The sequence below is a fragment of the Microbulbifer regidiadema (SeqCode) genome (assembly GCF_052467605.1).
This window is the reverse complement of the sequence record NZ_CP174316.1, coordinates 804,236-861,906: the sequence shown is the minus strand read 5'-3', so window position 1 is coordinate 861,906 and position 57,671 is coordinate 804,236. Positions and strand designations below refer to the sequence as shown.

Annotated in this window: 27 protein-coding genes (2 of these 27 running past the window's edge); 19 read left to right on the top strand and 8 right to left on the bottom strand. The window is 50.8% G+C overall.

Going from position 1 to position 57,671, the window contains the following annotated elements; translation table 11 throughout:
* The 11 genes from ACJJIF_RS04470 to ACJJIF_RS04420 all read left to right on the top strand — a co-directional run.
* Positions 1 to 6,443 carry the 3' portion of a non-ribosomal peptide synthetase gene (locus ACJJIF_RS04470; RefSeq protein ID WP_444931044.1) on the top strand. Its footprint begins 181 nt before the window's first position, so only the last 6,443 of its 6,624 coding nucleotides appear in the window; the start codon falls outside the window, past its left edge; the stop codon is at positions 6,441 to 6,443.
* 48 nt (positions 6,444 to 6,491) lie between these two features.
* Complete coding sequence (locus ACJJIF_RS04465; protein ID WP_444931043.1) at positions 6,492 to 12,065, top strand: non-ribosomal peptide synthetase; 5,574 nt, start codon at positions 6,492 to 6,494, stop codon at positions 12,063 to 12,065.
* Complete coding sequence (locus ACJJIF_RS04460) at positions 12,066 to 13,874, top strand: ABC transporter ATP-binding protein (protein WP_444931042.1); 1,809 nt, start codon at positions 12,066 to 12,068, stop codon at positions 13,872 to 13,874. It begins immediately after the preceding gene.
* On the top strand, positions 13,871 to 15,625 hold the full coding sequence (locus ACJJIF_RS04455) for an ABC transporter ATP-binding protein (RefSeq protein ID WP_444931041.1): 1,755 nt from the start codon (positions 13,871 to 13,873) through the stop codon (positions 15,623 to 15,625). Before ACJJIF_RS04460 ends, ACJJIF_RS04455 begins: the two co-directional genes overlap by 4 nt.
* The gene (locus ACJJIF_RS04450; RefSeq protein ID WP_444931040.1) at positions 15,622 to 16,722 is read left to right on the top strand and encodes a saccharopine dehydrogenase NADP-binding domain-containing protein; all 1,101 of its coding nucleotides are present in this window, start codon (positions 15,622 to 15,624) and stop codon (positions 16,720 to 16,722) included. Before ACJJIF_RS04455 ends, ACJJIF_RS04450 begins: the two co-directional genes overlap by 4 nt.
* On the top strand, positions 16,719 to 17,870 hold the full coding sequence (locus ACJJIF_RS04445) for a class I SAM-dependent methyltransferase (RefSeq protein WP_444931039.1): 1,152 nt from the start codon (positions 16,719 to 16,721) through the stop codon (positions 17,868 to 17,870). Before ACJJIF_RS04450 ends, ACJJIF_RS04445 begins: the two co-directional genes overlap by 4 nt.
* Positions 17,871 to 17,879: 9 nt before the next feature.
* Complete coding sequence (locus tag ACJJIF_RS04440; protein ID WP_444931038.1) at positions 17,880 to 20,153, top strand: class I SAM-dependent methyltransferase; 2,274 nt, start codon at positions 17,880 to 17,882, stop codon at positions 20,151 to 20,153.
* A complete protein-coding gene (locus tag ACJJIF_RS04435) occupies positions 20,143 to 21,249 on the top strand; it encodes a Gfo/Idh/MocA family oxidoreductase (protein ID WP_444931037.1) in 1,107 nt (368 codons plus the stop codon). The genes ACJJIF_RS04440 and ACJJIF_RS04435 overlap by 11 nt, the downstream gene beginning before the upstream one ends.
* A 75-nt stretch (positions 21,250 to 21,324) precedes the next feature.
* Complete coding sequence (locus ACJJIF_RS04430; protein WP_444931036.1) at positions 21,325 to 22,212, top strand: ABC transporter ATP-binding protein; 888 nt, start codon at positions 21,325 to 21,327, stop codon at positions 22,210 to 22,212.
* The gene (locus ACJJIF_RS04425) at positions 22,209 to 25,622 is read left to right on the top strand and encodes an ABC transporter permease (RefSeq protein ID WP_444931035.1); all 3,414 of its coding nucleotides are present in this window, start codon (positions 22,209 to 22,211) and stop codon (positions 25,620 to 25,622) included. Before ACJJIF_RS04430 ends, ACJJIF_RS04425 begins: the two co-directional genes overlap by 4 nt.
* A 19-nt stretch (positions 25,623 to 25,641) precedes the next feature.
* Entirely contained in the window at positions 25,642 to 27,786 is a 2,145-nt protein-coding gene (locus ACJJIF_RS04420; RefSeq protein ID WP_444931034.1) for a TonB-dependent receptor, read from the top strand.
* Between the two features lie 120 nt (positions 27,787 to 27,906).
* On the opposite strand, the gene ACJJIF_RS04415 is transcribed toward ACJJIF_RS04420, so the two are convergent.
* Entirely contained in the window at positions 27,907 to 28,590 is a 684-nt protein-coding gene (locus ACJJIF_RS04415) for a VOC family protein (RefSeq protein ID WP_444931033.1), read from the bottom strand.
* A gap of 579 nt (positions 28,591 to 29,169) precedes the next feature.
* Here ACJJIF_RS04415 and ACJJIF_RS04410 point away from each other — a divergent pair.
* The 3 genes from ACJJIF_RS04410 (at position 29,170) to ACJJIF_RS04400 (ending at position 33,655) form a co-directional block, all read left to right on the top strand.
* Positions 29,170 to 30,879, top strand: coding sequence for a S8 family peptidase (locus ACJJIF_RS04410; RefSeq protein WP_444931032.1), 1,710 nt, complete (start codon positions 29,170 to 29,172; stop codon positions 30,877 to 30,879).
* A gap of 126 nt (positions 30,880 to 31,005) precedes the next feature.
* On the top strand, positions 31,006 to 31,155 hold the full coding sequence (locus tag ACJJIF_RS04405; RefSeq protein WP_444931031.1) for a GNAT family N-acetyltransferase: 150 nt from the start codon (positions 31,006 to 31,008) through the stop codon (positions 31,153 to 31,155).
* A gap of 799 nt (positions 31,156 to 31,954) precedes the next feature.
* Positions 31,955 to 33,655: a S8 family peptidase gene (locus ACJJIF_RS04400; RefSeq protein WP_444931030.1), complete on the top strand. Its 1,701-nt coding sequence runs from the start codon at positions 31,955 to 31,957 to the stop codon at positions 33,653 to 33,655.
* A gap of 134 nt (positions 33,656 to 33,789) precedes the next feature.
* On the opposite strand, the gene ACJJIF_RS04395 is transcribed toward ACJJIF_RS04400, so the two are convergent.
* On the bottom strand, positions 33,790 to 35,043 hold the full coding sequence (locus ACJJIF_RS04395; RefSeq protein ID WP_444931029.1) for a tyrosine-type recombinase/integrase: 1,254 nt from the start codon (positions 35,041 to 35,043) through the stop codon (positions 33,790 to 33,792).
* 239 nt (positions 35,044 to 35,282) lie between these two features.
* Complete coding sequence (locus ACJJIF_RS04390; protein ID WP_444931028.1) at positions 35,283 to 35,525, bottom strand: hypothetical protein; 243 nt, start codon at positions 35,523 to 35,525, stop codon at positions 35,283 to 35,285.
* Positions 35,526 to 35,737: 212 nt separating this feature from the next.
* On the opposite strand from ACJJIF_RS04390, the gene ACJJIF_RS04385 reads away from it, so the two are divergent.
* Positions 35,738 to 36,652 (top strand): enoyl-CoA hydratase/isomerase family protein, encoded by a 915-nt coding sequence (locus ACJJIF_RS04385; protein ID WP_444931027.1) that lies wholly within the window; start codon positions 35,738 to 35,740, stop codon positions 36,650 to 36,652.
* Positions 36,653 to 36,776: 124 nt separating this feature from the next.
* On the opposite strand, the gene ACJJIF_RS04380 is transcribed toward ACJJIF_RS04385, so the two are convergent.
* Both ACJJIF_RS04380 and ACJJIF_RS04375 read right to left on the bottom strand, forming a co-directional pair.
* A complete protein-coding gene (locus ACJJIF_RS04380) occupies positions 36,777 to 37,445 on the bottom strand; it encodes a hypothetical protein (protein WP_444931026.1) in 669 nt (222 codons plus the stop codon).
* 445 nt (positions 37,446 to 37,890) lie between these two features.
* Complete coding sequence (locus ACJJIF_RS04375; RefSeq protein WP_444931025.1) at positions 37,891 to 38,541, bottom strand: peroxiredoxin-like family protein; 651 nt, start codon at positions 38,539 to 38,541, stop codon at positions 37,891 to 37,893.
* A 220-nt stretch (positions 38,542 to 38,761) separates the two neighbouring features.
* On the opposite strand from ACJJIF_RS04375, the gene ACJJIF_RS04370 reads away from it, so the two are divergent.
* Positions 38,762 to 39,637 (top strand): LysR family transcriptional regulator, encoded by an 876-nt coding sequence (locus ACJJIF_RS04370; RefSeq protein WP_444931024.1) that lies wholly within the window; start codon positions 38,762 to 38,764, stop codon positions 39,635 to 39,637.
* Between the two features lie 192 nt (positions 39,638 to 39,829).
* On the top strand, positions 39,830 to 40,399 hold the full coding sequence (locus ACJJIF_RS04365) for a hypothetical protein (protein WP_444931023.1): 570 nt from the start codon (positions 39,830 to 39,832) through the stop codon (positions 40,397 to 40,399).
* Between the two features lie 466 nt (positions 40,400 to 40,865).
* On the opposite strand, the gene ACJJIF_RS04360 is transcribed toward ACJJIF_RS04365, so the two are convergent.
* From ACJJIF_RS04360 to ACJJIF_RS04350, 3 genes are all read right to left on the bottom strand, one after another.
* Entirely contained in the window at positions 40,866 to 41,258 is a 393-nt protein-coding gene (locus ACJJIF_RS04360; RefSeq protein ID WP_444931022.1) for a VOC family protein, read from the bottom strand.
* Positions 41,255 to 46,108 carry an RHS repeat-associated core domain-containing protein gene (locus ACJJIF_RS04355; RefSeq protein ID WP_444931021.1) on the bottom strand — a complete coding sequence of 1,618 codons (4,854 nt, stop codon included), beginning with the start codon at positions 46,106 to 46,108 and terminating at the stop codon, positions 41,255 to 41,257. Before ACJJIF_RS04355 ends, ACJJIF_RS04360 begins: the two co-directional genes overlap by 4 nt.
* Positions 46,109 to 46,796: 688 nt before the next feature.
* Positions 46,797 to 47,897, bottom strand: a complete 1,101-nt coding sequence (locus ACJJIF_RS04350; RefSeq protein ID WP_444931020.1) for a YncE family protein — start codon at positions 47,895 to 47,897, stop codon at positions 46,797 to 46,799.
* 364 nt (positions 47,898 to 48,261) lie between these two features.
* Here ACJJIF_RS04350 and ACJJIF_RS04345 point away from each other — a divergent pair, with 364 nt between their 5' ends.
* A complete protein-coding gene (locus ACJJIF_RS04345) occupies positions 48,262 to 55,863 on the top strand; it encodes a SpvB/TcaC N-terminal domain-containing protein (RefSeq protein WP_444931019.1) in 7,602 nt (2,533 codons plus the stop codon).
* Between the two features lie 26 nt (positions 55,864 to 55,889).
* Positions 55,890 to 57,671: the start of a Tc toxin subunit A-related protein gene (locus ACJJIF_RS04340; RefSeq protein ID WP_444931018.1), read on the top strand. It continues 7,299 nt past the right edge of the window; 1,782 of the gene's 9,081 nt are visible here — the first part of the coding sequence; the start codon lies at positions 55,890 to 55,892; its stop codon lies off the right edge, out of view.

The following is a 57,671-nucleotide window of genomic DNA, read 5'->3' as shown; positions in this document are numbered from 1 at the left end:
TCAAAGTAAAATTTGCTGATCTTATTGCAGTGCCTCAATTGGAAGTCTGGCTTTCTCTACCTCAGTTGGCTACTGGAACTGAAGAAAGTACCAGTGAATATTTGTCTGTGCCAGGAGCCTTTGATGAAGGCACTCCCTTTGATTTGGCACCGATGCAACATGCCTATTGGATTGGACGAGACCCGAATCAATATTTAGGGGGCGTTGCCGCACATTTTTATCATGAGTTTGATGGCCAGGATGTAGTACCTGATCGATTGGAACAGGCTGTGCGCTCCCTATTCGAGCGGCATGGGATGCTGCGTGTTCAAATCCTCGATGATGGTCGACAGCAGATTCCCGTAGAAGTGAGCTGGCCCGGTTTAAAGGTTCATGATTTCAGGCATCAGGCTGCCGCAGAAGCGGAGCAGAGTCTTATCGCTGTTAGGGAGCAACTCTCCCATCGGCAGCTGGATATATCGCAGGGCGAGGTTTTTGATGTACAGCTCTCATTGTTACCTGCGGAATTAAAAGCTGGCGGCACACGCCTACATATTAATCTGGATATGGTAGCTGCAGATGCCTTTAGTCTGCGCGTGTTATTGAATGACTTGGCCAAGCTCTACCTGGAACCAGAGCAGTCTCTGGTTCCGTTGAATTACAGTTATCCGCGCTACCAGGCCGACCGCAGCGCTCTTCACTCAAAGGAAGGGCGGCAGGCTGAGAAGCTGCGGGCTAAGGCGCACTGGCAGGATCGCCTGGCAGATTTGCCCGGCGCTCCTCAATTACCCACTGCAATAGGTATTGAGTCTAAGGACACTCGTCGCGTTGTTCGTCGCCACTATAGTCTGTCTGCTGATCGGAAAAACCAGCTAGCGGAATTTGCGAGTCGTCACCGTATTACTTTATCCATGACCCTGGCAGCGGCGCTTGCGGAAGTGCTTACGATCTATAGCGAAGAGTCAGATTTCCTGCTGAATCTCCCCCTGTTCGACCGGGAATCCCTGCACCGGGATGTCAACTCTCTGGTAGGAGACTTTACTTCTTCGATCTTGCTTGCCTGGCAGGGCAGCCAGAGTGGAACCTTTGTTGAGCGTGCACAGCGTTTACAACACAACTTCCGTCAGGATGTAGCGCACGGGAGTTATTCCGGCGTAGAGGTGCTGCGTGACCTCAGCAGGCAACAGGGACAAACGGTGTTTGCGCCGGTTGTCTTTACCAGTGCGCTTGGGTTGGGAGAATTATTTGGCGAGTCAGTTCGCAGTGCCTTTGGAGATGTCAATTGGATTATTTCCCAAGGGCCACAGGTTTGGCTGGACGTACAAGTTATGGAGCTAAAAGGCGGCCTGTCCGTGAATTGGGATGCGCGGGAAGCCGCTTTTGCGCCCGGTGTCCTGGATGGCATGTTTGCAGCCTTTACGCAGCTCCTGGAACGCCTGATCGACAACCCACAATTCTGGGATCAGCCAATACCTTCGCTACCGCCAGCTGAGCAAAAGCAGCAACGCCAGCGGGTAAATTCCACGGCTAAAAAAATTCAGTCTCACCAATTACACGAGCAGTTTTTTAACAATGCTGAAAGCCACCCGGAAGCCGTGGCTTTGTATTGGAACGATGAGCAAATTAGCTATGGGGACTTGGCCCACAGCGCCTTGGCAATGGCAGCTTACCTGCAACTTCAGGGGGTTGAACTCGGTGATATGGTCGGGATTTTATTGCCCAAAGGCGCGGAGCAGATTATAGCCGTTCTTGGGGTAATGGCCGCTGGAGCGGCTTACCTGCCGCTGGGAATAGACCAGCCACCGCTGCGCAGGGAGCGTGTGCTCAAGCTTGCCAGAGCCAAGTTGGTTATTGATGACTTGTCTGTGCTCTCGGGTGTTGCCCCTTTATCCCGGCCCGTAGTGGGTGAGACAAAAGACCTCGCTTATACCATTTTCACCTCTGGCTCTACCGGTGAGCCCAAGGGGGTTGAAATTAGCCACGGAAGTGCCTGGAACACCATAGCGGACATTAACGAGCGCTTTTCTGTTAACGAAAGTGATCGTGTGCTCGCAGTATCAGCCTTGGATTTTGACCTATCCGTTTACGATATTTTTGGGCTGCTGTCCGCAGGTGGTGCACTGGTATTGGTTGAAGAGGAATCTCGGCGGGATGCAGAGCGCTGGCACCAGCTGGTGTGTCAACATAACGTTACTGTTTGGAATACAGTACCGGCCCTTTTGGATATGCTGTTAACCACCGGTGGTGATACTCCAGCGGGAGAGCTGCGCCTGGTATTAAATTCCGGAGACTGGATCAGCCTGGACCTGCCGGAAAGGTTAAAACGTGTAAATCCGGATTGCCGCTTTATCGCTTTGGGGGGGGCCACCGAGGCTTCTATCTGGTCCAACAATTTTGAAGTAAAAGAAGTCGATCCCTCTTGGAGATCCGTCCCCTATGGTTACCCCTTAGCCAACCAGCAATTCAGGGTGGTGGATTCCCTGGGCCGAGATTGCCCTGACTGGGTGGTAGGGGAGTTGTGGATCGGTGGTGCGGGCGTTGCCCTTGGATACCGAGGTGCTGCTGAAATCACCGCAGCACGTTTTGTAACAGACGGAGGCGAACGTTGGTATCGCACCGGAGACCTGGGCCGCTATTGGCCAAATGGTTGCCTGGAATTTTTGGGCCGCGCCGATAACCAGATCAAAGTGCGTGGACACCGCATCGAACTCGGCGAGATCGAAGCCGCGCTGACTGCGCACAATGCGATTGCGCAAGCAGTCGCTCTGCTGACCCAGCGAGGTGTGGTTGCGGTTGTAGTTCCAGAGCCCAAAGTGGCGAAAACCAATACCGCTTCAGAAAAGTGCTTTGTTGATTTGCAGCAATTGCAGGAACCCTTGAGCGATCTGCGGGAATTCCTGACCCAGCGATTGACCAGCGCCATGCTTCCCAGTGAGCTTTGCTGTCTCACTGAGATCCCCCTTACCGCCAATGGCAAAATTGATCGCGGTAGTTTGCAACAGTTTGCCGATGAATCCCTAGCGCAGCATCAGGCAAAACAGAATCCGCCGCAAGGCAAGTTAGAGCAGCAGGTCGCTGCCGCCTGGAGTAAATTCCTCGATGTTGCTGATATCGCCCGGGACGACAACTTCTTCGCACTCGGTGGAGACTCCCTGTTAGCAACCCGTGTTGTGCGAGATCTGCGTGAGTCTGGCTTTGAAGGTGTCACACTGTCGGAATTGTTTAGCCAGCCAAGCCTGGCCGCCTTTGCTGCGACATTAGCTCAAGACCCTGCTGAGAATCCAGAGCAGAATAACAGCGCTACCGAAATTGCTACTACGCCTTGGCAATCGGATACGTCCACTCGCCACGAGCTTTTTGAACCTACTGAGGTTCAACGGGCCTATTGGCTGGGAAGGGACCCAGAATTTGTTTTGGGTGGCATTGGTTGTCATTTTTATCGCGAATATGACGTTGTTGATCTCGATCTGGAGCGTTTGGAATCTGCGCTAAACGCCATGATTGCCCGGCATGAGATGCTGCGGGCTGTATTCGATAGCGAAGGTCGACAGCGCATCCTTGCGGATGTGCCGAGATTTTCCATCAATGTTACAGAGATAGACAGTGATCCGACTTCTGCTTTAGCGCAACTGCGACAGGAATATGCGGAGCAGGTGTTTGAGCCAAGCCGATGGCCGCTGTTTGATGTCCGTGCGGTACGCTGTGGCCGCAATACCCGATTGGCCATCGGTTTGGATAACTTGATTCTCGACGCTTTCAGTATTCTGCTGTTTTATCGTGAGTTAAATATTCTCTACCAGAGCCCTGATACTGATCTACCTGCAATCGATCTATCTTTCCGCGACTATGTGCGCAATGTGTTACCGCAAACTACTGCGGTATTTGATAGTGATCTTGAAGAAGGTCCCCTGGCTGCCGCAAAAACATTTTGGCAGCACAAATTATCAGAGCTACCCCCCGCGCCCCAATTACCCATTGTTCGGGAGCCGGCATCCATTGAACGGCCGCATTTCGTGCGTCATCAACAGCATATCGACAAGAGTACCTGGCAAAGCCTGGTTGCACGTGCTGCTGAACAGGGAATCACGCCTTCGAGTCTGCTTCTAACCGCATTTGCCGAAGTGCTTAGCCGCTGGAGCAGTCGCCCTGATTTGAGCCTGAACCTTACCTTATTCGACCGCCGTGAGGTTCACCCGGATATTTATCGAGTGATGGGGGATTTCACCTCCTTGACCCTGGTGGGTTACCGGCCAGAGGCCGGTGACAGCTGGTTGGTGAGAGCGAAAAAAATACAAGGGGAAGTTGGCGCGGCCCTGGAACATCGCGATATTTCCAGTGTTAGCTTGATGCGGGAATTAGCCCGCCGACAGAGCGACGCGGAAGCCACAATGCCCGTGGTCTTCACCAGTGCACTGGGTATTCCCGGTGGCACAGCGGCACCGGAGGATGGGCCTCTGCGGGAACCCATCTGGGCCCTGACACAAACGCCGCAAGTCTGGTTGGATCACCAGGTGGTCGAAGTCGAGGGAGGCGTTTTCTTAAATTGGGATGTGGTCGAAGCGCTTTTCCCTGAGGGGATGTGCGCGGAAATGTTCCAGGCCTATATCGGCTTACTCCAATGGGCGGGTGACGCTGAATGGGATTCCACACCGCCTGATTTATTACCCAAGGCTCAACGGGAACTGAGAACCCAGCTTGAAAAGCGTACCGCAATTGACCCAACGGATAATTTGTCGCAGCGATTTTTCCAGCGGGCAAAAGCAAATCCCGACAATATCGCCTTATATTGGGGAGACGATAATTCTCTGAGTTATGGCGTTCTGGCAGAACGTGCTTTGCGCATCGCTGCCTGGTTATTGGAAAGCCAGGTTTCACCTGCCGAGGTGGTGGCCGTTAACCTGCCGAAAGGACCCGACCAGATTGCCGCTGTTTTGGGCGTACTCGCAGCGGGAGCCACTTATTTACCTGTCGGTATCGATCAACCGCAGGCGAGGCGTGAGTCAATGTTGCGCCGTGCCGATGTAAAAGTGGTACTCGACCAAAGTGCAATTCAACAGGCCGAACAGTTCGCTCCTATAGATGAGCCTATTGCAACAGAAGCTGAGCAACTGGCTTATATCATTTTCACTTCCGGCTCCACAGGTGAACCCAAGGGCGTCGAGATCAGTCATGGTGCCGCCTGGAATACCATTGCGGATATCAACGAACGTTTCTCTGTTGATGAAAATGATCGTGTACTGGCCATTTCAGCCCTGGATTTTGACCTCTCTGTTTACGATATTTTCGGACTGCTATCGGTCGGTGGTGCGCTGGTATTGATTGAAGAAGAGGACCGACGGGATGCCGAGCGCTGGCATCAATGGGTATGTCACTACGGCATCACCATCTGGAATACGGTACCGGCACTACTGGATATGTTACTCACTGTCGGTGCCGGTACACCGCCTGGCAATTTGCGTTTGGTATTAAATTCCGGCGATTGGATTGGCCTGGATTTACCCCAGCGATTAAAACAAGTACAGCCCGAATGCCGTTTTATCGCACTGGGTGGCGCCACTGAAGCTTCTATTTGGTCTAACAGTTTTGAAGTAGAAGAAGTTGACCCAAGCTGGCATTCGATTCCCTATGGATACCCACTGGCCAACCAGCAATTTAGGGTGGTGGATACCCAAGGGCGCGATTGCCCTGACTGGGTTACAGGTGAACTGTGGATTGGCGGTGACGGAGTCGCCATGGGCTATCGCGCAGCACCAGAGTTAACCGAAACGCGCTTTGTCACAGTTAATGGTGAGCGCTGGTATCGCACAGGGGATCTTGGGCGCTATTGGTCGAATGGCTGCCTGGAATTTTTGGGACGTGCCGATAGCCAGGTCAAAGTGCGTGGCCATCGTATTGAGTTGGGTGAAATCGAAAGCGTACTTACTCGCCAAGTGTTTGTGCAGCAGGCCCTGGTGCTGGCTAATGCGCAAAAGTTGGTTGCTACCGTTGTGCTCGGGCCCCAGTGCCCAACAGATTTTAATACTGACGACCTACGGGAATACCTTCGCTCCCAGCTGCCTTCTTATATGGTCCCGGATTTCGTTGTGACTTTGCCGGAAATGCCCCTGAGTGCAAATGGCAAAGTGGATCGCGCTTTGGTTTTAAAGCAGGTAAATGCAGCAGAAAAACCGGAAAAACAAAAAGCCCCTGAACTGGTAACAGACAACGAACGCTTGGTGGCGCAGATTTGGCAGGAGCTTCTCAGCTTGCCAAAGATTAACCGCGATCAAAGTTTCTTCGAACTCGGTGGCGATAGTTTATTGGCGACACGCTTTATTGACCGCCTAAAACAGCAGCACCGTTTGCTCCTTCCCCTCAGACGTTTATTTGCCTCTCCGAGACTGGCAGATGTTGCCGGTGCCCTAAGCACAATGGAACCGCCAGTGGATATTGATGCGGATATGGTGGAAGAGGGCGTGATATGAATTTGATAAGTAAATTATTTTTCAGCGATTGGACGGAGTTTTAACCCCATGACGGCTATGGAACTGATCGACGAACTACAAGGGCTTGGGGTTGAACTTTGGACCGAGTCTGAACAATTGCGTTTCCGCGCAGCCAAAGGCCTGCTGACCGAGCAGCACAAGCAAAGGTTACGGGAGCATAAGTTACAAATTATTGAAATATTAAACGCTGCTCAATCAGGCGCTGGCAATGACTCTGGTTTGGGGGTGGTGGTCGAGGCCGACACAGAAAATCGGCATGAGCCTTTCCCTTTAACCGATGTACAGACTGCCTATTTGTTGGGGCGGCAAAATGCATTTGGCTATGGTGGCGTTGCCTGTCACGGTTACCTGGAGCTGGAATATCCCGGATTAAACCCAAAAGGTTTGCAGGAAGCCTGGAACCAGCTGATTGAGCGTCACCCTATGTTGAGGGCGGTTATTGAGCAGGAGGGATATCAGCGGGTCCTCCAGGAAGTGCCGCACTACCAGATGATCAGTCAGGACCTCACCGGCATGGATGAGGAAGCCCTGGAGCTCGCCCTTAAATCGGTGAGAGATGAACTGGACCACCGTGTGTACACCATTGGTGAGTGGCCGATGTTCGAGCTGCGCCATACCCGCACGGATAAAGGACATATCGTACATTTCTCTATGGATGCACTGATCGCAGACTGGGCCAGTGCGGGCATACTGTTCAGCGAGCTTGATACTCTGCTAGCGAATCCCGGTGCCTCCCTACCTGCACTGGAAATTGATTTTCGCGATTACCTACTGGCCGAACGGAGTCTACTGGACAGCCAGGGCTACCAAAACGACCGCCGCTATTGGTTGGACCGCCTCGATCAACTGCCGGCCGCACCTGAGCTACCGGTATTGCCGCCAGCCTCAGAAGTGGAATCTGTACGCTTTAATCGCCATCACTACCGCTTGGACACGGCGCACTGGCAGACACTGAAGCAGCGAGCAGGAACTGCCGGCTTGACCGCGTCGGTTGCCGTGTTGGCTGCCTATGGAGCGGTATTGCAACGGTGGAGCCGTCAGCCACGCTTCAGCCTGAGTCTTACATTATTAAATCGATTGCCCTTACACCCTCAGGTCAATCAGCTGATCGGGGATTTTACTTCGGTCAGTGTACTGGCGATTGGTGATTCCACTGGAAAGTCCTTTCGCGATTGGGCGGCCAGCATCGGCGAGCAGCTGTTCAATGATATTGATCACCGCTTGTTCTCCGGCGTGGAAGTACTGCGGGAGCTATCCCGTGCACGAGGACCCGAGGCCGCATTGATGCCGGTGGTATTTACCAGTGCTATTGGCCTGGGAGATACAGAAAAACCTGCCAGCGGTAGAGAGTCTGGCAGAGGAATTACCCAGACACCGCAAGTCACCCTGGACTGCCAGGTGAGAGATGACGCCGATGGTCTGGAAATTAACTGGGATGTGCGCCAGGGCGTTTTTCCATCGGGCCTGGTGGAAGATATGTTCGCGGCATTTACCGGCTTGTTGAATGAGCTTTCCACGAGTGGCGATGGGCAATGGCTGAGTACATCTCCGGTTTCTTTACCCGAGTGGCAGCAACAGGAGAGACATCAGGTTAATCAAACCGATGGACCTGTTCCTTCAGCGTTATTGCATCAGGGCATTTTTGCCCAGGCAGCGGCGACGCCGGAAGCTATCGCCATTATTGATTGCAATGGCAGTGTGAGTTATGGCGACCTGGCAAAAAAAGCGGCGGGCATCGCCAAAGCCCTGGCCAAAGAAGGTTTCCAGCTGGGTGGCCGCGTTGCTATCGCAATGCCGAAAGGGCGAGAGCAAATAGCGGCGACCCTCGGTGTGCTTTTGGCCGGTGGAATCTATTTGCCACTTGACTCGGCACAACCGGAAATACGCCTCAATAAATTGTTGCTCAGTGCAGAGGCGGAATACGTCCTGACACTCAGTGACCTCGCCAGCCAAATTAAGTGGTCGCCAGAAGTGCAGGTCGTCAGTGTCGATAACCTGGCTCCTGAAACCGAGATCCCGGTAGCCAGTAATGGCGACCCGGAGCAGCTGGCTTATGTTATCTACACCTCCGGCTCTACCGGCGAGCCCAAGGGTGTGATGATTAATCATCGGGCCGCTTTAAATACGGTGCTGGATATTAATCGCCGCTTCGAAGTGGGCCCGGGCGATCGTATTTTGGGTTTGGCCCAACTCAGTTTTGATTTGTCGGTCTACGATATTTTTGGCCCCTTGGCAGCCGGTGCGATTTTGGTGCTGCCCGATCCGGCCCGCGGCGCAGACCCTTCACATTGGGCGGAGGTCATGGATGAGCACCGAGTGACATTGTGGAACTCTGTCCCCGCGCAGTTGCAAATGCTGGCCACCTATCTGGATACAGAGCCTCGGCCGCTGTCCGAATGGCGATTGGCAATGCTATCGGGAGATTGGATTCCGGTTACTTTACCGGAACATATCAGGCGCCATGTGCCAGCACTGGACCTGATCGGCATGGGTGGGGCTACAGAAGCTGCAATCTGGTCCAACTACCACCGTATTGATCGAGTCGATCCTGCCTGGAGCAGTATTCCCTATGGCGTGCCGCTGACGAACCAGGGCTTCCGGGTGCTGGATAGCCAGTTGCGCGATGCCCCTGTGTGGGTGGCGGGCGAGCTGATGATTACTGGCCTGGGGTTGGCCGATGGTTACCTCGGTGATGCGGCCCTCTCTGAGCAGAAGTTCTTCTCTCATCCGGTGGATGGCCAGCGCCTTTACCGCACTGGTGACTTGGGCCGCTATTTACCCGGTGGTGAACTCGAATTCCTGGGCCGTGAAGACGGACAGGTAAAAATTCGAGGACACCGTATCGAATTGGGAGAAGTGGAGTCTGCATTATTGGCCCACCCCGCAGTATCAACAGCAACGGCGGTGATTGAGAAGAAAGAGGGCGACTCGCGAGCGGACTTAAATCTGTTGGGCTTTGTAGAAAGCCGTCGCTTAGATGATGCAGAACCGGCGACTATTGATCCCGAGCTGGTGAATTCAGTGCGTCAGTTTGCGCACTATCAGGCTGGTGAGCCAGAAGCTGCCAGTGTCGGCGATTATGTGCAGGCACTTGAAAATGCATCCCTGTTATCGATGCTTCACGGTCTGATGGAATTAAGGGCGTTTACAAATTGTGAGCAGGGATATAGTGCAGAAGAAGTTCTCTCCTTAGCCAAAGTACATGAAAAGCATCACTGGTTAGTGCGTCGTTGGTTGGACCTTCTCGTTAACGCAAAGCTGCTCAGTTTCAGCAGCTCAAGTGGACAATATACGCTTGCTCAACAAATCGATGCTTCCATTGTTGATGTCGCCTGGAAGCGGGTTGAGCAGGGGATTAAAAGCAGCTTTTGTAATCGGGAATTCCTGCTATATCACCGGGATCATATCGAGTTATTACCGCAGTTATTAGCGAATCAACAAAACCCATTTGAGCTGTTGTTCCCCCAAGGTGACCAGCAGGTGGCTTTGGCTCTCTATCGGGATGATCTTATCGCCCGCTATAACAATGCCGCCGCTGCCGCATTAATTAACCGCATTGCCGCCCAGAGCGATAGAGGGTTAAGGGTTCTTGAGCTGGGTGCGGGCACAGGGGCTACCAGTGCTTCTGTTATTCCCATGTTAGATGGATATGACGTCGACTATCTATTTACTGACATGACCGCATTTTTCCTGACTGAGGCTCGCCGCCAATTTAAAGAGTGGCCTTGGGTGCGCTTTGGATTAATGGATCTCAATACCGACTATCGCGCCCAGGGTTTGGCTCCTAATAGCGCAGATGTCATTTTATGTGCAGGTATGCTCAACAGTACCCGAGATCCAGAGGCGGCTATTGCCAGTGTTGTGGAGTTACTGGCACCTGGAGGGTGGTTAATCCTGACTGAGCCAACGGTGGATCACGCCCATATCTTACTTACCCAGGGCTTTATGATGGACCCGGCGGGCGATGATCACGCTTGTGGTGCGACCAAGTTCCTGTCTATCGGGAAATGGCAGTCGCTGTTGAAAGCCAATGGCGCCGGACAAATTCTTTCCCTGCCTGAAGATGACCATCCTTTATCTGCCTTCGGCATGAATCTACTCGCCGCGCAGATGAAAACTGACAGACCGGATTTGAGTGCCAGGACACTGCGGGACTTTTTAGCGAATCGGTTGCCCGCGCATATGGTCCCCGCCCATTTACAAGTTATCGACCAGCTGCCGCTCACCGCCAATGGCAAAGTCGATCGCAAAAAACTGGCTGGTTGGCGACCTGCGACGGGTGATACGCAAGAGGCTGGGAACTCAGAGCAAATGGACCCACTGGAAACCGCTCTGTGCAAACTCTGGGCGAATGCGTTGAGTCTCGATAATGTCGGACGCCAGGATAGCTTTTTTGATCTCGGTGGTGATTCGCTGATTATGGCGCGGGTTGCAGGGCGATTGCTGGAAGAAATTCCGGAAGCGAAACCTTTCACTTACGACGCCTTGTTGCGCCACATGCTCAATGGACCAACGGTTGCGGCATTGGCCAGAGCACTGAGAGTTGAGCCGGGTGCCGTTGCAGATGAGCAGGCAGACACGGATAGCGACAACCTGGTGGCAACTACCCGCGAGGGCAGCAACTCCTTGATGGTTCCTTTCAGTCATATAGGCGAGGGTAAAGGGGCATCCAAAGAAGAGGCGCCGGTGCGGATTATGTTCCATGCGGCCCTGGGTACCCTGGATTATTTCCAGCACCTGGGTAAAGCGCTTGCGGCTCAAGATCTGGGCCCGGTCATTGGAATTGCTGTTGCCAATACAGAAACGTATCTGTCCATTGATGCCAAAGAGTTAATCGAGCGCACCGCCGATGATTACGCCCAAAGAATCATCGACGAGGGCTACCAGCGTTGCCAGTTAATTGGCTACTGCCTGGGCGGCCTGCTGGCCACAGAAGTTTCGCGGAGATTGCTGGAGCGCGGCATCGATGTGGTTGACCTGAGCCTGATAGACAGTATCCCAATGTTTGTCGATACCGATGAAGAGCTGGCTTTCGAAGCGATTTTTGCCCCCAACCTGAATCTCGACCCGGTAAAAGCGGTATTTGGTGAGCATATCGAGAGCGAGGATATTTCCCGCGCGATCGAGACCTTAATGCAGAAACACAACGGTCGTATTCCCGCCGGTGCGATGGCAGAACTCGACGGTGATACCGGGCTTAAAGCGGTAGCGGAAGCCGTGCGGCAACGCTCTCAACTCACCCAGGAACAGCGCCTGGCCGGTTATACCGAGATGGCCTCTGCCCAGGCGGGTGTGCCGGTTGAAGCTGCGATGATACCGGGGCTTTTCCGGGTGTGCCGACACAGTATGCGCGCTGCCTGTTTTGATCTGCCTCCCTATATTGGGAATATGACCTACTTGCGCTGCCAGGAAGAGCAATCCTTCGGTGTCACCGCCGGCGTAGGCCATATGGCTGCGCCTTATTGGCAGGATGTTTGTCTGGGTGATTTTGAATTAATTGATGTGCCGGGCAATCACTTCAGCGTGATGGAGCCGCCGCAGGTTGCGACTGTCGTTGAGCACTTGGCAAAACCCTTACAGCGCGGTAAAGCGGGCAAATAAATGGCTGAGTACATTTCGCCAAAGTTCAACTTGCCAAAGCCAAACCTGCGGGAACTGATGCGTCCATTTCGTGGCCTCGTATGGCTGGGGGTGGCGCTCGGTGCCTGCGGTGCGCTCACTTCGCTGATTCCTTTTATCGGTATTGTTGAGCTGGCTCGCCGGTTCCTGGCGCCCGATATCACTGGTATCGCCGAGGCGATTATTCCCGTTGTCTTCGCGATAGTTGTCGGGCTGGCGATGGGTTGGATCTGCACCGTGATCGGTTTGTGGTTAACCCATATTGCGGACCAGCGTATGCAGGCGGAACTGCGACGGGCCCTGGTGCGGAAATTGGGACAAGTGCCCCTGGGGTGGTACAACGAGCACACCTCCGGTGCGGTCCGTAAGGCAGTGCAAGACGATCTCGATGATCTCCACCATATGGTTGCGCACCATCAGGTGGAGTTGGCCGCTGCGTTTGCACTGCCGCTGGCGGGCTTGGGCTATTTGTTCTGGCTCGACTGGCGTTTGGCCCTGTTAGCAGTAGTTACCTTGCCAATTTACCTCGTGTCCTACGCCTGGATGATGCGTGGTTTCGGGGAAAAAATGCAGCAGCTGGATAAGGACTTTGGTCGGGTCAGTGCTGCAATTGTTGAATTTGTCCACGGTATTGCGGTGGTCAAGGTTTTCTCGCAAACCGGTCGCGCCCACGGGAATTACCAACAAGCCGTGGAAGATTTTAGTCGCCGTTATACAAGCTGGGTTACACCGCTTGTGCGTCTGGAGGCAGTCACCTCTCTGGCCCTATCGGTGCCGGTCATCATGTTGGTGAGTCTGGGAGGGGGCGCCTGGTTGGTAGTGAATACAGGCATTCAGCCAATCGATGTTCTTGCAACCACACTGATCGCGGTAATGATTCCTCAGACCATCCTGACTTTGAGCCAGGGATTAACCGCCCAACAAAAAGCCAAAGCAGCCGCAGCCAGGATTGACCAACTATTGGAGGTTGCGCCCTTGGCTGTGACTTCTGAACCCAAAGAGCCCAAAGATACAGGGCTGCTCTTTAAACAGGTCAGTTTTGCCTATACCCGGGATCGGCAGGTATTAAGCGATATTACTTTGCGTTGCCGGCCCGGCTCGATCACAGCTTTGGTGGGGAGTTCCGGTGCCGGTAAATCCACCCTGGCCAAGCTGGTGCCCCGATTTTATGACGTGACCCAAGGTGCTGTGCTCCTGGGAGATGTCGATATCCGTGATATCGCCCCAGACAATTTATATCGACATGTGGGCTTTGTACTTCAGGAGACCCAGCTGTTGGCCGGTACTGTGGCAGATAACCTACGCCTTGGGCGCCCGGATGCCAGTGACCAGGAGCTGGTAGATGCAGCGCGCAGTGCCTGCATCCATGAACACATTTTAAGTTTCCCCCAAGGATACCAGGCGGTTATTGGCAAGGATGCTTTTTTTTCTGGTGGAGAAGCACAGCGTTTAAGTATCGCGCGCACGCTTTTAGCAGATGCCCCTGTGTTGATTTTGGATGAGGCCACAGCTCACGCCGATCCGGAATCTGAAGCCCAGATTCAACAGGCATTATCTTGTTTGGTGCGCAATCGTACTGTGCTGGTGATTGCTCATAAGCTGCACACCATCGCCGGCGTTGACCAGATTGCGGTTCTGGACAATGGCCGCCTGGTTGAATGCGGAACTCATCGACAACTGTTGGCAGAGGGCAAGCACTACGCTGAATTATGGCGTTTGTACAACAGTGCTGAACAAAACGAAGAAGTAATTAATGTTGGGGCTCAGGTTATTAGCGGGGTCTCATCATGATTCGCAGTTTGCTTGCTATTCTTGGGCCTGCGCATCGCCGTGAAGTTGGTATTTATGCTGTATGGCTTCTCGCCTATGGGGTTTTGCAGGGAGTCGCGGTGACACTTCTGGTGCCTCTGCTCAGTGCACTGTTGGCCTCTGAGATGGAGGCGGTTGGGTTCTGGCTAATTGCTCTGTTCTCGGTCGTCGCAATTGCCTGTATTGCCCGTTACCAGCAAACCGTCAAAGGGGCGGCACTGGCCATTCTGATATTGAAAACCCTGCATAATCGCTTGGGTGAACACCTCTCTCAACTTCCTCTGGGTTGGTTTAACTCCGAAAGAGTCGGTCGTGTATCCCGCAGTGCAACTGGGGGCACCTTGATGGTGACCAATATATTTGCACATTTGCTACCCCCTGTTGTCAGCGGCGTTGTCACTCCGCTTACCGTGGGGGTGGCGATGTTGTGGTTTGACTGGCGCTTGGGGCTGACCGCTTTGTTGTTTGTGCCCCTGATTTATATCGGCCATCGCTGGTCCGCCCGGTGGATAGGCGCCATGGAAACGGAAGTGGATGCTGCCGGTGCCCGCGCCAGTAGTCGGGTAGTGGAGTTTGCCCGCAATCAAGCGGTACTCAGGTCATTTGGCAAAAATATCAGTGGTTACCCTCCACTGGAAGAGGCGATTGCCGAGCAAAACAGGGCGGCGGGTTCCATGTTGCGGCAGACCTTCCCCCGTTTGTTTGCCGGTGGCTTTATGGTACAGCTCGCCTTTGCCGCTATTATTGCAGTGGGCATTTGGCTCACACTCAATCAACAACTTCTCCCCGTTGAGCTGGTGGCTTTGCTAGCTTTAGCGGCCCGATTTACCGGTCCTCTGGCGGAACTCGCCGGGCGCAGTGGTCTGCTGCGTATGGCCGGTAATGATTTACGCAGACTGGCCGCTATTCTTTTTGAGCAGCCGCTACCTCAGCCATCCAAATCTCAGCCATTTACCGAGCAGATCGGATGGGTTGAATTTTCAAACGTGAGTTTTAGCTACAAGCCGGGACAACCGGTATTGAGCGATCTCTCTTTTAGGGTTTCTCCGGGTACCACCACAGCGATAGTCGGTGCATCAGGCTCGGGTAAAACCACCATCACCCGTTTGTTGCTGCGTTTTTTTGATACCGATCAGGGCCAGGTAAAAGTGGGCGGGGTGGATGTGCGGCAACTGCGCACAGAAGACCTGATGCAGCAGATTTCTATCGTTATACAGGACGTGTACCTGTTCAGCGACACCCTGGAAGCGAATATTCGCTTGAGCTGTCCCGAAGCCAGTCAGGAAGAGCTGGAACGTGTGGCGAAACTGGCTGGAGTGGATGAGATTATCGAGCGCTTGCCGCAGGGGTGGCAGACCCAGGTGGGTGAGGGAGGTGCTGCACTTTCCGGCGGCGAACGCCAGCGGGTTTCCATTGCCCGCGCCCTATTAAAAGCCGCACCGATCGTTGTGCTGGATGAAGCGACAGCGGCACTGGACCCGCGCAATGAAAAATACCTGAACAGCTCCCTGAGGCAGTTACAACAGGGTTCCACTCTTATTGTGATCGCCCATCAATTGTCCACCGTGATGAATGCAGACCAAATTATCGTACTTGAAGCAGGTGCGGTGGCTGAAGTTGGCAATCACCGGGAGTTGTTATCCCAGCAGCGCCGTTACGCACATTTTTGGCACCAGCGCAGCCGTGCAACTGGCTGGCAACTGGTTGAGACCGATACGGAGGTGAGCTTGTGACAATTGCGATTTTAGGTGGCTACGGCGATGTGGGCGCAGCCGTTACCGGTTATTTACATTCCCTGGAAGTGGGCCCTTTGCGTATCGGTGGTCGCAATGCACATAAACAGCCGCTATCCAGTAATTCAGTTATTTCCTATCAGGCGGTGGACTACCTGGATACAGGCTCACTGGATAAGTTTGTGTCCGGTTGCAAGGTTCTGATTAATTGCGCAGGACCTTCACATTTAATTGGCGACAGGGTTGCCAAGGCTGCGGCACAAGTGGGAGCAGCCTATATCGATGTTGCTGGCGATGAAGCTCTCTATAAGCAACTCGATTCATCCTATTACCAGAGCAGTGGATTGATCGCAGTCTTATCTGCTGGATTACAGCCGGGGCTTAGTAGCTTGTTACCACGCTGGCTGGCAGAGCAGGAGTTTTCGCAGGTAGAGAGCCTGACCAGTTATTTCGGTCTGCGCGATCGGTTTACCGATGTCGCCGCCGATGATTATTTACAAGGCGCCAACGAACAGCACAGCAAGCCTTTAGCGGCTTGGCGTAAAGGTTGCAGGGTGAATGGTGTGCTGAAGCGCCGCTCCGATGTGGAACTGCCGTTTTTTCCAGACACAGCCACTGTTCTCCCCTATTTAAACAGTGAAAGCGAGCGTTTGGCCCGGGACTTATCCCTCTCTGAAGGCGATTGGTATAACGCGGTTAGCGGCTCTTATATTTTATCCGCCTTTAATACTGCCCATGGTTTGAGCCGCGATAAAGCGCGTGCAGCCCTGTGTCGGGCCAGCGAATTGGATCTGGCGGGGCGCGATCCCTATGTGCTGATGCTTTTGCAACTTACCGGTAAATACAACGAGCAAGAGCGCACTCGCACAGCCGCGTTGCGGGGCACTGGCAATGCAGATCTAACAGCAGCGGTAGCCGCAGTCACCACTATGGCTGTACTTCGCGATGAAATCCCAGCGGGTTGTCACTACTGCGCCCAAGTATTGCCGCCGGCATTAGCGATGGAGCGTATGTCGAAGATTGGGGCATTGAGTTTTTTAACCACCCTGGAAACAAGTATTGAAGATATGGTGTGCCTTGAGGAGGGAGCCATTTGAAAAACCTAACACCTCCACCCGCCGATGCCGCCCATAAGGCTGGGCTGGCAGCTTTACCCGCTGAGCTTGCTACAGACAGTGGTTTGGCAAAACTGCCGGCTGCAATGCAGAGGCTTGAGTTTATCAGCCTGCGGGCGATTATGGAGTTATTTTCCTCCAGCGGAGCGCTGACTCCAGAGAGTGTTGGGCGCGGCAGTGAGGAAATTATTAATACACTAGGTACCGCCTGCCGACACCATTGGCTGGTTCGCCGCTGGCTGGTGGCCTTGGTTGAACGAGAGTTTTTGAAGCTCAGTAATGGCAACTACTCCTGGGAGCAAATTCCTGAGAGTGCAGTCGGAGCAGATAAATTACCGGAGGCCTACGGTGCGTTGGGATTTCCACCGGAAATGGCCGAGTCACACCAAAAGCTCCTGAGGCATTTGTCTGAACTGGTGCGGGATCAAGTTTCCATTAATCAACTGCTGTTCGGGAATGGAGAAATACTAACGGCACTGGCCGCTTACCAGAACAACTGGTTTACGACATATCTCAATTATGCCGCAGCGTACATCGTAAAACAGGCCGTCAAGCCAGGGCCTATGCTCAGGGTGCTTGAATTGGGGGGAGGTGCTGGCCTAACCACATCGGCAATTTTAGATACTTTAGCCGGCAGGCCGGTTAATTATCGCTTTACCGACGTATCACCGGTATTTACCACTGCGGCACAGAAAAAATTTCGCAATCACATCGGTTTGCGTTGCAGCCTGCTCGATATCAATGTCGATTTTTCTGCACAGTCAATTGCGCCGGCAAGTACCGATGTCGTTGTGGCTGGCAATGTTTTGCACAATGCTGCTCATATTGGCCAAACGCTACAGCGTATTCGCAGGTCGCTTGTCCCTGGTGGCTGGCTATTGTTTAGCGAATCCACTCGGGATAACCACGCCATGTTAACGGCAATGCAGTTTCTGCTTTCCCCTGCTGAATCCGGGACTCTTTTGGGCAGTGAAGATCGGCGAGGGGGCTCGGATCAGGTATTTATTGATAGCGCAGCCTGGCAGGAAGAGCTGGTTAGCGCTGGCTTTGAGATTAAGTATTTCCTGGCACCCTCGACATCGCCGCTATCAGTAGCGGGCCAAACCTTATTTGTTGCAAGGGCTGTTTAAGGGACTGTGATGAAAATAGAAGCAATAGCAGCAAATATTTTAAGTGGTTTGGAACAGTTGGGTGAAGATCCGGCATTATCACTTGATGGCAATGACTGGAGTGGCAGTCAGGTGCTGTCTTGGACTGGTTCCGTGGTTGCAAAGCTCAGTGAGCAGCTTGCAGAACAGGGCTCACAGCGAGGCCAAACACTACTCTGGCAAGCTGAAAATTCTGGGAATGGATTGCCTCTGCTGATGCACCTGGTGGCACTAAGGCTGGGCATCGGGTTTGAACTTGTGTCTGAGGCGAACCCAGAGAAGGATTGCTTGACCTTAGAGGTACAAATCCCGAATGGGCTAGAAGGCTATCGAGGTGAGTTTTCGGTATTGCTGGCAGAAAACATCCCCGTGGAGACAAACCTTACCTTAATCAAAGCGCAGCAAGAAGCTCTGGGGCCTATTCAGGGAAAGGTCGCCGTATTTTCTCCGCTCAATGAATTTGCTCGCTTTGGTATTTTCGCAGCATGGAGTTGTGGGCTGCCTGTGCGATTGCAGGACCCCGCTATCAACCCAGCTAAAGCGCTGGTTGCTCTGGAGCGCTCAGGGTTTTCCGGCGTGGTATTGACGGCAACTTTGCTAAAAGGCTTGGTCGCACACCCGGCATTGGCCCTGACCAATCTCAAAAGCCTGCAATGCCTATTGTATGAAACCGATGTCTTGCTATCACAATCGTTGTTGCGGGATATTCAACGCTTATTGGCAAACGATATTTCCGGTTGGGTCCGTACCGATAAAGGTATAGAACCCGTTGCAAAGGTCCAGCAAGCCCAGACCCAAAAGCTTGCGACTCTTGTCGAAAGTGTGGCGAAACACCCTGCGGTTGCCAGCTCCGTGACAATCCCCCTTGCTGGAGAGAATCGCTGGGCGGTCTTTGCGCAGCCCAAAATGCAGGCAGAGGCCAGTAACCTTGATATGGCGGGGTTGTTCGAGCGAATTAATACCGAGCTGGATGCGGAATTTGCCCATATTGATTTGGAACATGCGGTAAAGGTTACGGAACAACTTAACGCTACTGCTTTGCTATCCATGCTGAATGCTTTCAGCCACCTGGGATTGTTTTGCGATCGACATTCAGTACACAGCTTAGCGGAAATACTTGAAGCCCCTCCGGTGGCTCAGCAGCACCGAGCTTTGATCAAGCGCTGGATCAGGGTTTTGCAGGAGCAGCAGTTACTAAGTACTGATGGCGAGTATTGGTTGCTTGAGGTAGATCCAGACAGCTACAGTGATGCTGCCCTGGCTATGGCATGGACTCGGCTGGAACAGGAATGGCGGATGCTGTCTGGAGCCAGTAAAACGATTGATTACGCCCGCGCTAACGCGGAACAATTACCGGATCTGATTCGGGGTAAGGTTCAGGCTGTGCATCTGTTGTTTCCTCGTGGAAGCACTGAGCTGGCTAGTGCACTTTATCGGGAGGGTATAGCGGCCAGGTACCAGCAGCATTCAGTAAGAGCTTTATTGAAGTCCATCTTAAATAACTGGGAAGGGCAGCAACAGACTCTGAAAATATTGGAAGTTGGTGCTGGCACTGGGTCGACTACCCAGGCTCTACTGCCAGTGTTGGATGGTGTCAGTGGCCATATCAACTTTGAATACCAGTTTACGGATATCTCTGCGGCTTTTCTCGATAGCTTTTTCGCAAAACATGGGGATCAGGAGCAGCGCCCCTGGTTGCACCGTGGATTGTTTGATATTGATCGTTCACCGCGCAGCCAGGGATTTTCCCCCAATAGCTTCGATGTAATTATTGCCGGCGGTGTTTTTAACGCCGCCCGCGACACAGATGCATCATTGCGCAGGGCAGCCGAGTTATTGCGCCCTGGTGGCTGGTTCATTATGACGGAGCCAACCAGTGAGGAGTTTTGGGTGATGGCATCACAGGCGTTTATGTTGGTGGATGCCGTCGATGAGCGCACAGATACCGGTGCAACCTTCCTGTCACTTTCCCAGTGGCACAACGCCATGGATGCCGCCGGCTTACAGCTGGTCATGGATTTGCCTGCCTCCGAACACCCTTTGTCCAGACAGGGGCACCGCTTCTTTGCCTGTAGAGCCAAGCAACATCAAATGCGACTGTCAGCAGATTGCCTGGCCGAATATCTCGATCACTTTAAGTCAGAAATCTATATCGAAGTTTTGGACAAATTGCCTTTGACTCTTGAGGCGCAAATAGATAAGGACCAATTAGAGAAATGGGCCGTGTCCATGGCTGAAAACCGAGGAGAGTCAAATGGGAGTTGATAACCGCAAGCGGGTTGTCGTTGCAGGGACAGGTTTTGGTCGTATTTATCTCGAAGCCCTGACATCGTCCAGATTACCCGGCCGAGAACATTTTGAACTCTCTGGATTATTGGCTCGTGGCAGCGATTATTCCAGGAGCTGTGCCGAGCAATATGGAGTACCGCTCTATACCGAGGCAGAGCAGGTCCCCGATGATATCGATATTGTGTGTGTTGTTGTGCGTTCTGGTGCAACCGGGGGCGAGGGTTCTGAAATAGCACAATCGTTTCTTAAACGAGGCATTCATGTATTGCAGGAGCATCCGGTCCACACCAAGGAAATTACCGCCAGCCTGCTAGCTGCAAAGCAGGGGAATTCGGCCTATGCCGTTAACACCCTCTACCCCAATTTGCGCCCCACCAGGCAGTTCCTGGCTGCGGCAGAATACTTGCGTCGGCACCAGCGCCTGGAAATGATCGATGCTATTTGCAACAGCCAGATGGCCTATCCGCTATTGGATGTTATTGGTCGTGCAGTGGGAGGGCTTCGCCCCTGGTCTTTTAGCGAGCCGGTGCAACCAGAGGGCCATCCTTTTCAAAGTCTGTCGGCTACCTTTGGTGGTGTGCCCATGACTTTGCGTATTCAGAATCAGGTTCATCCACAGGACCCTGATAATCATTCCCTGCTATTACATCGGCTTGCTATAGGTGGCGAGGCTGGGGTTTTGACTTTGACTGATACTCACGGCCCCGTGCTCTGGAATCCCAGGTTGCATTCACCAAGGGACCAAACCGGCCGGCTTATTTTAAAGGGTGAGGGTACAGAGCGGCTGGCCGTTCCTAGCATGGTTACCCTGGGCGATACGGAAATGCGCAGTTACCACGATATTTTTGCCCTCACTTGGCCGGAGGCGGTTATTGAGGCTCTGCACTCCCTTTGTACTGATATCGCACAACCCGAGAAGCGCAAGCAAAGTGGTCAATGGGCATTGAGTGTCTCAATGGCGTGGAGTGATTTAACGGCCCGAATCGGTATGCCGACTTTGATCCAGCCAGGGGAACCGGAGCCGGTATCAATTCAGGCACTCGCGGATATTGTCGGTCAGGCTTGCGACTAGAGTTTTAAGAAAACACGAACAGCACAAAAAAGTGATTACGGAATTTTTACTTATAAAACGGGGTTAGGAGGAGAGATGCAAAATCAATCAGGGTTGATCATCGAAGGGCTCTTTAAGACATATAAAAATGGGGTGAAGGCGTTAAACGGCGTTAACTTGGAAGTTGGCCCCGGCATGTACGGATTACTTGGACCTAATGGTGCCGGGAAAAGTAGTTTGATGCGTACCTTGGCTACCCTGCAAACCCCGGACAGTGGTCGGATCATGCTGGATGGTGTGGATGTGCTGGCAAACCCGGACTTTATGCGCAGTAAACTGGGCTATTTGCCGCAACATATTGGCGCCTATCCTGGAATTGCAGCGCGGTCATTGCTGGAGCGTTTTGCCTGGCTCAAAGGCTTCACCGAAACAAGCGCAAGGCGCCATGAAGTGGATAGGCTATTGGAGCAGGTCAATTTGGCCGATGTAGCCGATCGAGCCGTATCAACCTATTCCGGCGGTATGCTGCGTCGTTTTGGTATTGCCATTGCATTGATTGGCGAGCCGCGCCTGATCATCGTTGACGAGCCAACCGCTGGCCTGGACCCGGCTGAACGCAATCGCTTTCACTGTGTTTTGGCGGATGTCGCGGCGGATGCCATTGTATTGCTCTCTACTCATATTGTTGAAGATATCGAAAACCTGTGCCAGCGCCTGGCCATATTGGCCTCTGGGCGTATTGTTGTTGAGGGCACAGCCCCGGAGGTCACAGGCCCTCATATAGGCAAGATGTGGCAAGCACTGATTCCCCGTGGCGAATCACTTCCCGCATCCCTGCACAATATTGCCAGACCCGATGGTACCCAGGTAATCGTACACGGGGAAAAACCCGCAGACTCTCGTTTTACTGCCCACACGCCTCGCCTGGAAGATATTTATCACTTGGCTATTGAGCAGGTAAAAGACCAGCGGGAGGCTGCATGAACAAGCTGGCGCTTATTGCCCATGAGGCAAAGCTGGAGATAAGAGCCGGATTTAGCAGCGGCATCGTGGCTTTAGCCTTCTGGGGGCTGGTGATCTACCTGCTTCTGAATTTGGTCAATGCCGACTACATGCAAAAAATGGGGGCCACAGATATTCCCCGGAACTCACCATCACTCATTTACCTGATGGGTGCGGGATGTATGTTCTTTCAGTTTTTTGCCTGGGCCTGGGTTTTCTCGCAGCCTATATTGCGGGACCGCAAAGCCAGTCTGCATGAAGTGATCTATACAACACCGAATTCCCTGAGCGTAATGCTCTGGGGGCGGTTTCTTGGCGCAGCGGTAATAGGAGCCATATTAAGTGCATCTGCGCTGGTAGGGTTTTTAGTCTCGCCGGTATTGGTGTGGATGGGCTTGCTGCCCGAAACAGCGATTGGCCCAGCGCCCTGGAAAGCCCTTGGCTTTGCATGGATCTGGTTACAGATTCCCGCGAGCATCGGTATTGGTGCTCTGTATTTTGTCGCTACGCTGCGAACCCGCAGCCTGGCCGGTCCTTTTGGGCTCGCAGCGGCTTTAATGATGTTGTGGATGTTTGCTGTGATCGTTCTTCGGGGTGGCAATATTAATCCGCAGCTGGCTGCGGTTATGGACCCCTCGCTGTTTACTTTCGTTTATACGGAGGTTACTTCCTGGACACCACTGCAAAAATCAACCTCCCTACTGCCGTTTACTTTGGGTTCGGTACTGAATCGAATTCTATGGTGTCTTGTTCCTTTGCTTGCCTTGGCGGCTTGCCTGAAATACTTGCGAAGGGAAACACTGGTACTGGAAGGGGCTGCCAAACCTGCCCGGGCGAAGGCCGCTAAAAAGGCAGCCACTCGCAAGGTTAAAGATTTCTCTCCATCTAAGCCCGATACCGCATCGGTTGGCCGCGCTTTGCGCCAACTCATGCTGGAAGCTCGCTGGAGATTACTTCACGTATGGAGTAGTCGTGCTTGGTGGGTCGGTGTTGCGGTCCTGGTAGTAATGGGGGTAGCCAGCTCGTTTACCCAGATCATCTGGCACGCTGAAGGGCCCATGGCACCGCGCTTGGAAATGCTGTTACCGCTTCTTAAGGATGTTATTTTCCTGGTTATTGCTTTTGTAATCGCCGCATTGACTGGCTTGGTGTGCCGTAGGGATCAGGTGCCCGGGTTTGACGACATGCTGTCTGCAACCCCCGCGCCCGACTACACACGATTATTTGGCGTTGCCCTTACCGTATTCGCCATGACCTTGCTGTTGGCCCTGTTGCCGGGTCTATCGGGCATTATTGCTGTGCTTCTCACCGCTCCGGCATCTGTCGATATCGTACAGGCGTTCACTTATCAATTGCTGATAGTGACAGCTCCTTTATTGGAGTTGTCGATGATGGTGCTTTTGGTGCATGCACTGTTCCGCCATGCGGGCTTTGCCTATTCCATGTCAATGTTTGTGACCTTTATCCTGGTCCTCAATCATGAGCTGGAGCTGGTGCATTACCCGCCCTATGAAGTGGGTATCACTGCTCATATTCAACTGTCAGCACTCAGTGGCTGGGAACCCTGGATCGGTTATTTATTGGCCTTGGATGGATTTAAAGTTGCGCTTGCCCTATTGATGATCGGCCTGGCTGCTCTTCTGATTCCCCGTGGACTGGATAGCCGCATGTCTCAGGGTTTTGCCCTGATACGTTCACGTCTTATGGCCCCTCAGGGTGCCCTGGTGGCTTGTTCTGCTTTATTTCTTCTCGGTCTCGGTTCTGTATTGGGAGATAGGCTGGTAGTGCAGGGCGGGTATCAATCACCAGAGCAACTCAAACAAGAAGATGCCCTCTGGGAATCTTATTGGCTGCCGAAAGCGAGTGGGTTTGAGGTGTCCGGTGGTGAATTGAATATCAATATCAACCCGGATAACCAAACAGTAGAAGGTGAGTGGTTATTGCATAAAGTTCATGTCGAAGGGCAGGGCTTGCAGTTTGAATTACCCCACGGATTTGTATTGGTTAAGGCCTTAGTGGGCGGGCGTGAAGTCACACCGGATCAGCGTTACGACCATATGTCGCTGCCAATATCAGGCTGCTCTGAACAGAGTTGTAACATCAAACTGTTGTGGCAAATGACGGCGCCGGGGTGGTCCGCAGAGGGAGAACCCTCAGGGCTGACTGCCAGTGGCGTCTGGTTACAAGCGAGCGATATTGTTCCGCGTATCGGTGTTGACCCCGAGCGTATCTTGCGTGTGTCAGCGGAACGTGAAGCGCTGGGCTTGAACCCTGAGTTCAGCCTGCCGGCTTCACAACTGGCCACAACCCTTGAGGGCGCGGCCCCATCGGGGGACTGGCGTTGGCAGATCCAAATCCAAAGGGATGATAAAAATGTCTTTAGTGAGCAGGGGAGCACTCATGGCCCCTTGGATTTCTCCATTCAATGGGCACCCAATACGAAACTAGCGGTATTCGATGGGTTTGATATTTCCCATGATTCCGATCGTTCAAATATGGTTTCCGCCATTGCTAAAGACGTTGGGCAGATGCAGGCCTGCGTGAGCCAGCGGCTGGGTACTGATATCGAAATTAAACGGATTGCCCAATGGCCAAGAGGACTTGGAGAGACACGGGCCAGCGGTAATTTGCTGCAACTGTCCGAGGGGCCTCATTGGGATATCGCCGATGAAGGTACAGGGCGCTGGCTGCGACGGGTCGATATCGCCCGAGCCTTGGCCCGCCAGCATTTACTGGAAAGTTCGGACTTACGACGTATTGCCGGCTCCGCGTGGCTCAGCGATGGAGTTTCTGGAGCGATTGGCCTGCTTTGTGTAGCGGAAATCGACGGCATCGAAGTGCTTGATGATGTGCTGGTTCGATACTCCGATAAGACGACCAGAGACTTGGCTGGCAGTGAGGTACCCGTTGAGCGCTTAAGCACCGCACCGATTTCCGGTTGGACTCGCTACTACGCGCCGGTGGCTGCACTGGATTGGACGCTTCTGCAATCTCCTGAGTCCCTGTCCGCGTTACTCGATGACATCAAGCAGCAGAAGAATATTGAAAATGTACTGAGCGCTTATGTCGGTGAGACACGGACACAAAATATGCTCGGGGCTCCTCTTTCGTCAGGTTTAACAGTCGAGTATTTGAAAACAGGTCAGATCCGTCTGGATGGACAGCGGTGGCGCTGGGAAAAAGGCGGGTGGCAATCTGTAACTGAAACTTCCAGTTATCGTTTGTTAGCCGATATTAATAAGTTGGATGCAAAGGTCATCGCTGGAAATGCACTGATTGATCGCTTGCTCTCCAAAAAAGTATTGGCCCTGGATATTTGGCCATCCTATCAGCGGGACCCTGCACAGAATTTACTGGCTGAGAGTTCTGAAGTTTTGAACAATGATTTATAGGTAGAAAGGAAATTAATTAATGCTCAGCTTTATCCGGGATAAAAAAGAACTCAGCAAACAGATTTCATTGTTGTCCGCAACTTTAATATACGCCTCTGGGGCCTATTCTGCGACGGAAAACGCAGATAATGAGACTGCTTCCGAGAATGCGATGGAAGTTGTCGAAGTCACTGCACGGCATACGAAAGAGAAAGCCAAGGATATACCCTTCAGCTTAAGTGTTATTGGTGAAGAGGAGTTAAAAAATCGACTGCACCTCAATATTGAGGATGCTTTGCGCAGTGCACCTGGGGTAGATGTCTACTCTTCCAGCGGTGCGGTGGATGCAAATATCCGCATCCGTGGTGTTGGCTCTCTCAACCAAGTAAACAAAGATGATGGCTCTGTGGTGGTGAACCTTGACGGTGTTTCTATGCCGGCAGGGAATGTATCCCTCGGGACCCTGGATATTGAACGCCTGGAAATATTAAAAGGCCCGCAAGGGACTTTGTTTGGGCGTAACAGTGAAGCAGGGGCGATCAATATTACCACCCAGAAACCGACTGAAGAATTTGAAGCTTATGGGCGCATTGAGCTGGGTGAAGACAACCAGAGCCTCTATGAAACTGTAATCAGCGGCCCGTTTTCTGAATCACTCCGTGGTCGCTTGGCAGTACGTCACACCAGTGAGGATCACTGGGTTGAAAATACCACTAACGGTGAGCCAATGACCGAGCCTGAAGATCTGGCTTTCCGGGGGAGCTTGCTATGGGATTTGGGCCCAGAGACCTCTGCTTTATTTATCGCAGAGAGGCAGCACCAGGAAGGCTTCCTGAACTTGCAGTTGTTGCAACCTTTTGGCGATGATCCGAGCAGTGAACATACCTTGGGGGCATTTGACGATAACGAGAAAACAGTTGAGCGTTTTTCTACAGAAATCAATCATCAACTGGGTAATAGTCAATTGACCTCAATCACCGCATTGGTCGACACAGATTTTAGTTACCTAACCGGATTTGATCAGGAGACAGCCACAGCTGTTTTTAATTTCCCGGTGGAGTATCTCCGTGGCGATAGCCAGGATGAACAAACTATCAGCCAGGATCTACGCCTGTCCTCACTGCCTGATGCATCTACTTTCTGGGTAGTTGGACTCAACTTGCAAGATAGTGAAAGAAGTTTCGATTCGATTGATTTGGTGTCCTACGCCAAGCAATACCGGGATTATGAAACTGATAGCCAGGCTATTTATGGTGAGACAACACTTCCTTTCACTGAGTCCCTGAAATTTACAGCAGGGTTACGTTACACCCAAGAAAGCAAGGGTTACACCGGTGAATACGCCAGCTATGGTATGGATGGCAATTACTACATCTCGCAAGATCAGAGAGATTTGGATGATAACTATATCACTGGACGATTAGCTCTCGGTTACTCCCTGAGCGAGTCCATAAATCTTTACGCAGTGGCTGCACGGGGCTATAAATCCGGTGGCTTCAATGACTTTGCTACTCAATCAGCGGATAGCTTGGCCTACCGACCGGCCACTGTCGACAGCATTGAGGTAGGCATTAAGAGTGAACTAGATAGTCTGAATCTCAGTGGTGCAGTGTTCTTTAACTCAATAGAAGATGATCATTTACTCGGTTTTGACTTCTCAACCTATTCATCTGCTGCTGTAAATGCAGATACAGAGACCTTTGGTGCGGAGTTTGAAGCCGATTGGTTTATTACTGAACGATTTAGTATTGCTGGAGGATTGAGTTTCCTGGAAACGGAAATTACCAATGATGTTTATGGCGTTTCTGGTGGAGATGTTATGGCGGGTAATGAAGTACCCGATGTACCCAGTTGGAGTGCAAGCCTGGCATTAAACTACTACCAGCCGTTACCAGACTTTATGGGTTTAAGCACACCAGCTCTCAATACTAACCTGACCGTTCGCCACGTAGATGAGCGCCCGGCAGATGCACAAAACCACTTCGACCTGGATGCTTATAGTAAACTGGATCTACGTGTAGCCTTGCAAACTGATTCGATGGAACTCTACCTGTTTGCCGATAACCTGCTGGATGAGCAGTATCAGCTATACGGTTACACTAATGCGATATTTGCCCCTGATGCCAGAATTGGAGCTCCGTCAAAAGGGCGTCGTGCAGGAATTGGAGCACTCTACCGCCTGTAATGAGGTTACGACAGCTTAGTTAATGGCTGTTATTTATAGCTCAGTGGATAGTGAATCAATCTCTTTATTAGATTGATTCACTAATTAGGGAGACTCGGAGCAGATCCGAGTCTTCCTAGCTTAGCTTACAGGGTTGATTTTACTTCCATGCAATAGAGTAGGGTCCAAGTTTTCTTTCAGCCCGCTAACTTCTATGCCTGTAACTTTGGTTGTGGAACCGGGTTTAATATTAAATATGGAATCTTGATTGGTTAAACATTGCACAGACTGCCAGTCCTGCTCACTGACTTCCATATGTACTTTCGCCAGACCTGTAGCACCATTTTTATGATGTGTTTCTTGTGGATACTGGGGCGGATTGTATGGGCTCACTAAAAATGGCAGTCGCTCAGAGCGAGGATAAACAAAGCGGAAACTGGTTTTTTCTCCGTTTGGCTTGGTGCGGCGCCAGGGAACCACTCGCCCAGTTTGAACCCCTTCACGTTTTACTCGTGAAAGATCATTATCAAAATCATCGCTAACTAAGGCAACATCACAAAAACCCTCTCCTTCTTGTGACCAACGTATCATCCTGCGTCCTGCGCCCCGGCCGGCAAAGATATCAATCAGCCACTTGAAGTAATGCGCATTGGCAGGGGAGGTCAACAATTCAATGATTGCTCCTTCACGAAACCAAATGTGGGCGTGCTGGGCGTTTTTTTCTTTTGTGGCATAATCCACGGAAAAGCCGAGCTGGCGGAAATCTCGTACAGCCTGATGTATATCCTTAACCCAGAGTAAAACGTGGCTACAGCGTGTTTTCATAAGAGTACCTACATTTAAAGATGGTGTTGCTTTTTTCTGTTTTTTTTATTTTAAATGGTGATTGTTAATTGAATGCGTTTCAGTTTCGCCTCGTTAATTTGGCAGCTATATGTTTCTTATAGTATCCAAAAGGATATTCTTGCCGCAAGAAAATTAACCACATCCACTCAGGGATAGAAGTTTCAACCTGTGATGCTGAATGCCTTTCTGGATGCCTGCCAGGAATAGGGTGAATTTATAAATGTTTTATGCGAGCTTCCCCTGTGATCTACACCACACTTTTTTCACAGGAAAATTTTCACCGCATTTCATCTTCTAAAAATCATAAAGTTGTCACCATAAGCCACCTTGCGCTCGGTTTTTTTTCTGAGGTTAATAATTGCCAAGTCGTTATACATTTGTATCGGAGTGAAACTCTGGTACCAGCCTCATCTCGTTCAAATAAGCAGTCTAAATTTCGACGTTTTTAGTTTTGCCTTTGGTCAACTTATTGGGCTGGAATGAGGTGATTCAGGAGTGGCCAGATATTAAAATATTATTTGATATCTGGATAAATACAACCTCGGAGAAATGACAATAATGAAATTATCATTGAAAGTTCTTTTGCAGAAGACAGCTCTGGCGAGTGTATTTTCTTTATTATGCACAACGCCTTTCTCTGTCTATGCAGAAGAGACGGACAACACACTGTTGACTGATCGCATCATTGTTAAATACAAGGAGAGCGCTAAGGTTGGGCAGGCCGCAATCATGACTGAGGAGATGGTTGAAAAAGCCTCTCATCAAGCGGGCTACAAGGTACACCACCTGCGTCGTATAGCAACTGGAGCCCAGGTCATGCGCCTGGAAGAGCGAAAAAGTAAAGCTGAATTAAATGCAATTATCGACCGCCTAAAACAGGACCCGGATGTGGAGTACGTAGAACCGGATCTGCTTATGCAAGCGATGGCTGTCCCCAATGATCCAAGCTACCTCAATCAATGGCACTACTATGAATCCACTGGCGGCTTGAACCTTCCGACCGCCTGGGATACTTCCCAGGGTAATGGAGCCGTGGTTGCTGTACTCGATACCGGTTATCTTCCCCACGCCGACCTAGCGAGCAATATTTTGCCTGGCTATGACATGATCGATGATACCTTCGTTTCTGTGGATGGCGACGGTCGCGATAGCGATGCCACCGACCCAGGGGATTGGTATAGCTCTGGCACCTGTGGTGGTAGCTCTTCAAGTAATAGCAGCTGGCACGGCACTCATGTTTCCGGCACTATCGCCGGGGTCACCAACAATAATATAGGCATCGCCGGTGTCGCCTATAGAGCCAAGATCGTTCCTGTCCGTGTACTTGGTCGTTGTGGTGGTTACACTTCAGATATTGCCGATGGCATCGTCTGGGCCGCAGGCGGTTCTGTCAGTGGTGTGCCGAATAACTCCAACCCTGCCGATGTACTCAACATGAGTCTCGGCGGCAGCGGCAGCTGTGGTAATACCACGCAAAGTGCCATCAATACCGCTCGCGGCCTCGGTGCGACAGTTGTTGTAGCTGCTGGAAATAGCTCTGCGAATGCAAGCCAATACACTCCCGCCAGCTGTGATGGAGTGATTGCTGTTGCTGCGACCAACCGCAGTGGAGGTCGCACTTACTACTCTAACTTTGGCAATGTGGTAGATGTTGCAGCGCCGGGTGGAGAGCAGAGCTTTGCAAATGATTCTGATGGTGTTCTCTCCACCTATAACAATGGCGCTACAGATCCCACCAGTGATAGTTACTATTATATCCAGGGTACCAGTATGGCAGCTCCTCATGTCGCTGGTGCTGCGGCATTACTCTATTCCGTAGATCCCAGTTTGACCCCGGATGAAGTTGAGTCAGTTCTCACCAGTACTGCAAGGAACTTTCCAGCTTCGTGCAACAGTTGTGGTGCCGGTATTGTGGACGCAGCAGCAGCTGTAGCAGCAGTTAACGGCGGTGGTGGTGGTGGCGGTGACGGCTGGACAGAGACGAACCTCTCAGGCAGTCAACGCAGCTGGAGTGACCTGTTTACTATCGAAGTCGCGGCGGGAACCTCCAGCCTCAGTATTGAGATGTCCGGTGGTACTGGGGACGCTGATGTCTATGTACGCCACGACAGCTCCCCTACACGGCGCAGATATGACTGCCGCCCCTACCTTTCCGGTAATAATGAGACCTGTACCTTTAACAACCCGGACACCGGCACCTGGTATATCAGAATCTATGGATATGAATCCTACAGTGGTGTAACCCTGGAGGCGGAAACAACTCCATAATTGGTTAGCCAGCACTAACAAAAAGACCGGCATATGCCGGTCTTTTTGTTAGTGCCAATTTTTTAGTCGCTACTTAGGGGAGAGATATTCCTGTTTAGGTTAAGAGGGGAGGGCTACACCGCCCAAGTGGTTCACTCTGCGGCTATTTATGCCGGTGGCAATTACGGGGTAATCGAAGAGCTTTATATTGAACCTGAATTCCATTACAAACGAATTGGCAGGGAGCTGCTGGAAAAAGTTGTCAGCCTTGCAGCAGAGGGGGATGGCCACGATTAGAGGTTAGTACCCCGGTCAAAGAAGCATAGATTTTTATTTAAGAGAGGATTTTTTTGGCGAACTCGGCAGGGGAATGATTGAAACTAGAACGGTAGCACTAAAAGTGAGCCATCTTGAAAGCTCTGTGAAACAGGTTTTGAAATTTACAGTTGCCGCCCCCTGAAAAGGTTGACTTATCTCCTACTCAAAGACAAGGTATTTCAGCCTTAAGTATTAACTCGACAGCGATTCTGAAAGACTATTCCCTCTATACTCTATAGAAATCCCTTAGAAGGCTAACCTGCAAACCGGGAGCTTAAACAGCTAGTTCAACGCATTTTCTCTTCACCCCACCGCATTATCTGCACATCCGAGGGCGATAGACCAGAACCTTGAGATTAAAATTAAACAGTGAGCTCTAGACCCAACCCCCCTTAATTTCCATAAGAAATAATAATGATCTTTCTTTATCTGAGGCTCCGCAAAACTTTTGTTGTAGCCCCGGCAAATCGCAGAAAACTTTTCTTCGAAAAAGCTATACCCTCCGAAATTTTTATTAAAAAAATAAACCTGTCGCCATATACTACACGACCTTCAACATCTCCACTGAGGGTAATAATTTCTAAGTCGTTATACATTTGTATCGGGTGGAACCCTGATGCCACTCTCGCCTCAACTGACTAAATGGCTTAAGTTTTGATCACTCTTTAGCTTTTACTTTTTTAGATTTATTTAGCCAAGGCGGGGTAGTTCAGAAGTAGCTGGATGTCAAAATCTTATTTTACATCTGGGTAAATACAACTTCGGAGAAACGACAATAATGAAATTTTCATTGAAAGTTCTTTTGCAGAAGACGGCCCTGGCAAGTGCATTTTCATTGTTATGCGCAACGCCTTTTTCTACTTATGCAGAAGAGGCGGGCAGCGCACGGCTAACGGATCGTATCATTGTTAAATACAAAGAGGGCGCTAAGGTTGGGCAGGCCTCAGTCATGGCTGAGGAGACAGTTGCAAAAGCCTCCCGACAAGCCGGCCACAAGATGCATCACCTTCGCCGTATAGCGACTGGTGCTCAGGTTATGCGCCTGGAAGAGCGGAAAAATAGAGCTGAATTGAATGAAATTATCGACCGTTTAAATCAGGACCCGGATGTCGAGTACGCAGAACTGGATCGGATTATGCAACCGATGGCTGTCCCCAATGATCCAAGCTACCTCGATCAATGGCATTACTATGAGTCTACCGGTGGCTTGAACCTTCCGACCGCCTGGGATACCACCCAGGGCAGTGGGGCGGTGGTCGCTGTAATCGATACCGGTTATCGTCCCCATGTCGATCTAGTGGGCAATATTTTGCCCGGCTATGACATGATCGATGACACCTTTGTTTCTGTGGATGGCGATGGTCGCGATAGCGATGCTACCGATCCTGGGGATTGGTATAGTGCCGGCACCTGTGGTGGTACCTCTGCAAGAAACAGCAGCTGGCACGGCACTCATGTTTCCGGCACAGTCGCCGGAATTACCAACAATAATATAGGCATTGCCGGTGTCGCCTATGAGGCCAAGATCGTTCCTGTGCGTGTACTTGGCCGTTGCGGTGGTTACCTTTCAGATGTTGCCGATGGCGTTATCTGGGGGGCGGGCGGTTCTGTCAGCGGCATACCGAATAACGCCAATCCTGCTCACGTACTCAATATGAGCCTCGGTGGTGGTGGCAGTTGTGGCACTACAATGCAAACTGCGGTTGATACCGCTCGCAGTCTCGGCGCCACAGTTGTGGTCTCCGCCGGCAATAGCAATGCGGATGCGAGCCTATTTACTCCTGCCAGCTGTAATGGTGTTATTACCGTTGCTGCAACCAATCGCAGCGGAGGCCGCACTTACTACTCTAACTACGGTAGTGTGGTAGACGTTGCAGCGCCGGGCGGGGAACAGAGCTTTGCAGGCGATCCTAATGGCGTCCTTTCCACTTATAATGCTGGCGCTACAGACCCCACCACTGACAGTTACAATTTTATCCAGGGTACCAGCATGTCTGCCCCCCATGTCGCTGGTGCAGCGGCATTGCTCTACTCCATAGACCCCAGTTTGACCCCGGATGATGTCGAATTGATTCTCACCAGCACGGCGAGGAGTTTTCCGGCTACGTGCAATAGTTGTGGTTCCGGTATTGTCGATGCAGCAGCAGCCGTAGCCGCAGTGGGTGGCGGTGGCGGTGGTGATGACGACCTGGAAGAAACCAACCTTTCCGGTTCCCGCAATGATTGGCATCACTTCGCCATCAACGTTGATAGCGGCGCTTCAATCCTAAGCGCCATGTCAGAAGATGGCACTGGAGATGCCGACCTCTATGTCCGCTTTGGCCAGCAACCCACCCGTACAGCGTACGACTGCCGTCCTTACCTGTGGGGCAATGATGAGAGCTGTACGATCAATAACCCAGCCGCCGGCACCTGGTACATCAGCATCCGCGGCTACTCTGCCTACTCTGGCGTTACCCTGAGAGCCAACTCTCAGTAATTAAGTGCCCCCGATTCTACAAATAGCTGCTTGTAGAACTGGGGGATAGCGCCAATCAGTCTGTTGATTGGCGCTATCCCTTATCAATTCCCCGGCACATAGCCGAGGCCCGCCAGCAGAATAGGGCGCTAGTATTACCGCTCCTCTTTAACCCGCTTACTTTTTCCGCTTTCATGCCGCTCTCGCATATCGGAATCAATATAGCGATCAGTAGTAGCCATACTGGCATGGCCCGCATCGTCGCGGACATGCTCGCGAGGACGGTACTTCACGTCTTCAGAAATACCCGTATGGCGTAGCCAGTGAACCGTGGCCGCCTTGAGGTCTTCAGCATCTTCGCCCAGACCTTCCTCAACCATACGCTGATGCGCGGCATCAAAGCAGTTTTGTACAATCAAGCGCACCTGCCGAGTACTGGTAACAGGGCCTTTGCCGCGGGACTTTTGCACTAGGGGTGTCTGCTCATTGATAGTGGGCAGAGTAGGGAGCTGCAAATAGTTTCTATATCGCTTCAAAGCCTTGAGCATTTCATCACAAACAGTGATTGCACGACCTTTGTTGCCCTTACCGGTAACGTGAAACCACCAGTTTCCGTCGCGATCTTTCTTAAAGTCCCCCATAACCGGTGCCGATCTTTCATCGGCAACCAGCTCAGAGATTCGCAAGTACATAGCGAATAGGGCGTTCATAATAAATAATGTTCGCTCGTGATCTGCCGGCGATGCTTCGGCCATAATTTCCGCAGTTTCCAGGACATAGTCCCACTGTAAGTTGCTGATACGGCGTACAACCTGGCTTTGTTGATCACGCCGTACAAACTTACTTTTCTGGCGAATCAGCGCCACAGGGTTTGCCTCTACGAGGCCTTCCTGGTAGAGGAAGTCAAAAAAGGACGACAAGGCAGTAAAGATGCACTTGATCGCGGCCTGGGATGGCCGAAACTCCTTAGGAGAAGCCGTCTTACCTGCGCGAAACTCAACCTTAGAGACACTGACCACAAACGGCCGCCAATCCGCATTCGCAACACGCTCGCCATTTTGCAGTTTAAACCGGGCAACATTTTTAGTCCCAATCCAGGCTATGGGCGGTTCGATACAGAACTGTACAAACTCTTCAATATGCTCCCGTTTGAGAGTCATGATTGAGGTTTCCTCAATGCGCCAGGCCCATTGCAGCAGCCGCTCGAGTTCACGGCGATAACTATTAAACGTTGCCTGGCTACCGTTGTAGCTATAAAGAAACTTAAGCGTGAACTCCAGATCGGTATCAGCACCAGGGATCGGCTTGTCGAGATAACGACTGGCGGAAAAGCTGATACAGCGAAACGGATTTTCAAGGTTGCTCAGGTTGTCGATGATTGGTGCTGGTGGTTGATTGGAGGCAGACATAGAGGTATGAAGTTGTTGTTGGAATGCGGCAAATTATACGGAAAATGGCTCATTTATAAAATATCCGATATTCACAAATATCGGAAATATCAGGGGTTCTGATGGGCCCTACATTTCAGCTTTTTTCTTGGTCAGCTTTTCCGATATCCATGTTTGTCCCTGCTCTGGTTATACCTGACTGCGGTATGGCGCCGGCTTATCCACCAGGGTTCCTGCGCCTGCCGAGTACTAAAATTCATTCATGCTTCAAGCTCTATATTGCCAAGCAGAGAAGGCTTAACGACTCTCTGAAGGCATAATTGCCTCACTCTTCTTGTGAGAATGGTGCCGCGCTCAAAACGCTGTGCTTGCTTGCGAATCCAGGCTCGGCAATCTGCCTCGCTACCAAAGTCCTTAAGCAAAATAAGATAAATATCTTCATCAATACTGATACTGGTAGCAAAGCCATCCAGTGTCCTTACTGGAATTATGTACGATGGCAAAGGCATATCCTCACACAAGTATTTATCTGGGTGTAGCAGCTTCTCAGATCACAGGGTTCTCACGGAGAACCACAGTATCACTGAGAGAATCAATATAGCAACTTCCGCAGTGCGCTATAGTGCTTAGACTACACAAGGTACAAACCTTATTTGCCATATCAGAGTTAGATTTTGGATATTACTTCAACGCCACATGATAAAGGTCTGCTGACATGGAATATCATCATATAAAATACGAACAAAATGGCCCAGTATCTATCATTACCTTTAACCGTCCAGAGGTTAAGAACTGCATTGGCACACGCGCTCACCGCGAGCTGGTGGACGCATTCGATCGCTTTCGTACCGATGAGGGAGCCAAAGTTGCAGTGATCACCGGTGCTGGGGACTCTGCCTTTTGTGCAGGTGGTGATTTGAAGAGTAACCTTGCTGCAACTGAACCCACTAATCACCCCGATCCTGACACTGCTGTTTTATGCCCTATGGAGCCTGCCGATATTGCCCGGCATGATCGAGGTGAAGCGCCAGGTATTATAGGGCCAACCCGCTGGACTGATATTTACAAGCCAATTATTGCAGCCGTTAACGGAATTGCCTATGCAGGCGGTTTCGAATGGGCATGTTATGCCGACATGCGTATTGTAGAAGAGCATGCATCCTTTGGTATGACCTGTCGCCGCTGGAACATCGGCTTAGCTGACGGTGGCACTCAGCGTCTACCACGCATTGTTGGTATGGGGCGAGCACTGGAATTAATCATTACCGGTAAAGTTATCAATGCAGAAGAAGCTTACCGCATTGGATTAGCCAACGAAGTAGTGCCAAAGGGAGCTGCTTTAGATCGAGCAATTGAGTTAGCACAATTTATCTCTGCCCTGCCCCAACCAGCAATTCACTCCGATAAAGAAGCTGCCATTCGCGGCTATGGACAAGATCTTAAAGAGGGCCTGCGTATTGAAGCTGAATGCTTTAACCGATTATTCAGCAATCCCGAGTCCAGAGCACAGGTATCGGAAGGTTTGCGACGCTTTAACGAGCGTGATCATCCAGACCGAATGCAAGGGCGCGCCAAAACGCCCGGCATTATTCGTAGCGAAATGCATACGCCAGACAATATAGTCGAGTAACTTGCGCACCGCCGATAGTACTAAGGCCAAATATCGAGCTTGAAAGAGCCGGTACGGCCCCTGCCCGCTTGCTTTTTATTCGCCTACATTCAACTCTGAAGTGCATCTCCAAGCAGCAGGAGTCTTATGAGATTCCATATTTCTCAGCCAGTCGATCAATATCCGCCTGGGATCTGGAATTATTCGGGCATTTAGCCCTAAACCATGAATTCAAATCACTATCTGTGCTTCCAGCGGAAGTCTCCTTAACATCAAAGCACCTATCTCCGATCTGAGTAAAAGTCCCTGTGGCAGTCTTGTATCTGGCCTCTACAGGCTCAAATCTGCGGATTTTGTTCCGCTCTCGGGCTAGCTTCTTCGCCAAAACAGAATCAAAAACAGTTGGTTGATGCTCTGCTCCAGGAGCTACTGGTGTATCTATAACTCTATGATTTACTGTCGAAGGCGCTGAGGTGCGCTTAGTCTCCTGAGGAGGGGGAGTGGAAATTGGCTCATCCTTTACCATCGTTGTTACAGTGTCGCGCACTGACTGGCCTTGCTTTCCCGAGCTGGGTGGAGGACGGGTTTTATCCTTATCTGTGTTCGCTGCTGCTGGGGCCTGAATATTCTTCCCCGCGAATAGCTTAAATCTGTGTGTGGCAGAGGGGCTGGGACCTACATCTGGAGTAAGTGATACCGGAATAGCAACTAATACTGCATGGACACCAATTGCAAGGGCTAATGAAATCGTTAAACGCCAAGAATCGATGATTTTACGATGGTTATATGGATAAATTGTTGTTTTGAGGTCCATCTACTTCCTAGCCTGAGCCCCTTGGAGGCTAGCCTAAATCCTTAATCTAAACTTGGAGCTGGTACTTATTGAATACCTCTATAGGACTGGCCAAAAGCTTGGAAGTTCCTGGCTCCGCTTGAGGGGCTATTTAGGAGATACAAGAGTAGGAGGCTATCTCCCCTACTCCAGCTTTACTTGCTCAATTCTCCTCTCGATATACGGTGCTGACAGCAGGGCCTCTTGCTACCCAGGAGGCCTCTGCCTTTCAGGGCGCGGCTTTGCAGGAATATCTAGACCTTTTAAAAATCGCAATGCATAGCCTGAATCGCTCTGAAAGCCCCCGCAGGGCGGCCTTGAAGGCCACAGCTGCTGCGCTGTAGCTATGCAAAGGTTTAGGACTATTCGCAACCCGCTACGCCTAACATCTGTAGCCTCCAAGACTCACAGGGTATTGCGGAATTGTTCAGCCCCTTAGTTTATCGAGTACGGGAAACAGATCAGCTGGTTCAGGGCGACGTGTATAGTCAGGATTCACTTCTGCATAAGCAATCGATCCATCGGTATCTATCACATATCTTGCGGGCATAGGCAAGTTCCACTCCCCGTCACGGTGAATTGTCGGAAGTTCAACTTTGAACATCTTGTGAAATTCAATCACATAGGGCTGTAATGTCCAGCGGATACCAAACTTGTTCGCAAGTTCACCGCCCTGATCAGTAAGGATTGGAAAGCTCAGCTTGTTATCTCGTTGAGATTTACGGCTCTCCGCAGGCCCTTGCATTGAAATCGCAACCAAAGTTGCTCCGCGAGCCCTGATTTCCTCAGCAACCTCTTCCAATGCTTGCAGCTCAATATTGCAATAAGGGCACCAGACTCCACGATAGAATGTCAGGATGACGGGACCTTTAGCAAGGAGTTCTTCCGAGACAACTTGATTACCATCAGAGTCCTGCAATGCAAAGTGCGGAGCTTTCTCCCCTACTTTAACCGATTGTTCAACTTGGCCACTCTCAGCCAGCTCCCGGGAGGACCGAGCAAAAGCTTCGAATGCACTTTCTGGAGCTTGTTTTTTGAACACCACTTTAAAAGCATCTAACTTCTCTTGAAGAGACATAATCCATTCCTTTAATCATTTAAAATTTGCAATTGCGGGCTATGGGTAAATTTTTAATTTGACCGGGCGGTCAACCATGTGAGTTTCGAACTGGTCGCTAATTAAGTTCTACGCCAAGCCACTGTTGACAAGATTATTTGCTTTGGTTTGCACTATAAACATGCTAATTTGAGACTCACTGTATCCACTAGGGACACAATCGATGTTTCAGCAGGCTCATTTGAACGAGATAGTTGTGTTTATTGCCGTAGCTGAGTACGGGAGCTTTACAAAGGCCGCAGTCGCATTAAATTCAACCAAGTCAGGCGCAGGCAAGGCAATTAAGAAGCTTGAAGAGGAGCTGGATCTCAAGTTATTCAATAGAACAACACGCAGCATTAGCTTGACAGAAGAAGGCAAGATATTTCTCGATGCCGCAAAACATGCGATTGAAACAATCAATGACGCTAGGTTACTGCTGAATGCCAGAAAGGATGAGCCAGCCGGACGCTTACGTGTCAATTTACCTCTAGGCATTGGTAGAAATATTGTCGTTGCTTTAAAAGATTTTACGCAATTACACCCTAAAGTTACGATGGAAGTCTCCCTCTCTGACAACCTAGAGGATGCCATCAAAGGGGAGTGGGATGTAGTTGTGAGGATTGGTGAGCTAGAGGATAGTTCTTTTATCGCCAAAACACTGTGCGAGTCTAAACGTATTCTGTGTGCCTCACCTAAATACCTAGCACAAAAAGGCACACCTAAGACTCTGGAAGAATTGAGAGAGCATGATGCCCTTGTCTTCCGTGCGCCCACAGGAAAAGTAAGAGATTGGTTGTTTCTAGAAAATGATGATTCAGTTACCAAGCTCTCCCCTTCCCCTCTGGCAATATTTAGAGATGGGCGAACTTTAGTAGATGCAGTGATGGCTGGTATGGGGATAGCGCAAGTGTATGATACTGCACTTGGTTCTGCCATCCAGAATGGCGAAGTTGTTGAGTTATTCCCAGAGAAAGTAATTCCAGGCCCACCTATTAGCGCATTAATTCCTAGCGGTAGAGTGATGCCAGCGAAAACAAGAGCTTTTATTAAATTTCTACAAAGTGAGCTGGGTTAGGCTTTTGTCAATTTGGGGATGGCCAAAAATATTTTTGAGGTGTCTACATTCACAGGTTTCGAGCGTCTGAACAGAGCAAAAGGGCTACCCTTTCAGCTGGATCATTATTTGGAGCTGGTGGAGTGGCCGAAACTTTGATCCAAGAAAACGGGGTGGTATTGCCGAAAACACTCCATCCACCCTCAAGCGGCTATGCGCTGCCTGAACGAGTCCATCGCCCGCCAGGCCAATGCCGAGGACAACTGCACCGGTCGTTTCTGGGAAGGGCGTTTCAAGTCTCAGGCCTTGCTGGATGAAAGAGCCCTTGCCGCCTGCCTCGCTTACGTGGACCTCAACCCTATCCGTGCCGGTATCGCTAAAACTCCAGAAGAATCCGATTACACTTCGATCCAGCAACGCATACACACAGCCATCTCAGGCCAGCAGCCCAAAAGCCTACTGCCACTGGTGGGCGGGGAGCGCCAGGATATGCCTAAAGGCTTGCCTTTTCAGCTGGATCACTATTTAGAGCTGGTAGACTGGAGTGGCCGGCAGCTTCATCCTAAAAAGCGCGGCGCTATTTCCGAGAACATCCCACCTATTTTAAATCGGCTGGGTATTTCGCCAAAACACTGGCTCTATCTAAACCGCAATTTTGAAAGCCGCTTTAAACGCTTGGTGGGCTCGGCGGAAGCGGTACGCCAGGTCTGTGCGCAGCAAAATAAACGCTGGGTACACGGGCTGCGCGATTGCCAGCGCTTTCTTAGCCCCACCCCCTGCTAAATTACAGAAATCCGCTTATCAGCTGCTCCTAGATTCCATCGCTCCCGACTCTACTTTCCCCTAATTCCCTACGGACTCCCCAAAAGATCTTTTAACGCCAAATTGCCATCTATTTTGAGACAGATATACCAGTCACCAAGTAGTGGCGCAAAAATTTTTTCCTAGATTCCGATTCTCCATTCTTTGGATGTCCTGTTTTGTTGTTCTCCAGAAGAGTGTCCAAGGATTGCCAATCTTTGGGGATTGCCAATCTTTGGGTGTCCAGTTTCGTGAGTTTCGTGAGTTTCGTGAGTTTCGTGAGTTTCGTGAGTTTCGTGATCCTTTCCAGTTTCGTGATCCTGATCTATGGGTATCCAGAAATGTTACTAGATTCCGGCTCTTTATTCTTTGGATGTCCAGGAATATTTCTCTGAATCGTCAATAGAATAAATTCTTCCGGCACATGAAAATCATTCATTATTATATCCTAATATCTTCGATAACAATCCCATTCATTTGGGTCAACAGAATTATCATCTTCATAATTTTCACATTCTACTAATATCTTATTTCCATCTGGATCGACAATAATCCCAGAGTAGCCCCCCGGTGTCATTGCAATCACCTTAAATACAACCCCCTTATCCATTAGCTCTTTACAATAACTAAGAAAACCATCTTTCAGTTCATACCTAAAATAACAATAGTTTTCAAGCGGGAGGATTTTCTTGATCTGTGGCCGTATTCTAACTTCATCATAGCCAGAGATATTCAGTTTAAAGCCATAATCATCTTCAGAAAAACCCATTTTATTCTCATAAAAATCCTTGGAGGCATCTATATCCCTGGTAGGAACATAAGAAATAAACATAGAATTCATCCTTTCTCTTTACAACCTTTTATTGATTTCGCAGGGGGCCTTTTACTTTCTGGGGCCGCCTCCCGCGCACCTGCAACTCTTTTTCCGGGCGCTCTATGCACCTTAGCTCCCAAACTTTCTATTCTTTCCTTTTCCGCCATATAAAACGGACTTCTATTAGCAGAAGAATCTTCTCCAATATCTATGAACTCATACCCCTCATCATGCATTTCCTCAATCCAGTCAGCATTACCTTGTACTGCTCTTCTCTCCCATTCTTCTGAGAATAATTCTACATCACCAGCTCCAGATTTCCTTAGAATTACATTCCAATCTTTTTTAATCGTTCGATATTCAATATTTGGGTAATCATTAGCTATTTTCTTTACATATGCTTCTATCGCAGCCTGGCCTTCACCAATAACTATATATTTTCCTCCCCCTCCCACGGGAACTTGATGTAATCCAAACGGATCTACCCACTCTATCGGATTATTTACATATTTATAACTATTTCCCCCCCCCAATAATCCAATCGGGTCCTGCTGAGTAAACTCCCCGGCTTCAGGATCATAGTACCTAAACCGATTGTAATGCAGGCCAGTTTCTTGATCGAAGTACTGCCCCTGAAAACGAATCGGCTGCTCTATCTGGTTTTTATGGGCTAAAGCGATATTGCCATAGCTCTTATAGGCGACACTCCATACTACTTCACCTTCCTGATTGGTAAGGGTATCCGGCGTGCCCAGATGATCCAGGTGGTAGTGGTAAACCTGCTCTTCCTCTTGGTTGCCTTCCTTTAACGCAACCGGCTTGAAAGTACCCGGTTCAAAGTAGTAGGTCCGAGTATTCAGGTCCTGCCGGGTGTGGATATCAGCTTTGTTTTCACGAAGCAGGACATCGCTATCCCAGAGGAAACTGGTTTGTTCACTGTTAGTTGCCTTGCCAACACGACGGCCCAGCGGGTCGTACTGGTAGTGGACCTCTTGCTGAAGCTGTTCTTCTCCTTCTTCCAGCTTAAGCTTTTCTACCCGCACCAACTGTTGGCGACAGTTATAGTGGTAGCGGGTTTGCAGCTTCTGCCCTTTGCCACGCAGTTCGGCGATGCGGTTGCCGTGAATATCGTAGCGGTAATGGGTATCGCCACGGAAGGCTAAGCGATTGCTCTTAACTTGAGTAGAGCTGGCCTGCTGTTTGGCTTCATCCTTTGAATTAGCGGCGGCGAGAATATTGTGTGCGGGATCGTGCACAAAATATTCGGGGTTGGGGCCATCTACCTGAGTCAAGCGGTCTAGGGCATCGTAGTGGTAGCTGCGCGTGCCACGCAGACTATCCTCAATCTTGGCGATCTGACCGGCTTTGTTGTACTGGTAGCTACGCTCCAGGATTGAGTGAGAGTTCTGAGTTGGGTCGGCGACTGGGCCATCAGCTTTGTTTAGACGTAACTTTTGCAGCCGTCCCTGAGGATCATAATCTCGCTGGCTTTCCAGGCCATTGCCATGCTGGCGCTGGCTCTCCCGGCCCAGTTCATCGTGACTGATACGGGTAATCAGCTGATTGGTATCACCACCGACTGGGCGGCGGTGTAGGCTTTGGAATTGGCCGGCGGGGTTAAAGGCGAAGTTAAGTGCTTCGCCATCGGGCAGGGTCGTGGTAATACGGTTGCCGGCGACATCGTATTGGTGGCTAAGCTTCTCCTTGCCCTGCCAGTCCGCAGTGACGCGGCCATTGGCATCATACTCCCAGCGCAGTTTGCGGTGGCTATTTTCCGCTTCAATTAGCTGACCGCTGCGGTTGTAACGGAAATTGGTAATCCCATCAGGAGTCACTTCTTCCAACATACGACCGAAAGGATCGCGTTCAAAAATCGTATCGATACCTTTGCCGGTATCAGGATCAGTTACCGCTCTTGAAGCGATAAGATGGCCGGCGCGGTTATAGGCGTAGCGGGTTACGCGGCCGTCAAAGCCCACTTCTTCGATGAGACGTTCGTTGAGGTCGTATTTAAGCTGGTAGCGCTCGCCATTTTCATTGGTGAGGCCAACCAAGTTGCGCTCGCCGTCGTAGTGGTATTCCAGGCGGCTGCCATCCGGATTGGTGCGCGCCCTAACCTGGCTGAGGCCGTCGTAGGCGTAGCAGGTGCTGCGGCCTTCGGAATCCATCACCTCCGAGAGTAGCCCTTGAGCGTTGTAGCTGTACTGGGTGCGGGCACCATTTGGGGTAATAACCGCGCGGATACGATCCTGGATGTCGTATTCATAGCGAGTGACTTGGCCGGGGGCGTGTTGTACTTCTTGCAGGCGGCGAGCCATATCATAGCGATAGTGCTGGCTGCGGCCCATAGGGTCTTGGATCGCAGCCAACCTGCCTTCCGGGTTCCACAGATAGCGGGTGGCATTGCCGAGGGGGTCGGTAACGCTGCCGATCAGACCGACCGGGTTATAGCTGTAGCGGGTGCTGTTGCCGAGGGCATCAGTGGTGGCGACGATCTGGCCGTTTTTGTTGTATTCGCGCTGCCAGGTGTTACCGGATGGGTCGGTGACTTTGCCTGGCAAGCCTTCGTTGTTGTATTCGATGCGGTGGCTATTGCCGGCGGCATCGGTCTTTTGTACTAAGCGGCCCTGATCGTCGTACTTATAGATCTCTTCGCGCAGGCTGCCATTATCGCTGGGCAATTGGACCTTGGTTACCTGACCCAGCTCGTTGTAGCTGTAGAGCGTCTCTGCACCCTCGGGGTCGCGGTGATAAATCGGTAGGGCGCGCTCATTAAAGCGGTAACGTTCCTGCCCACCACGGGTATCGGTCACGGTAACCCCGTGCCCATCCTCATCCCAGGCAAACGTGTAGTTGTAGGTGGCCTGCCCATCGATGGGGTCGCCCCACTGGCGTATACAGCGGGCCGAGGGGCCTTCTCTATCCCATTCGAAGTAAAAGCGGTAACCGGTTTTTAAGGTGCGCTTAGAGATGACATGTTGCTGGTATTCATAGTACTCACTGTAGCCATCCGCATCGGTGGCTTTTATCAGGTCGCCTTCATCACTGTATTCGTACTGAGCCAGTATTTTAATGTGGCCATCGCGGGTTTCTTTCTTTAACTCACCCATGCGCAGGCTATTGCGCTGCCCTTCCGGTGGGCTGATATGCAGGGCTTCGCCGAGACTGCTCTCGATACAAATCAGGCGTTCGCCGATATAGTGGAACAGGTAGTAGTTACCGTAACCATCGCGAATTTCGGAAAGTTTTAGAGTGCCACTCTCGCCTATCGCCTTGAAATGTTTTTGTACGCCATTTAAGGCGCCGTAGGGACTGATCACCCAGTGCTCATCATTGATACGAGTCAGTGATAGCTTTTCCACCACATTGTGGCTTCGCCCGCTATTGCCCGGTGTCGGTAAACTAATTACCCGACCCTCGGCATCGTAAAACTTTACGGTTTTATTACCCGGGATCAGGCGCTCGTTTAAGGTGTGCGCCCAGCCATGGCCTAATCCAAAATCTTCACTATTACTGCTGCGATAAGAGCGGGTTAGGGTTAATGGCAGCGGGCCATCCAATACCGCATCCACCAGGGATAAAAACTCCTCCCCGGTTTTTAAGTTAATTGGATCACCGCTGTAACAGGATTTTTTTGCACAGGGTACAACCTCACCTTTGGATGTCTGCCCGGCTGCATTAGAGCTATTGTCAGGCTCGTTAGTATTATTCGCTTGACTATTCTGATTACTATTTGAATTACTGCTAGCGCTACTGTCGGAATTACTATTGTTTTGATTACTGCTGGAACTACTGGAAGAGGGGCCGCCAGAGCTCTCGGGCACGGCAGCCTCAGTGGAGCTAAAGTCAGAAAAGCTGGCGCTGCCGCCCTTGGCCCCTTTTTCCTTGGAGTCCAGCAGTCGCTGTTTTTTCAGCTTGGCTAAATCCAACATTAGCTCGCCAACCTTTTCAAACGACTTCAGCAGGCGCGCATTTTTAACCATCGCCGCAGCCGCACCGACACCCCCGGTAACGGCGGCAAGAACAATCGTGAGAATAATCTCAAAGGCACCACCACCGGCCATTTCGGTCATTTCAAGGCTGTGCTGGGCTTTTACATAATCCTGGGCAAAGCGGAAAATAATATCGCGCAGAGCCGGGTCATCGTAAATAAGCTGGGTAACATCCAGAGCCAGTTCCAGCTGCTGCCGGGTGATTGAGGAGGGGTCAAAGCCGAGAACATCGACGATTTCCCGTTGCAAGGCAGTGACATTCTCCCGGTGAGACTCTTCGAAGCTCTTGTCATGTAGGAAGTAGTTCGCTGTGGCAACCCCCAGCTTATGGGATTGGCGTATGGGATTCAGCATCAGCGCTACTTCAAGCACATCTTTAGTCCACACCGCCAGGCCCCAGGCGGCATTGCCCAAACCTGTCGCTCCGCTTTCAATATAGGCGCCCACTTTTTCCAGAGTGGAGCGCTGTTCGTGTTGCCGCTGGATCTGGGCCGCTTCGGCGCGCTCTTGGGCGATAATTTGCTGTAACCCCAGGCGGATTTTAACGATTAAGTTCGTTTGCTGGTTTTCCTGCCCCGCCGCAGTAGCAGGTGCCTCTTCGATAATTAGGCGATTCTGTACCAGAGCGCGGTAAATTTCCCGCGCATGAATGGATAAATAGCTCGGGGGCTCGGATGCAGGCCCTGAAAACGGCGTGCCGAAGGTATTGGTTTGGAAACTGCTATTGAGTGGGAAGAAATGAGTGTAAATCTTCTCAAGAACGGCATCGTCGAACATAGAAAGTAAATGGCTGGCATCCACCTGCATCGGGAATGCAACCGCATCTCCCCCCGCTGTCCTGACTTCGTACTGGATACCCTGCTTATCTTCAACACGTAGCTTCATAATAATTCTTTAAATACTCACACCCAGGAAAGAGCTAATTCAGTTCATAGCGACCCGAGAGCTTGAGAAGCCCCCTTGGACAATGGTTTAATCGAATTTATTTGTCAGACTCAACACCAAGAGATGGACCTGGACCTGCCGGTCACCAATAGGCGGCAATTTCAAATACAGCTGGTATTAATTAAATTCGAAATTTACACATCTGCCAATCACACAGACTTACAGGAAGTGGCTGCCGAAAAATATTCTCAGTTAATTGAGAATATTTAGGGGTTGTCACACCAAATGGTACCTAGGTTTAGACTTTTATCTTATACCTATTCTGAAAATGCTTTTCTGTACCAAATGCAAGATGAGGTTTAAATTTTCCGGGCAATCTTATCGTAAATCCTATGAATATGGTAAGTAAGAAAGAAGGCCTGAATTACTGGTACAATTGTGCAAGTTAGCTTAAATTTACCATGATATTTTTCTCCACTTGGACTTAGGCCTCCACAAGCCGACACAGCAGATAATGATAAATCCAGGGGCCGACCATGAAAGAAATCGCATAACAGCCAATAAAATATGAGACCGAACTCTATTGGGTGAGGTTGCTAAAAATTACACAAAGACGGCAGGCAAGAAGAAAAGGTATCAAGAATAGAAATCAACAGCTCCTCTGCGCCACATCAATTTAGACTATTTATCACTTATCTTTCCGGTGCTTCACCACGGGATCACGAACCAACATAATACCGAATGGTGTATGGCCGGTTGCTACAATGCGACCATTATTGGGGATTCCGTGCTTATCAATATCGTAGATGGTAGTAAATTCTGAGCCTGTATTGCTATGTGTTACAAACAGTTTGTCATTATCTATTGTCACCATCAGGTTATGTGGATACGGCAGGACCGCTGCAACTGGTGAACCTTGTGCAATAGTGAAATCACTGATGTTGATCGTATAAAGTGCGGCTTGACCACTACTCGAGGTGATGTCACTCACATATAGATACTCTTCCTGTTCGTTAGCCCAAATACCATGTGCGCCTGGAATACTGAGTTCCGCTTCAATAGTTAGTGTGTCGGGATCAACTTTGAGAAGCTTGCCATCTGTTTGAGAAGCTACATACAGATAACTGAGCCCAAAACCCCAGTACATCAGGTGTGGATCACCGGGTACCTTAAGGCGATCTATTTCTTGAAAGGTGGACCCACTAAACTCAACCAGCCAGGAGTCCTCTCCAGCTGGGCCAAGCAGAGATACGATGGCGGAAGTTGCGGTTACCGTGATGTCATGTGGTTTAAAGTTACGGTGAAGATCTCTTGGGATTGCTACCGTTGCCAACACCTCTTTGGTATCCAGTGAGATAACCGTCATAGTTTTATCTATATCATTCACGACCCACATCTGACGTAAGATACCGTGATTCCACATATGGAATACGCCGTTGCCGGTAGGAATTTCTGCAATCCTACGGATACGTAGTGCATCATAAACCAACACACGACTATGACCGCGATCACCAATCCAGATCTCATCTGAGTAATAAGGGTTTTGCGCATACATCGGTTCAGAGCCGGGCTCCAATTCGATATGTAGTTTCTCTTCTGAGGCCACATCAATCAGCGTAATGGTGGTATCACTGCGGTTTGCTACAGCAATTTTACTACCGGATGGTGAAGGGGGAACTTTGTTAGAAGGCAGTGCCGAGGATACTGTTATCAGCGAACCAAGCAAAAGCGCGCCGCCAATTTGCAGTATTTTAGCGAAGGGAAAAAGTAAGGAAAACTCAGGCATCATATATAGTCCCATTATTATATTTATAGATCTATCCCATAATCGAACCCCCTAAAGACTTTGACCGAAGCAATACACCCTTTTATCTTGAAATTAAATGTTGGTAAAGTGACAAATCTTTCTTTGCATCTATATTAGAAAGTTTAACACTAAGTAGATATTAAAAAATCCTTGGCGAAAAGTAACTATTTTTAATATGAGCCACCCCTTAAATATCGTTTGATCACAAAGACTTGATGATCTCTTTACACCCGTTATAGTGGAGAGCTCCCTGCCGCTGGGTTATTTGTGCACCAGTGTAAAAACTAAAAGCTGTCTTACGTTAACTGAGTTATCAACACGGCCTTAGCCCGAATTGGATACCGGTATGCAAGACGATGATGCAGATTCACCTAAGTCAGGCCCCTTCAATTTACAAGGTGGCCTTTCCGAGCTGAAAACTGTTGAAATTCCTAAAATTGAGTTACCGCAAGCTGGCGGTGCTATTCGCGGTATTGATGAAAAACTATCGGTAAATGGGGCAAATGGAACAGCTTCATTTTCAGTACCTTTACCCGTCGCGGCAGCTCGTGGGGTAGCACCGCAGCTCCAGTTGAGTTACAGCTCTGGCTCGGGAAATAGCATTTTTGGCTTGGGCTGGGCTATTAGCTTAGAGTCGATTAAGCGTAAAACTAACCGTCAATTACCCCAATATAATGATCTGGAAGACTCAGATACCTATCTATTTGCCAGTGCAGAGGACCTGGTGCCAGAGTTTGCCAAGGGGCCAGGGGGCGATTTTCTACAAAACCCCGGTGGCGGCTACCAGTTAAGGGAGAGAGACTCTGCGGACGGCCAGTTTCAGATACGTTGCTACAGACCCAGAGTTGAAGGTTTATACAGCCGGATTGAGCGCTGGTTGCACAAAGACACCCTTGAGGTTCGCTGGCGGATACTTACTAAGGACAATATTACAATTCTTTTAGGCTGGAGTGACGCTACAAGGATTGCAGACCCAAATGATGTTCGAAAAGTATTTGAATGGCTGCCTGAATTTATCTTTGATGATTTGGGCAACTGTTGCCATTATGTTTACAAACAGGAAGATAGTATTGGGCTAGACAATAACTTACCCTGCAATAGTAATCGCCGCCAGGGGGATCAACTCCAGTATAGCAATTGTTACCTCACCGATATCTACTACGGAAATCGTACACCCTACTCTGCTTTAGAGGATATATTCCCAGAGCCTTTGGACTATATGTTTCATACCGCATTTGATTACGGTGAGTATGACCTCAGTCCACCCTACTCTAAAACGGCAAGCTGGGCTCAGCGGCAAGACCCCTTTTCCAATTACAAGCCAGGATTTGAACTGCGCACTAACCGCCTATGTCGGCGTGTTTTGTTGTTTCACCAATTCCAGGAGTTACCTGGCGGCGTAGCCCTGGTCCGCTCTCTCGATTTTGAACACGACGATAACGGTCAGCAGGGTTTTACCTTCCTGCGATCCATTACCTCTCGGGGCTATATCAAAGATGCCAATGGCGATTACTCCAGTAAATCGCTGCCACCGATGGTGTTCAACTACCAGCAACATGCCTGGAGCCGCCATGTTCAGGTAATTGACACAGATAATATTACCAATGCACCCGTTGGCCTTTCTTCCAGCTATCAGTTGGCAGACCTCTACAGCGAGGGGCTTTCCGGTATTCTGGTGGAGCGCTCTGGCAGCTGGTATTACAAGCGCAATTTGGGCAAAGGTCATTTTGAGGTAGCCAAGGCCGTTGCCCCCCAACCAGCGGTACAAAATACCAGTGGTCATTGGAAGTTGATGGACCTGGATGCGGATGGCGCCAAACAACTGGTTAATTTTCGCTCCAGCCCCCAGGGTTACTTTGAGTTTGGCGCAATTGGCGATGAGCCGCACTTTCACAGCTTCCAACAGCTGGCCAAAGTCGATCAGCGTAGCCCTCACGCCAAACTGCTGGATCTCACCGGAGATGGCAGAGCAGATATCCTGATTTCTGAAGATCATACTTTTACCTGGTATGAATCCAAGGGCCGGGATGGCTATAGCGGCGCCCGTCGGGTCGCGAAGTTATTTGATGAGGAGTCCGGCCCGGCCATCGTGTTCGCCGACAGCAAAGAGAGTATCTTTATTGCGGATATGAGCGGTGATGGCCTCAATGATATTGTGCGCATCCGCGCTTCAGAGGTGTGCTACTGGCCCAACCTGGGCTATGGCCGATTTGGCCGCAAAGTGGCGATGAACAGCCCTCCGCTCTTCGACGCGCCAGATTCGTTTAATCCCGCGTATTTACGCCTGGGGGATATTAGTGGTTCAGGAACTACAGATATTGTTTATCTGAGTAAGCAGAAGGCTTCCTGCTGGCTCAATCTGAGTGGCAATAGTCTGTCCTCCAGCCCCTTTGAAGTGGACTTCTTTGCAGAAATCCACAATTTGGCCGATGTCACTCTGGCTGATTTATTGGGCACGGGGACCCAGTGCTTGGTGTGGTCCAGCTTATTAGATAAGGATTCCGCAGCCCCGCTTCGCTATATCGACCTGATGAGCAGCCATAAGCCTCATTTAATGAAAGGCTATAGCAATAATATGGGCAAAGAGGTGAACCTGACATTCACCCCCTCGACACAGTTCTATATCGAAGATGAACAGGCAGGCCGCCCCTGGGTAACAAAACTACACTTCCCGGTACAGTGTCTCTCTGCCGTCGAGACTTTAGACCGGATTACCGGGCACCGTTTTGTGAGCCACTATCGCTATGCCCACGGTTATTTTGACCACGCGGAGCGAGAGTTTCGCGGGTTTGGCATGGTAGAACAAACCGATTCTGAGCAGTTTGAGCATTGGGTTATGGGGGAGTCCAGCAATGTTGTGGAGCAACCCCTACACCAGGCCCCAGTGCTAACCCGTCAGTGGTTTCATACCGGCGCATTTATTCAGGAGAGTGAAATTCTCGCTCAATTTGAGGGTTCCTATTGGTATGCGGAGCTTAAGCGACAGGGGTTTAGTGCCGAGCACAGTGAACAGCGCTTACCGGATGCCACTATTTCTGTAGCTGATGGTTTGCCAAGCTCCCTACTCGATCAGCTCAATGCCATTGAGCACCGCCAGGCCGCCCGCGCCTGTAAAAGTATGTCTTTGCGCTCCGAGGTCTTTGCCCTGGATGCTCCCGCTAGCAATCCGGGTTCCGAAGAACTGCGGTTACAACTGACCCCTTTCGCGGTGGAGGCCTCCAACTGCCACATTGAGCTAATCCAGCCCAAAGGGCAAAACCCCTATGCGGTATTTGCCGTGCGCAGCAGTGAATCCATCAGCTACGCCTATGAACGGGACATTCAAGATCCTCGTATCGCACACACAATAAACCTCGATTTTGATCAATACGGTAATTTGCTGGAATCCGTGAGCGTGATGTACCCCCGTGCGCAGGTAGATACAGATCTGCCGCTCGCGACTCAAGCAGCCCAGGGGCGTACATCCATCAGCTACAAGGTGATGGACTTTACCAACGCAGTCGAAACCGATGATACCAGGCAGCTGCCACTACCTTCAGAAGAGCGCACCTATGAGTTACGGGGCATAGCCGCTTCAGGTGACTATTTTATCCCCGCCGACTTTTACGGGGCATCCCTGGCTGCGGAGGTGCCCTACCCTCAAAAGCACAATGATCCCCCGCCCGGCATGCCGGAGCGACGCCTGATAGAGCATCTGCGCTCAACTTATTATCGCGACGATTTAAGTGGGCCTCTACCGCTGCATCAATTGGAATCGCGGGCTCTCCCTTTTGAGACCTATCAATTGGCCTACACCCCCGCACTGCTAACAGAGATCTTTGCCGGAAAGGTTGACAATGCAACCCTGCTGGCCGGGTCCTATGTACATAGCGAAGGCGATAGCAATTGGTGGATACGCTCAGGGCATGTGAACTACCTTCAGCAAGGCGAGATGGCCAGTGCCGCACAAAATCGGTTCTTTATGCCGGTGAGCTATACAAATCCTGTTGGGGCCCAGACAAAAGTCAGCTACCTCGCGGCATTTACCTTTATTGAATCCTCTGAAGATGCTCTCGGCAACCGCACCCTCGTCGAACAGTTTGATTTTCGCACACTGACCCCGCGCCGCCTGCGCGATCCCAATAACAACCTTTCAGAATCCCTCTCTGATGAATTGGGCTTTGTAAAAGTGAGAGCGGTACTGGGTAAAGGGGGGGAAGCGGATGACCTGATCGGACACGAAGCCCAAACCAGTGAGAGTGAGGCGGGCCACACCAGTGATTTTTTTGCAGCGGCGAACTCCAATGAACTGGTTGGTTTGGGGCAAACCCTCCTGGGCCATGCCAGTAGCCGTTATGTCTACGATTTGGAAGCATTTCAAACATCGGGGGCGCCGATAGCGGTCGCCACAATTATTCGGGAACAGCACTTTCAACAAAACGATAACTCACCGATACAAATCAATTTTCAATACCACGGCGGACTGGGTGAAGTGGTGATGGAGAAGAGTCAGGCCGAACCCGGCCTGGCCAAACGCCTCACTATGGGCCCAGATAACAGCGTGGTGATTGAAGAGGTGGATACATCGCCGCATTTACGCTGGGTGGGCACCGGCCGGGTAGCCGTTAATAACAAAGGTAACCCGGTCAAACGGTATGAACCTTACTTTTCCACCAGTCACGCTTATGAAGACCGGCGTGAACTGGTGGAAACCGGAGTCACCGCGATCTTTTATTACGACCCACTGGGGCGGGAGCAACGGATGCAGCTCCCGGACGGCACCTTCAGTAAAACTGAGTTTAGCTCCTGGAGCCACATTACTTATGACCCTGGCGATACTGTGTTGGAGTCCTCCTGGCATCACAATCGGGTTAACCAACTGATCAATGAGGAGCTAAGTAGCGAAGGTAAAGATCCATTGAAAGAGGCCGAAGCCGCTACAGCCTCAGAAATTTATCACGATACCCCCTCAATCAAACACCTAGACCCTCTCGGGCGCCCGGTCTTACAGGTTCAGCACAATCGCTTTAATGGCGGTGATGAATTTATGTTAGCGATTGGCGAGCTGGATATTGAGGGTAACCTGCTATCGGTTACTGATCCGCGCGGCAATCAAGTTGCCAGCTATCAGTACAGTTTGCTCGGCGTTGATGCCTATCAGCATCTATCGGACTCGGGACAGCGGTGGATACTCGAAGATGTGGATGGCAAACCACTGCGGACTTGGGATGAGCGCAACCACGAATTCCAATATCAATATGACTTACTAGGCAGGCCCACAGAGTCGCGAGTTATCGGTGGCGACGGCGTACAGCCACTGGATCATCTCTTTGAACGTATTTTCTACGGCGAAGCGGAGCCGGTCCCGGAAAACAACAATTTGCGCGGCCGGGTGGCCCGATACTATGACACCGGCGGCCTCTCTCTGGTGCAGTCTTATGACTTCAAAGGGAAGCCCCTGAATAATCACAGACAGCTGTTTGCTGACTATAAAGGCATACCTAACTGGACCGATCCCAATTTGATCGCCGATCTGGAAAATGAAGTCTTTATATCCACCACAGAGCGGGACGCCCTGGGCAGGCCCACCCAATCGACGGCACCAGACGGCTCTGTTGAGCTGACTTTCTACAATGAAGCAGGATTGCTCCAGCAGAAGCAGTTTCAGCCCGATGGCGGTCTGCTCCAAACGATCATCAATAATGTCGATTACAACTCGAAGGGGCAAAGAGTCCGGTTAGAGTTGGGCAATGGTGTGGTTACTGAATATCAATACGACAGTAAAAACTTTAACCTTCTGCGAGTCAGTTCCACCGCCGGAGGCAACCAGGTACTTCAGGACCTGAGATTTACCTACGATGCAACCGGTAACATTAGCCATACACTGGACGACGCAGTACCAGTGCAGTTTTTCAACAATCAGGTTACCAGTGGGCTGTCTACCTACATCTACGATGCCGCTTACCGTCTGCGCACGGCCACAGGCCGAGAAAACAATGCAGCGCTGGTATTCGCGGCCAACGATAACTGGAATGACCTGTCCTTTCGGCACGCTCTCAGCAATGGTGATCCTGCGGCGATACGGAATTATAGCCAGCTGTTTGACTACGACCTTGCCGGCAACCTGCTACAAGTTCAGCACCAGGCTTCAGGAAACAACTGGACACGGGATTACACTTACCAAGCCGCCAATAACCGGATGACCTCCACCAGCGTTGCCGGCGACAACTATCTTTACGGTTATCACCCAAACCACGGCTATATCAACTCCATGCCTCATCTGGAGGAGCTTGGCTGGAACTTTAAAGAGAAGCTGGTGCTTTCCATTCGCCAAAAAGTACTCAATGGAACACCCGAGACAACCTACTATCAGTATGCTGCGGACGGGGAGCGTATTCGAAAAATAACTGAGCTGGCAGCAGCGCCGGGCCAGCAAGCTCAGCAAAAAGAGCAGCGTATATATCTGGGCAACTACGAGCGCTATGAAAAGCTATCGGGGCAAAATAATGGCTTGGTCAGGCACAGCCTCTCTGTCACTGATGATCAGGGGCGAATAGCCCTGATTGACCGGCGCAACCATATCGACGACGGCACTCTGCCCAGCCTTATTCGCTATCAAATCAGCAACCATTTAAATAGTGCCTGCCTGGAAGTAGACGAAAATGCCCAGACTATTTCCTACGAGGAGTACCACCCTTTTGGAACAACCGCCTACCAGGCAACCAACAACAATATCCAGGCTGCAGCAAAACGCTATCGCTATGTGGGAATGGAGAGAGACGATGAAACCGGTCTCTCCTATCACTCCGCCCGCTTCTACATCGCCTGGCTCGGGCGATGGTTGAGCGCAGACCCCAGTGGCATTGAAGATGCTTTAAATGTTTATCAATACTCGAAAAATAACCCAGTCTCACTCACTGATACCAATGGCCATGAAAGTGATGAACAAAAGGCCTCCCGATTATTTGAGGAGTTCCTCGTCGATCAGGGCGTGAACTACCGTAAAGAGGTGCCGTTCCGGGTGAAGGTCAACGGTAACTGGGTCAAGGGTCGCGCAGATTTCTTTGTCGAGACCTCAACAGGCTGGGAGCCCGTAGAAATGAAAGGCAAGGCGAGCTCACCTTGGACTACGGCACAGAAAAAATATTTACCGGCCTTGCAATCAGGTGCCCAATGGGAAACTACGAATACGCGTAAATTTAAAACCAAGGTTTCGGGCTCTGGAGGCGGCAAGGTCTTTAACGTACACACTGTCGCTGCCGGCAAATATCAATTTCAAAAACTCTTTACTTCTTCTGTTATCCGCAGACCTGGGGGCGATGCCTCAAAGGGGGAGAAGGTTACGGTTACTAAAGACAAAGACGGCAATGTACTAGAGACCTCTTCCAAACCTCATACCAGCGAGGGAACACGCTCAACCCCCACTGACACAAAGACCAAGACTAAAACCAAGACCAGAGTACGAGCAAAAGCAAAAGGACCAAGAGTCAGGGGGCGAGGTCCACTTGGCCTGCTTGTCGGCGGTGCCGTTGCCGGCGGAACACTGCTGACTGGCGGGGATGCCTATGCGGCGGCTCAATCCGTCAACCCGGCAGCTGAGACAACCGATGCCTTGGTTGAGGGTGGAGATACAGGGGATGTGGGTAAAGGCATTGCTACCGATATCTTCTATTGGACTCCACCAGGTATCGTTGTAGGTACAGCAGAATTGGTGTGGGATCTGAATCAAATGGCCATGGATGCCTCCCACTTCCCAGTCCCCGAGGGCTTTACCGAACAGATGGTTGAAGAGGGGCGCAATCCTTTCTGTGCGATATGCCATGATTCCCGGGGGCCCGGCAGCGAAGCCTATCGCCAACAACAAATGCTTAATTCACAGTTACTCCAGAATACTGAACCAGCAACAAATGCCCTGACCGATGCAGAGCAAGAAGCCGTTCTAGAGTTTATTAACAACCTGGAAGAATAACGAAAAAGGACAAATAGGACGCGACCATGGCACAGAACAATATCATCATGGGAGCAGTCACCAGCAATTATGGTGATTCTACCGAAGGACTGTTGGTTAGAGCTTACGATATGGGGCTTCGTTCTTTACGCCCCCTGGGAGAGACGAGCGTTGGCGCTGATGGAAAGTACCTGCTCCAGTGGGTGTCTAAAAGTGATGTGGCAGGCGAAGAGAGTATTGCCCTGGGCTTGGAAATACTGGCGCCCATCAGCGAAACGCTACTTTTCCGCACCGCACCCGACAGCACCTTGTTTCCTGCGGGCAGCCGGGAGGTCATTAATGTCACCCTTAAGCAGCACATCACTCGGGAGAGCATTGAATACGATGCACTGAGACAGGATATCCAGCCCTTGATGGGCAACCTCAGAGCCGCAGAGCTGGAAGAGACCAGCGAGAATGGAGATGTATCACTCCTGGCAAAACGCACCGGGCAGTCACGCAGCAGTATCACTTACCTGGCACTGGCCGAGCGCCTGGAAGAAGCATCTGGTATTGAAGCGCCCTTCTTTTACGCTCTTTTACAGCAGGGCACACTACTCAGAAACGACTTTAGGCAGCCTTTACAGCTGCGCCTCTCTGTCGATATAGATAGCGACACTACAGCATTACTATATGAGGCGGCACTGACCGATAGTGCAGCAATTGAGCAGGGTATTCAGCAGGCGGTCGCTGAGAAAGTCATCACTTCAGAGACAGCAAACAATGTTGCCAAGCACCTGGACACTCTATCTACTTATAAAGATGAAGCGCAAAAATTTGCTGATACTGAGCGACAAGAGCGCATTCTCGGAGTTATCTCGCAGTTTGTGACTAAAGATAAACTCAATGAAGCCACAACCCTGCTCAATGAAAATCCTGGCAACCTCGATAGCGCCCTGGAGAAAATAGCTAACAAAGCATTTCTGGTGGATGCCAGCAGCGCGCCAAAGTTAAAAACCGAGCTGGCATTAGGGGAAATTCTTGGCTTTGACAAAGTGTTCATCGATCAAGTGGCCAAGCGCGAGAACATCTCAAGCACGGATGAAATTGGGCGATTGGCGAAACTGTCTAAGGAGGACTGGAGTAAGCTGCTCAAGCAAGCTGACAGTGAAATTAGACCAGGCAGCAAACCATTAGCCAGCGGCGCTATTGAAACCTATGCAAAATCGCTCACACTCCGCTTGGAAAGTGCCTATCCATCAGAGGCATTCCTTGCACAGCTGGAAAGAGACAAGCAGCCGCGTATAAAAAACCGCGCAGAGATTACGGCGCTTATCAATGAAACGGCAAAATTTGATCTAAAAAGCACAAATATTGATCAGCTTTTTGAGGAAAAGCAGCTAACAGGCGAGGAGCATCAGGCTTCCCGCGAAGAGTTGAAGAAAGTACAGCGTGTATACCGCCTGGCGCCGCAGTACGACAAGGTGACTGGGCTGCTGGACCGGGGAATCACCTCATCGCGGGATATTGTTGCCAAGGGAAAATCCCTCTTTCTCAAGGAAATAGCCCCTGCCGCTGGCATCAAGTCTGAAGAAGCGGGGCTGATATATGCCAAAGCGGAGAGCCTATCTAGCGCGGCAATGATGGTTGCGGGAGATTTACAGGATTTGGCCGCTGCCAATGTTATTCCCTCAATCAACACAAAGAAACTCGCGGTCAAGGCACAGCAAGTCGCAGAGGATTATCCAAATTTAAAGTCCCTGTTTAAGGGCACCGATACCTGTGCCTGCGAACACTGCCGCTCGGTTTATGGACCCGCCGCCTATTTGGTTGAACTACTGGAATTTGTC

Coding starts and splice junctions, on each gene's coding strand:
- ACJJIF_RS04425 (WP_444931035.1), top strand. CDS start 22,209: ATGAACAAGCTGGCGCTTATTGCCCATGAGGCAAAGCTGGAGATAAGA.
- ACJJIF_RS04365 (WP_444931023.1), top strand. CDS start 39,830: ATGCGCTGCCTGAACGAGTCCATCGCCCGCCAGGCCAATGCCGAGGAC.
- ACJJIF_RS04395 (WP_444931029.1), bottom strand. CDS start 35,043: ATGTCTGCCTCCAATCAACCACCAGCACCAATCATCGACAACCTGAGC.
- ACJJIF_RS04360 (WP_444931022.1), bottom strand. CDS start 41,258: ATGAATTCTATGTTTATTTCTTATGTTCCTACCAGGGATATAGATGCC.
- ACJJIF_RS04415 (WP_444931033.1), bottom strand. CDS start 28,590: ATGAAAACACGCTGTAGCCACGTTTTACTCTGGGTTAAGGATATACAT.
- ACJJIF_RS04460 (WP_444931042.1), top strand. CDS start 12,066: ATGGCTGAGTACATTTCGCCAAAGTTCAACTTGCCAAAGCCAAACCTG.
- ACJJIF_RS04455 (WP_444931041.1), top strand. CDS start 13,871: ATGATTCGCAGTTTGCTTGCTATTCTTGGGCCTGCGCATCGCCGTGAA.
- ACJJIF_RS04385 (WP_444931027.1), top strand. CDS start 35,738: ATGGAATATCATCATATAAAATACGAACAAAATGGCCCAGTATCTATC.
- ACJJIF_RS04465 (WP_444931043.1), top strand. CDS start 6,492: ATGACGGCTATGGAACTGATCGACGAACTACAAGGGCTTGGGGTTGAA.
- ACJJIF_RS04440 (WP_444931038.1), top strand. CDS start 17,880: ATGAAAATAGAAGCAATAGCAGCAAATATTTTAAGTGGTTTGGAACAG.
- ACJJIF_RS04355 (WP_444931021.1), bottom strand. CDS start 46,108: ATGAAGCTACGTGTTGAAGATAAGCAGGGTATCCAGTACGAAGTCAGG.
- ACJJIF_RS04380 (WP_444931026.1), bottom strand. CDS start 37,445: ATGGACCTCAAAACAACAATTTATCCATATAACCATCGTAAAATCATC.
- ACJJIF_RS04420 (WP_444931034.1), top strand. CDS start 25,642: ATGCTCAGCTTTATCCGGGATAAAAAAGAACTCAGCAAACAGATTTCA.
- ACJJIF_RS04430 (WP_444931036.1), top strand. CDS start 21,325: ATGCAAAATCAATCAGGGTTGATCATCGAAGGGCTCTTTAAGACATAT.
- ACJJIF_RS04375 (WP_444931025.1), bottom strand. CDS start 38,541: ATGTCTCTTCAAGAGAAGTTAGATGCTTTTAAAGTGGTGTTCAAAAAA.
- ACJJIF_RS04410 (WP_444931032.1), top strand. CDS start 29,170: ATGAAATTATCATTGAAAGTTCTTTTGCAGAAGACAGCTCTGGCGAGT.
- ACJJIF_RS04435 (WP_444931037.1), top strand. CDS start 20,143: ATGGGAGTTGATAACCGCAAGCGGGTTGTCGTTGCAGGGACAGGTTTT.
- ACJJIF_RS04350 (WP_444931020.1), bottom strand. CDS start 47,897: ATGATGCCTGAGTTTTCCTTACTTTTTCCCTTCGCTAAAATACTGCAA.
- ACJJIF_RS04400 (WP_444931030.1), top strand. CDS start 31,955: ATGAAATTTTCATTGAAAGTTCTTTTGCAGAAGACGGCCCTGGCAAGT.
- ACJJIF_RS04345 (WP_444931019.1), top strand. CDS start 48,262: ATGCAAGACGATGATGCAGATTCACCTAAGTCAGGCCCCTTCAATTTA.